The sequence below is a fragment of the Companilactobacillus hulinensis genome (genome assembly GCF_003946555.1).
GTDB classification, from domain to species: domain Bacteria; phylum Bacillota; class Bacilli; order Lactobacillales; family Lactobacillaceae; genus Companilactobacillus; species Companilactobacillus hulinensis.
The window spans coordinates 1-57671 of the sequence record NZ_RHOO01000007.1; the positions used below are offsets into that span (position 1 = coordinate 1).

The window sequence follows — 57671 nt, forward strand, 5'->3', positions numbered from 1 at the left end:
CCTTAGCTAGTGATTCCGACTACTACGGCTCACAGTGGACTTTCACCACCAAGTTAGCGCCCATGCCGGGCGCACTGGGACCGAATTCAGCCAAAAAGCGGTCTGAATTCTCGATTTTGAACTCTGCAAAAACCGCAGATTTCAAAAGTCATCCTGTGCTGTACGGATGGAAGACCACCATCCTACACCACTATCACAGCTGGAGCATCATTTTTGACCTCCGGCTAGTGCAATACAATTACTATTTTTATCAGAAAAGTATTTGATGAAAACAAATAAAATAGTATTACACAATATCAGCTGAAGGATACGAGAAATTTTATCAGTCGTGAAATTGGCGTTGAACGGGTGGTTTAGCCGTTCTTACGCCAAGGGACGAGCTTGGAGATTTGCGAAGCAAAGCTTCAAGTCGAGGTCCGAGACCTTGGCTCGGACCGGTCCCCACGGCAGATGAAATATCTCGTAACCGGAAGCGGCAACCACAAAACAATCTAAATATACTTAGCAGTAACTGAATCCTCAACACCGACAATCCCAGCAACCGGACCTTCATACATAATCTGACCACCGCGAGAACCGCCATCCGGACCAATATCGATAATCCAATCGGCACTTCGCATAACATCAACATTATGTTCAATAACCACAACAGTATTACCTTTATCAACCATATCATTAATGATTCGAATCAAATTCTCAGTGTCGGACACATGTAACCCAGTCGTTGGCTCGTCCAATATGAAGATATTACCTTTTTTGTTCAATTCTTTGGCAATCTTCAAGCGTTGGCTTTCACCACCAGATAAGGTATTGAGCGCCTGACCCATTGATAAATAATCCAAGCCGACGTTATGAATATTCTTTAACTTATTATTTATTTTCTTATCATCAAAGAATGAAAATGCTTCTTCTATTGTCATATCCATCACTTCAACAATATTCTTACCCTTAAATTGATACTGCAATACTTCAGGATCGAACCTGCCACCATGGCACTTTGGACATTCAATTTCAGAATTATCCATAAAGGACATATTCAATTCAATCACACCTTTACCCTTACATTCAGGACAGGCACCTTTGGAATTGTAACTGAACAAACCATCTTCAACATCGTTAGTTTGAGCAAACAACTTTCTGATTTCATTCATGATTCCTGTATAAGTCGCAGAATTAGAACGACTATTAGCATGCAATGGACTTTGATCAATCACGACTGCATCGGGATTTTCCTGAGCAAAAACCTGCTCAACCAACGTGCTCTTACCAGACCCAGCAACCCCAGTGATAACTGTGAACAATCCTTCAGGAACGTTTAGTTGGATATCCTTCAAATTGTGGAGTGAAGACTTACTACTATTCACGAACTTCTCAGATTTTCTTGGTGATTTCTTAAGTGGCAACTGTTGATTCAAATACTTACCAGTTAAAGTATCGGATTTCAGCAACTCCTCATATGTACCAGTGAAATTGATTTCCCCACCGTGAATACCCGCTCGTGGACCAACATCAACAATGTAATCCGCAATCTTGATAACGTCAGGATCATGTTCAACTACTAGTACCGTATTGCCATTATCCCGAAGCTTCAATAACAAATCATTCAATCTATGAACGTCTCTAGGATGCAACCCAGTACTTGGCTCGTCAAGAATATAAATTAAATCAGTCAAACTATTAGATAAATACTTAACGGTTTTAACACGCTGACTCTCACCACCAGAAAGTGTTGAAGTTTCACGAGTTAAATTCAAATAATCCAATCCAATATTGATAAGATCTTGAATACGAACTTTTAAATCAATGACTATCGATTCCATTTGCTCATCGTTAAACTCATCAAGGGTAGTAATTAATTGATCCAGTTGCATGTTAGTCAGATCATAAATATTGTATCCATTGATTTTTGAAGCCAAAACTTTTTCATTGAATCTCGTTCCATGACACAACGTACAAGTAGACATTTCCGCAAATTTTTCAATTTTCTTTCGAGCACCATCAGACATAGTCTTATTTTCTTGAATATTAGTGCGATAGAACTTCTTGACGATACCCTCATAATTAGTTTGGAAGTCACTGCCCTTGTACTTAACTTTTATAGCAGCTTCACCATTGAGCAAATTATCCATTTCCTCATCAGTAAAATCTTTGACTGGCTTGTCATTATCAAACAATCCAGAATTCAACAAGGTTTGTAGATAAAAGGAATTATTGCTATATCCTGGAAGCAACACAGCTCCCTCATTCAGAGACTTGTTATAATCAAGTGCCTCGTCCAATTTAACAACATAACTGCGACCAATTCCCTCACACTGTGGACACATGCCTTCTGGATCATTAAAAGAAAAAGCATTACTGGCATTACCATATTTGGGTTGACCAAATCTTGAAAACAGAATTCTGAATAATGGACTGATGTCACTGATCGTACCAAGTGTTGAACGAGCATTACCACCAAGTGGCTTTTGATCAATAATAATTGCAGTAGAAAGATTATGAATCTCATCAGCATCAGGACGCTTATACTTCGGTAAATATAATCTAGTAAAACTGTTATAAGTACTGTTCAATTGACGACCTGCTTCTTGAGCAATTGTGTCAAAAACAATTGAAGACTTACCTGAACCAGATACACCCGTGAAAACTGTCAGTTTGTTTTTTGGAATTTTCAAACTGATATTCTTTAAATTATTTTCACGGTCATTCACTATTTCGATAAACTGTTTTTCAGACATTTGGAACCCCCAATATATTTTATTTTTTCCAAAAAGGAAATTAATTATAGCATATTTTTTGTTAAATAATGGTTTAATTTGCGATGTTGTCCGAATCCGGAAGTGAAAAATTTTACCTGCAGTGGGACCGGCTTAAGCCACGGTCTCGAACCTTGACTTGGAGCTTTGCTTTGCAAATCTCCAAGATTGTCCTGTGGCTTTTCGCCACTGTAACTGCTGGTAAGATTTTCACTTCCTCCGTCTAACTCGTATTCTTGATTTTGAATAGACTGTATTCATACGATGAAACTATATAAAGTTACCCAATTACAATTGAACACCAACCCAAATCCATCAAACATAGCCTAGTTATCATATGGTATTAAAACAATAGCCGAAGGCTGAGAGTAAAGGTGCCAGCAGTGACAGTGGTGTTGAACGGTGACTTTCCGTTCTTACAGCACAGGACGACTTTTGAAATTTGCGTTTTATGCAAAGTTCAAAAGCGAGACTTCAGACCAAGGCTGAAGTCGGTTCCACAGCAGGCACCTTTACTCTCAGCCTTCAGCGGCAAAAAGGCGAAAAAAAGAAGCATGCAATCTGCACACTTCTAAATAATCAAAATTAAAATAATTTCCTTATCTTACCCAGCTATAGCACGTATATTAATTTAAAAGATCAATAACAAAAATGCTATCAATATCCCCATGACTGCAAGGTAACTCACGTTACGCTTGTCGTTTCGTAAGTTCTTTTGTTTATTCATGGTATTCATTCCTTCCGTGCTTACACAGTTATACCATCTCACAAAAAGAATTGAAAGAAAAAACTCAATTCATGTAAGCCATATCATGTAACGGCACTATAGTATTTGCATACCGTTATAACGTATAATATATTTTATAGTACAAAAGGAGAACTCATCGCACAATGAACAAAACAAATCGCGTCTACTTAGCTGGACCATTTTTCAGCAAAGAACAAATTAATCGACTAGACGAAGTCGAAAAACTACTAAATGAAAACAAAACCATTGGTGATATTTTCCGTCCTGGTGGCAGTGAATATACTGATGCTAAAATGGGAACATTCGAATGGCAAACAGCCGTTTTTAAGCATGATATCAATAATATCAACACTTCAGATATTGTTATTGCCATGTTAGATTACAAAATGGAAGACAAAGAATTTGAGCCAGACTCAGGTACTGTCTGGGAATGCGGCTATGCTTTCGCCAACAACATCCCTGTAATTGGTATTCGTTATGAGGAGAATCAACCTCTTAACTTGATGCTTGCTGGAAGTCTAACAGCATTCTTCAAGGGTGAAAAAAGTGTTCAATTGATCAAGGATTATGATTTTAATACTCTAATGACACGTTATGAAGATGTTGAAGTACTTTAAACTACTGGCTTAAACAAGAAAGTCCATTACTTAAATGTGATGGACTTTTTTGTTTCTACAAATTAACGTTATAATACGTTTTTGTCACATCTTTCATTTTGTTCTAAACTAGTACAGTAACTATTTTGAGGGGGATATATTTTTGAATTCTACAACTACATCCAAATCACCAAGCAAATACTTCCTATTTAGCATGATGTTGATTGCTGCTAACTTACGTTTGCCAATTACAATTATGCCGCCATTACTAAACAAAATTGAACAGAACTTAAACATACCTAGTTATATGGCTGGTCTATTAACGTCCATTCCACTATTAGCATTCGCAATTTTTTCACCGATAATTGTTAAGGTCGCTGACAAACGTGGAAATGAATTAACAATTTTCCTATTTTTCATCCTGCTTCTTGCTGGAAGTTATTTACGAGTTATACCTGCCGTCTGGGCATTATTTTTAGGAACTGCCCTAGTCGGTATAGGGATCGACAGTGGAAATGTTTTACTACCCGCTGTTATTAAGGATAGAATGCCCACCAATATTCCACTTGGTACTAGTCTCTATACATTATCAATGCTGCTTATCGGTGCAATTGGTACAGCATTGTCAGGTGTTCTCATCACCAGAATAAGTCTCAGTTCGACCTTATCGATTTTATCCATTATGGGAATCATTGCCTTTATTATTTGGATACCAAATATTCGTAATAATCGAAAGTCAGTTGCGGATAAAGATGTTGAAGTTCCCAAATATCACACAGTCTGGAAACAACACTTAGGCTGGTTGATCACACTGTATTTTGGACTACAATCAGTCATTTATTATTCAATCTTAACTTGGCTACCAAAAGTTCTTGGAAGTCATGGTGTTACAACTATTTTCTCAAGTAATTTACTAACAATTCTGCAATTAGCCGGATTGCCATGTTCATTCATCGTACCAATGTTGGCACCTAAAAAATGGGGTATGCTTACTTTGATAGCATCAGTAGCAATGGGATACATTGTTGCGCCATTAGCATTCTTAGTTCCAATCACTACCGGAGCCTATTTAGTATTCTGGTCGATCATTGCCGGAATAGCTCAAGGTGTCGCCTTTAATACAGCCATCTTTTTCTTCACAAATAAGACAACTAACCCATATCAAACAGCCGAAGTTTCAGGTATGGCACAGTCAGCCGGATATTTATTAGCAGCCATTGGGCCAGTAGCGTTCGGAGTTTTACAACAAACCTCGATAATACTAATTGCATTGGCAATTCTAGCAACATTATTAACAATCACAGGAATAATCATCAACAACTCATCACTTATAAAAGAATGATTTTTATGTTTAATTGTCATTTACGGGTATGAAAAAATAAATAAACTTTTTCCAATCATTGCCACATCAACTATCACGTAGTAAAAATCTTTTCATCACACTTGTGTATAATTTTTCCAAGTGATATTATACATTCAAGCAAAATAAAGGACGACAGTGAGCGTCCATTTTGGAGGAAAAGATACTATGAAAATAGTCGAAAACAATACAAATTCAAACCATCTAGATAGCTATCGAGCTAAAGTGGTTGCTTCCACAGCAGCAGGTTTTGGATTAGAGAATATGGACGTCATGTTTCTGTCATTCGCCCTCTCATCCATCATCGCTGAATTCGGATTAAGTGGAACGCAAGCTGGACTAATCTCCACAATCACAAACATCGGTATGCTTATAGGTGGTATTTTTTTTGGAATTTTAGCCGATAAAGTCGGTCGTATCAAAACATTTACTTATACAATCTTCATCTTTGCCATCGCAACTGGAGCTATGTTTTTCGCCCACAACTTAACATTGGTATACATCTGCCGCTTCTTCGCCGGTATCGGTGGCGGTGGTGAGTACGGAATCGGAATGACTGTTCTTGCTGAAAGCTTCTCGAAGAAAAAGCTTGGACGTGTTTCCAGCTGGGTCGGTATGGCTGGACAAGGTGGAGCTATCATGGCCGCCTTACTTGCTACACTGGTTATCCCAACACTTGGCTGGCATGCACTCTTCCTATTCGGAATTCTCCCAGTTATCATTACCTTCTTCATCAGACATCACTTAAAAGAAAGTGATACTTTCATCAAATCCTCCAAAGAAAAACACGGAAGTGTTAAAGAATTATTCGCCACACCAAAGATTGCACATCAAACAATTGCTTTAATGGTTATGGCAATTGTACAGATTGCCGGTTACTTCGGATTAATGAACTGGCTTCCAACAATCATGCAAAAGCAACTAAATCTAACTGTCGCAAGTTCGACATGGATGATTGCCACTATCCTTGGCATGTGTGCCGGAATGCTAACATTTGGCTGGATCCTTGATAACCTTGGGCCTCGCCTTGCATTTGGAATCTTTCTAGTTTGTTCAGCAATCGGAGTTTACGTATTAACATTACCAACCAACATGCTCTCCCTAATTATCGTTGGAGCAATCGTCGGTTACTTCTCAAACGGAATGTTCGCTGGATACGGTGCTGTCGTAAGTAGATTATATCCAACAGAGATTCGCGCTACTGCCAATAATGTTATTATGAACACTGGTCGCTGTATCGGTGGGTTCTCAAGTTTGGCAATCGGCTGGATCCTAGATAATTACAACGTTATGACAGTTATGGTATTCATTTCAACACTCTATGTCATTAGCCTGATCGTCATGTTAACAATTAGTAACTTAAAAGCATCAAATTACAAACAAGCATAACCATATAGCACTAAGACAAAAAGAGACTGCAATCCGATTTTGGATTACAGTCTCTTTTTTTGTTTAATTGGAAAAAATTTCTCTTTCATTTAACCAATTTTACAATTTCATTCAGAGCTTTATGTGCTTCCGGTATTGGATAAGCCATAAAAACATGATCCATATTTGCGTACGTATGAACCTTCAAATCAGCATTATCTTCAGTAGCAATCTCATCGAGCTTCTTAACGTCAGCATAGAAAATATCATGTGTACCAATAAACACATCAATTGGCGGTAATTTGGTCAGATCACCATATATCGGACTTACCAAAGGATCCAAAACATTCAATGTATCTGCATAGATTTTACCCTGGAATTGTAAATCTTCAATATGTAATATCGGATCATCATATTGAATCTGCTTCATTTCCGGATTACTAGTAGAAATATCCAACCATGGAGATAGCAAGATTGCTCGTCCTGGCAATGGATAATTGCGGTTGCGCATTACTTCAAGTAATGACAATGCCATACCAGCTCCCGCTGAATCTCCCATCAAAATAATATCTTCAGGAGCGACATATTCATCATTGATCAAGTGTAAGTACCGTGCTAATACCATTGAAGTTGCTTCATGAACATTATGGAATGGAGCCTTAGGATAGATCGGCATTACGACTCTAGCAACTGCCATTTTGGATAACTTATGAAGCATCGCATAGTGTTCGATCATCGGTTCAAACCAATAACTTCCTCCATGAATATAAAAAATAACCTTATTAGATTGTTCCTTGGGAACATATTCCAAAGTATCATCAAAGCCCTTAAGGTATTTAAAATGATAGCGTAATTTAGCCATTTCTGGCAGCCTAAACGGCTTGTAATTATGTGCAATATAGTGCTCTACATCCTCTTTAGAACGAATCGTTGGAAATAGACTGATAGAATCCAGAGTCTCTTCGATCATCAGACTACTTAAACTTCTACGTTCAGAATGAGCTTGGAATCCCTTGAGGGCCAAGAATCCCGCACCGGCGATTCCAAGAATTCTACCTGATTTTTTGATATAGATCATCTCCCCAAACTATTTATTTATATTCCAAAAATAGGACTCGAAAGAATTTCTTCCATCGAGCCCTATTTTAATATCTATTTATTGTTTTTTCATTACTTTTAAACAAACTTATTTGATAATTATCAACATTTTTAATCACAGTCATACTGATTGGGAACGCAATTGCAATTTATCTTCTCCACAGCCTGCTTTTGATCCAACTTGTCTTGAATCTTATCAATATCATCCTGAGTCAACTCAGATTCATCGATAATATAAGCAACCGCTGATCCGACCTTTTTAGCACAAACCTGATTGAAGAACTTCTTCGATGCCAAGTCAACCGTACGACTCTCATCCATTACAGCAGAATAGATGAACTTCTTGCCATCCTTTTCGGCCTTGATAATTCCCTTATCAGTTAGACGGTGCAACAAGGTCTTGATTGTTGCTGGCTTCCAATCCATTGAATCACTCAAAACCTGAATCAACTGGCGTGATGTAACAGTATCGAGTGCCCAAATAACTCGCATGATACGCCATTCAGCGTCCGTAATATTGATGTTTGTTGTTTCTAGCATATTTATCACTGTCCTCTAATTCAATTTTAGCGGATTGGTAATAAAAGACAAGACATTAATTATTCGCCAACCTTAACAACAGCCTTGCTGACATGCTCAACCTTACCATTCAAAACATCCTCGACTTGCTCCAAGCTAACTTCATGACTGATCAATGATTCGACATCAAGTTTACCACTTGAAAGCAAAGCAATCGCATCTTTGAAGGCGTATGGATTGATGAAAGCACCTTGTATCTTTAATTGTTTTTGATAAACCTCATATGTATTCATCTTGAAAGTCTGATTTGGCTTACCAACACCAAACATCAATACTTGAGCGCCTTTTTTAGTTGCTTCAACGGCTTGTTCTTGAGTTTGTGGAAGTCCCACAGCCTCGACAACAATATCATAATCAGCGGGAATAGTATCACACTTTGTATTATATGTATTAGTTACACCGAATTTTTCTTTGTTAAATTGCAACTTTTCATCAATGATTCCTGCAAAGTCGACTTGGCGAACACCATATGATTGTAATAATTGAACGAATAATTGACCCATGAAGCCATCACCAATTACAAGTGCCTTTTGATATGCCTTCAAGTCTAATAGACTTAATCCGTGAACCGCACATGAGACAGGTTCAACAGCAGCTGCTGACTTCAATGATAAGTTATCAGGGATAGGATAAACAACTGATGAAGGAGCTGTAAATGACTTAGCGAGACCACCATTACGTGTAACACCGACAGCTGATAAGTTATCACAGAGTTCAGGTCTGTCAGTTAAGCAATATTCACATTGCCCACAATAAATATTAGGGTCAACAGTTACTCTGTCGCCAACTTTGACATTCTTAACTTCTGATCCAATTTCAGCAACAATACCTGAGTTTTCATGTCCCAAAACTATTGGTGGAACAGCATTAGCTGAACCGGGAAGACCAGCATACAATGCACGGTCAGTACCACAAATTCCTGCATAGGCAGTGTTTACCAAAACCTCATTTGGTAAAACTTTTGGTGTATCAATATCTTGAATTTCCATTTTCTTAGTTCCAGTTAATACTAATGCTTTCATAATTCGAAAAACTTCCTTTTTTCATTAAAATAATTGCAAAATATATTTATTAAACCGCTTTCATCATAACTTTTGGAAAACAAAAAGGCAAGCCCCCAAAAGGACTTGCCTAAACTAAATAACTATTTACAGTCTTTGATTAATTTCTTAATTTTCAAGAGCTCTTTTTGATTGTTATTGAATTCAGAGAACACTCGTGCCTTGGTCAATAATTCCAGCATCTCGTCACTTGATCCATGGACTGCACAATCATTGATCGCCAGTTGTGCATATAATCTAGCAATGTAATATGTGACATGATTGTCAGCACCAACTTTAATGCCATAGTTAAGCAAAGTATTAGCCGTCTCAAAGTCATGCTGATCAGAATAATAGAGTGCACAGTAAAAGATAATACTGATATAACGCCAGATTTGATTAACATTCTCAATCTCCATGCCGTAAATATCATTGAATACTTTGCTGAAATAATATTCACTCTTGGTAGAGTCATTCTGTTTGGCATAAACCATCCCCATCCCTGTATAGGCAAGGAAAGTAAAAATTGTTTTACCTTCAGAATCATAATTAGTCAGTATCTGATTGAAGTCAAAGACAGAATCAAACAGATCACCATCATCAAGGACATTTAAGATTCCTTTCAGATAGTAATACTGAAGTAATGCGTCATTATCATCTTTAATAAGTTTCGTATCGATTTTATTTATGATATCCCATGAATCAGCATACTCATAAGTAATCAAGTTAAACTCAACTTTGTTCATCGATTTAACTATCTTCTTAGACTTACTGTCGTTCACGCCCATAACATCGTCAAGTGACAGATCCAGTCTGTTGCACAGTTGAATCAGGATCTTCAGTGATGGGATTTTACCGTTATTCTCAAATTTGCTCAACGTAGCTTGAGTACAAACGCCATTGCTCAATTCTTTCTGCGATAAACCTAACTCTTTACGTCTATTCACAAAACTTTGTATGTTCATATGAAGAACACCTCTATATAGTATTTTATAAATATCCTCATACCTAGAATTATATACTCAAATCACTAAGCATGCTATATATACAATATACATATCGTATTGATTATGTCGAAAACACCGTGACGACTGCCTATCAATTATTTTTATTAAATAATTATATATATAGAAATATTCCATATGAATATAACGCATCATTTTCAGAAATTATTATCCTGTGTTACACTTAATTGGCTTTTTAAAAAATTAGTAACGAAGGAGATAATAACCAACAATGCACCTATCTACCACTGAAAGACGTAATTATTTAATCGGATTTGTTTTCATAATTTTTATGGTAGCGAGCGCCACTATCCTAAATGACATGGAAATCATTCTACCCGAGATTGGAGCTCTGACTGCTGGAACTTGGATCTATCAAAATGGCGGCTGGATCAACCAGCCTGTAAAAATCTTCTTAGCACCTTCTGGAACAGCAATCATCGGATTTTTAATCAACCAATTATCAATTACGTACGCTGAAAAAGTGTTGCTGGGGTTATTATTAATGCTTGTATTATTACGACTGCTCCATTCAAATCTAGCTCCGTCATTTGCCACTGGATTACTACCAATTATCATCAACGCCACTCACTGGTCATTTATCTTTGCTATCTTAATATTCACAGCCTTATTAATGACCGGAGTTTTCCTACAAGGAAATTACAAACAAACTAATCCAAGCGAGCTGATCCAAAATCAGCACATGGTGATCTTCACCATCATGGCTATTATCTGGGTAACTGGAGTTTGGTTCTTCGGATTCTCACAAATGGCCGCTATTCCACCTGTAATGGTCGTCTTTTTCGAAGTTTTACAGAAACCAGAATACGGTTTTAAAATGGCTATCAAACACTTCACCGCCTTAGTCGGTGCAGCAACTATCGGAGTTCTCGTTCATTTGGTCGTAGCATCATGGATGTTATCGGCTATAATTTCATTACCATTAGTATTCGTATTATTACAATTATTAAGAATCAAACTGCCAGCTGCTTTTGCTTTTCCACTTTTGGCTCTAGTATTGCCAACTGAAATGTTCCATATGCTCCCAATTACGGCTATCATTGCTTCAACCTTTTTCTTAGGATCAATCGTTCTATTAAATAAAATCGTTGCGACTTACAAAGTAAGTTCTTCTGAAACTGATGAATAATAAAAGAGTGCGATAAAGCATGTTCAACTTTCGAGCATTAAGACAAGAAGGGACCGTAATCCGATTTTGGATTACGGTCCCTTCTTGATTTAAACTGAAAAAGTTATATTCTCTTGCATACTTATACAGCCATACAACTTCTTTGTTTTATTTATTCTTTAAATCTTCAATTGAATTAATATTCTTCATATACTTAGGAACGGCTAATCCAACTTTGGCACCCTTAAGGTTAACACCAAGGTCTTCAAACTTGCCCTTGTAATCCTTGTAATACAATCCAGCTGTCTTAGGCAACCATGCACTAACTTGTGCATCAGCAGCTCCAGTAGCAACTGAGGCCCACATTGGCTGTTGTTCCATAGCTTGAATAGTTACTTTGTAACCCTGGTCACGAAGTACTTGAGCAACAACGTTAGTTGAAGCAATCTCAGAATCCCAAGCAACATAAGTCATCTTAAGTGACTTACCATGAACCTTTTTAACACCCTTAGTCCATTCAGCGACTAACTTGGGGTTAGCTTTGATCCATTGCTTAGCTGCTTTTTGTGGATCCATTCCATTATTTACCTTAAGCATTACTTCTGACATTTGAGCTGGTTTCCAGTGGAAACGATCCAAAATAGTATATGCTTCAGGATTATCTTCTTTCATACCTTTACGAACAATAGTATGAATACTTTCGGCTTTACCATAGACATTCTTAGGGTCCTTCAAGAACTTGATAGGATACTTAGTGAACATCCAGTGGGGTTGCCAACCAGTAATAACAATTGGACGTTTTTGCTTAATAGCCTTGTCCAATGTACTAGTCATTGCTGCAGTAGAACTTGTTTGTAGTTGCCAGTTCTTGTCACTCAAACCATAATCTTTCAATGCTGTTTGAGTTGATGACATGATACCTGCACCAGCATCAATACCTGTAATTGTGTAGTTTATCTGTGAACCAATTTTTTCCTTACTAGTGTAAGGTTTGGTTTCTGAACTACATGCTGTGATCAGCGGGATCATCAACAGTGCGACGAAGAAAAGACTTAAGATTTTTGATTTATGTTTCAAATAATCCCTCCTATCCTTTTTTACGATCTCTTGTTAATGATTGTGTAAGTCGATCTAAGATAATTGCCAAGATAACAACGGCAAGACCAGCGGCAAAACCACCACCAGCATCGTTACGACCAACGGCGAAGTATACCTTAGTACCAAGACCCATAGCACCAATCATAGATGCAGTAACAACCATTGATAGTGAAAGCATCATACTTTGGTTGACACCAGCCATCAAACTAGTTTTGGCAAGTGGTAGTTCAACCTTAAATAGTTTTTGCCATTCAGTAGAACCAAATGAATCAGCGGCTTCGATCAACTCACCAGGAACTTCACGAATACCCATATTAGTCATTCTAACTGTTGGAGGCATAGCGAAGATAACAGATGCAACGATACCAGGAACCATACCGATACCAAACAGTGCAACTGCTGGGATCAAGTAAACGAAGGCTGGCATAGTCTGCATGAAGTCAAGAATCGGCTTCAAAATTATTTCAGCAATTCTACTCTTAGCCATCAATATTCCAAGTGGAATACCAATTACTAGAGCAATCAAACTAGATGTTAATACTAATGTCAAAGTCTGTGTCATATCACGCCAGAAGTCCAAGTTCCAAATAAGCAATAATCCGGCAAATTCAAAAATCAGTAAACTCCAGCGCTGATCATCGCGGTTAACGTAATAAGTCAGTGCCAATACCAATACGATAAAGAACCAAATTGGAATTAGGTCAAATACCCATTGGAAGGCATTGTTAATGCCACCGATGAAATTAGTTACACCATTAAAGAATCCAGTGAAAGTCACTAACCAGTCAACAAAACTGTCGACCCACTGGGCTAATGGTAATTGTGGAATACTATTCAAAATCGTTCACCTCATTTCCTGCAAGGGCACCAAGAACAGCACCACGAACAATAATTCCTTGTAGTTGTCCATCATCATTCACAACTGAGAATGGAATACCAGTTGAAGAAATATCATCAAGCAATTCGGAAATTGGCTTGTCAGCATGAGTTGTTGGAATATCAGTCTTAACGATTGATCTCAAATCACTGCTGTCTTTACGAACTAATCCAATAACATCATTGGCATCAACGATACCAACAAGTTTACGTCTATTATCAACAACATAAGCTGTTGATACTTCATTATTCTTCATACGTTTCAAGGTCAATCTTGGACCAGCCTTATCAATATTGATCGTCACTGGACGAATCATAACATTAGCGGCCGTTAAGACCTTACTACGATCAACGTTTTCGATAAATTCTTCAACATAATCATTAGCTGGATGTGTCAAGATATCTTCAGGTGTACCAGTTTGTACAACTACACCATCACGCATGATCATGATGTGATCACCAAGCTTTAAAGCTTCGTTCAAATCATGACTGATGAAGATGATTGTCTTATGCAATCTTTCTTGAATATCCAACAATTGATCCTGCATATCAGTTCTATTCAAAGGATCAAGTGCCGAGAAGGCCTCATCCATTAATAGAATTTCAGGATCGTTAGCCAAAGCACGAGCAAGACCGACACGTTGTTGCATACCACCAGATAATTGATCTGGATATTCATCATCGTATCCTTTGATACCAACTTGGTCCAAGGCTACTTTGGCTTTCTTTTCACGTTCTGCCTTATCGACACCTTGAATTTCCAAACCATATTCAGCATTCTCTAATACCGTTCTATTAGGAAGTAATCCGAAATTTTGGAAAACCATACTCATTTTTTTACGACGAACTTCACGAAGAGACTTCTTGTCCATCTTCATTAAGTCCTCACCATCGATTGATACCGAACCATCTGTAGGCTCAATCAAACGATTGATCATACGAACCATTGTGGATTTACCACTACCTGAAAGTCCCATGATAACGAATATCTCGCCATCATTGATTTCGAAGCTGGCCTTTTCAACACCAACGGTTGCACCTGTTTCCTTTAGAATTTCCGATTTTGTCTTACCTTGCTTAATTAGTTCCTTAGCACGTCCGACACGTTTACCAAAAATTTTAGTTAAATTCTTAACTTCAACTTTTACAGTCATCAAATCCCCCATTCCTGGAATAAAAAGTGGTAACTGTTTCACCACTAAGTGCATTTAAATTTGCACTATTACCTCATTAGATAAAACTAGCTCTCGAGTAAAGCAAAGCTAAACTCCGGGAGCCAATTATCAATCAATTACTTCAAAAAAATTACTTTTAAAATTTTCTCAAAACCATTATTTTTTCAATTAAAAATACTACTATTCATAAGGTAAAAATAATAGCAACACACGTATTACTGTAACAAAAATAGTTGTCATTTGCAAACCGTGTTGCCTATAAATGCCCGTATGGCGCGCTTTTGAAGTTTTCTTGGTACTGCTTTCCTTGCTATAGCGATAAGATTTATAAGGCTTTCAAAATTTTCTTAAAAAAAGCTAAAAAAAATATCGAGAATCTACTTTTATTGTAGATTCTCGACACTTTTATTGCGGGCATATACTGTTTTTTTGAGGGGGAAACAGTACTACGGAAAAGTATTACGGTTGCCTTCCCTTACCTGTCAGGCTTGGGAAGTTTTAAAACTTAGTGTTATTGGCCCACTTCTCAGTTAAGAAGTAATCATTCATCTGATACTTGGTCTTATTAGGATCAGCCTTCTTATCCTTGAAGTATGGTTCCAAATGCTTATCTAGAATTAGCCAGCCACGCCAACCCATGTGAATTGTATCTTCGGCAATATAGTTAGGATTCTTCTCGTGAGTTAGATCCACGATGTTATTGAATCCTTGTGACTTCAATTGATAAGTAATCTTAGCATCAAAGTCTGACAAGGCATTCTTAGGCATCCCTGTATATTTGATCCACTTAGGATTTACTGGTTGAATGACAAACATTACTTCAGTATGATTCTGATTGAATAAATACAACATTGCTTGGAAGTCATTATATTCAGGGGAGTGTTTATAATCGACATGTCTGTGAGCATTCTTGTATCTGTGAATTCTTCTATACAATTGTTTCTTATAGTAAGAATCACCAATCTGTAAATCATTTTCACGTGAGTGATGTTTTGCCATTTTGACAGCTAACTTGTCCAAATCCTTGTAGTTATAATCACTTGGCAATTTTGAAACCGCCTTATCGATCGTCTTTTGGTGATCATTTAAGGAAATAGTTCCAAATAGATCATCTTGGTTCTCCAAACTACTACGTTTGAGATTACTAATATAAAAACGCTGATAGCTAGTGATGTACTTACCAGCAGCGATTCGGTTCAATGCATCAGTCTCAACTGTACCAAGACTATCGTCCAAATCTAGAACTCTGCTAGCAATGTATTTGTTCATCTTCTTATCACCGTGATTAGAGTTAACAATGAAACCAGTTAACTGTAATGGTGAAAGGAAGTATTTAAATGCATCTGATGGAACTCCTTTTTTGGTGAACCACTGTGGTGAAATAATCACTACAGCTTTTTGATTCTTCAACTTACTCATTCCACTGACATTCAATGTCTGTGTCAAAGATGCGGTTCCTGGATTACCTAATAGGAATGGTTTGTTCTTCCAATGGTACTTCTGCGCCATTGAAGAAGGATGGAACGGATCCATTCTAGAAAGTTCAGATGATCCAATAATAGGAATGTAATTTTCTTTTTCAGCCGCATTCTTAACACTTTCACCCTTGAGAACTCGAACATCTAATGACGTTGATGCCTGATCTATTTTCTTAGGAGTGACTGTTTTGAAATGAATCGGAGTCCATAAAAGAATTAACAAAGCAACAATCGCAACTATTACAGGTCCAAAAATCATCCATAACTTTTTTTTCATATTATTCTATTCCAGTTCTTTTACACGATCTGAGATTTTGTTGATTGTTGACCATTGTGAGCGATCGAACTCTGAAACTGGTACTGTAATTCCAAAATCATCCTGTAATGTCACTAGAACTTCAACTGTTGCCATTGAATCTAGAATGCCGCTTGCAAATAAGTCTTGATCCTTATCGTTGCCAACATTGTCCAAACCTGTTACATCTTTTAAAATATCTACAATTTTTTCTGTGTTTTCCATAATGAATACTCTCCTTTTTTATGAGAACCATAATGTGTTCAAAAATCCTGAGAAAATCAGGAAGCTAAAGCAAACTACATTGAAAGTTATGAAGATCGCTAAATACTTAGTGAATCTGTTGCTAGGAATCTGTTTGCGATGCTTCTTCTTGAATCGCAGCCATGCATCATTAGTGATCATTGCACAAGCATGGAAGATACCATATACGATATAGAACCAAGTCTCACCATGCCAGAAGCCCATGATCAGAAACAGTGCGACATATCCCACATTGGCCATAGTTATTCTGTTCTTGATCCATTTCTTCTTCATCATTGTGAAGACAAGACGCATATAGATGAAGTCTCTGAACCAGAATGACAACGTAATGTGCCATCTATTCCAGAAGTCCTTAATATTAACAGCTTGGAATGGACGTCTGAAGTTCATTGGTGTCTTAACACCCATGAAATTACTGATGGCTACCGCAAATAGTGAGTAACCTGCGAAGTCAAAGAACAAATACATACTGTAGCAATACATGTATGCGACTAATGCCCAAGAAATCCCGAGCGGTCTCTGATGTGCATACGATAATGCTAAAATTGAAATTTTTGGTAAAAGCAACGTTCCAAAGAAATAACCCAAAATGAACTTATAAACTAATCCCAACATCAACTTGTCTGTTCCACTTTTAAGAAGCTTCAAATATTCATCACGACTAGGAACATTCAAAACATCCTTTTGGAAACGGCGGAAACGGTCAATTGGACCAGAGGTAATTGTCGGGAAGAATAGTAGAAATCTGACGAATTCAGTTGGCTTGATCTCTTTGATCGTGCCATCTCTGACTTCCATAATGATTTCAACAGATTTAAAAGTTAGATAACTTATTCCCATAAATGCGAACAATGAAATCGTCGCATTCTTAATTAACGGATCAAGTTTGACAAAGACCAGTGGAACAATCGCCATTACTACTGCAAAGGTGAACACCCAGAAACTATTATTTTTCTTTTTTCGGTACCTTAGATACGAGAAGACAACAATCATTTCAAACAAAACATACGCAATTAACGAAATTCCTTGAGAAGCATTGCCTCCAAAGAATGTAATTACCAAAATGATTACGGTTGCGATGAAATCATAAATCCTAAAACGTTTGCCGAATAGTAAACCAATAATTATTGGAAGTAGAAGAACGAGCAGATAAATAAAGTAGTGCGGAGAACTGTAAGGTGTGATGTTATTCATTAATCTCGCCTATTAGCGCCTTTCTATCGATCTTCCCATTTTTACTAATTGGCAATTGTTCCACAAATTTCAAAACATTAGGAATCATATAATCCATCGTTGTTGTCTTCAATTCGTCCTTGATGGTTGAATTCAATTCATTGAAATCAGAATCTTTGAATTGATCTTCAAGAACAATATGCGCAATCATTTTGCTTACTTGTTTCTTATTGTTATATAGAGGAACTGTACACGATTGTTTAACTTGATCTAAGTTGCCTAGCATTGAGTCAACTTCTTCCAACTCAATTCTGTAACCATGCATCTTAATTTGGAAATCAGTTCTACCTTTGTAAAACAGCAATCCGTCTGGTGCTTCACCGACCATATCTCCAGTGTGATAGAAAATCTCACCGTTGATCTCTTCAAAAGCTTTTTCAGTTTGAATTGGATTATTCAAATATCCTTTGGATACATCAGGTCCGCTAACTAATAGTTCACCAGTCAAATAGCCCATTTCATCTTTTTCAAAATTGTAAATAATGTGATTCATATTTGATTTCAAATATCCAATTGGAAGACGATCATATTTAGCTAGAACTTCTTGATCAATCAGAATAGATGTAATGGCAACGGTATTCTCTGTTGGACCATAGGTATTGTATAGCTTTGCTTTTGGGAATTTCTTTAATAATTTTTTAGCTGTAGCATGTGTCAATTCTTCACCACAGAAGATGAACTTCTTCAGATGTGGCATATTCAAACTATCGAATCCTCTGAATAACATGCACATTTCAAAGAATGAAGGTGTTGAGATCCAAGTATCGAAGTCTGAATCAACGATTGCATCTTGAAGTTTTCCAAAGTTCTTAGTTGTGGCTTTATCGACAACTGTTAATGTTGCACCATTAGTTAAACCTGGATAAATGTCAAAGACAGATAAGTCAAATGAGAATGGTGCTTGCAACATTAAGTTGGTTTCTTGAGAATAATCAAACTTGTTGTCAACCCAGCTGATAAAGTCAGCTAAGTTATTAGTACTAATTTGAACACCTTTAGGTGTTCCTGTTGTTCCTGATGTAAAGATGATATAAAAATCATCGTCTGGTCCAATACTACGGTTTGAATCGTAAATATTATTTTCGGAAGTCATGGCCGTAGATAGTTCATCTTTGGTCATAATTGGAGTATCAACCCCGAAGTCTTGAACATCACTCCAGTTTAGTATCAATGAGGGTTTAGCTACTGAATTAATTTGAATAATTCTTTGTGGATCTGAACCGTCATCGACTGGAATATATGGGTGACCAGCTTTGATTGCTCCGAGGAACATAACCAGCATCTCGAATTGTTGTCCACCATAAATAATGATTGGACTCTTTTCTGGTAAGAATTTGTCTTGCAAGAAATTAGCAATACGATCAGATTCCTGACTTAAATCACGGTAAGTCTTTGTTACAGAGCCGTTCTTGTAACAAATTTTATCGGGTGATTTAACGGAAACATCTGTAATTTTTTCAATGATAGAATTCATGATTATTTCCCTTCTTCGATTAAAAATCGTTATAAATGAATTTGGCGCTACCTACTCCGTTGTATCCATATATGTACAAAAGAATTAAAAATATAGCGAAATATGCGACGGTCTTAATTACAAATATGGATCCTGGCTTTTTTAAAAATATAAGTAAATTTTTCTTCATAATTTACACCTCTCGGTCTTTTTCGCTTACGTAAAACTTATATAACCATTCCAATATATAGAGTGTCAAACAAATAAATTAATGATTTTTATGAATTAGTGTTTTATCTATATACCTTTATAAGTATTATAATAACTGATGTTTAAACATATAATGCTATTTTTGTAAAAACATTTTTTCTTTTTTGACCAATTACTACTCGCACAAGTCGTTAATTGGGTATCTGTTTAAACATATGAACTTGATTTATTTTCAATTCTCATAATCTGTGATCAAAAAGCCATTATCCTTCAATGATTAATGACAATTTGTGCATCATCAGAATCTCTGTGCTGTGTCATTCAACAAAAAAGTCAGATATTCTAAATATATATATACAGAATTTATAGTTGTATACACGTAAATTTATTTGATTACAAAAATTACAATGTTATTTCCTATTTAATACTTTCAAAAGTGTTAAAAAAAATAATTTACCAGTCGCAGTTATATCTCGTAAGTCTCAAGATTTTTTTGCTACGTCTATCATCATAGTTTTCAGAAAAAGCATTGTCGCTTATATCTTCTTACATACTCCTTACATTTTTGTAAGGTTGACATTCTAGCAAATTTCCTGACAAAAGATTGGTAGAAATAGTATCTGGGACATAATTTTTCCGTTTAACTCAAATAGGGCTGTAATCCAAAATCGGATTACAGCCCTATTAACTTATTGCTAGAAAGTGGAATGTTTTATCCCACACTCTACTAATCTTTTTTATCTGGGAAAAACTTGATCAGTTCATAACTCATATGTAGTAATTCTAGAGAATGTTCATTTTGCAATCTATCCAAATCAATCTTGCCGCTCGTCATATTAAGCAATTCATGGACATCCTGCAAGATTTGAGCCGCTTCAAAATATTGTTGATAACGAATAGAAGAGAAGTGTAAGGTCACACGTCTCTTTTCCCATGTTGGTCCAACAATTGGATCTTTGAGCAGTTCTTCCATGAATTTGTAGTCAAAGTCAGACCACTCCTTCAATCCATAACTAGACACTAGATCCTTGATCTCATCGACATTATTAAAAATTGCGGCAAAGTTAAGCATCCAATTGATTTTTTGAGTAACGGAATTCTTTTGTGATAGCGCTGCTACCAAGTAAATGATACGAAGATACCTTGAATCCTTAAACTCGAATCTCTTATCAAAGTCATCGATCAAGAAGAAGGCATTATCCAAGTAATAACTGCCGTTCTTTTGTCTATCCATAAAATCTTCAAGCAGATCCTGTGTATAAACTGTTATCTCATTATTGCTATCTAGCGTATCAACATTCAAACTACTTTCAGTCAAGGTTGCTAATTCAGCTTTTTTATCACCTTGTATCTTCTTTTGAGCAGCCTCATAATCTTTGCTCCACGGAAGAATCAGCTGATTATTCTCTAAAATTGAGTAATACTTTGTTGTCATTTTTCCCATCTCACCTTAACCCTATTATACTATCTTACGGAATTTACCGAAAAAAAGTCGCCGTTTTATCGGCGACTTTTTTACCAGCTAGCCTTTTTAACACCGGGAATTTGACCGGCATGTGCTAACTTGCGGAAATTCAATCTGGACATTTCAAACTTACTCATATATCCATGTGGACGTCCATCAATTAAATCACGAGAATGCAATCTAGTTGGTGATGCATCCCTAGGCAACTTACTAAGTTCTTCATAATTGCCAGAAGCCTTTAATTCATTACGCAATGCTGCGTATCGTTCAACAGTTCTTTGTAATCTTTTTTCACGTTCGATTTTCGCTTTACGTGCCATATAAAATACCTAACCTTTTCCTATATATATGTATGTTCTAAATAGGAAGTCAATGCTAGTTAATTTCAGAATCGCTTATTACATTAACAAAATTACCAACGGTTATCAAATTATTTAAACTATTTCTATTTAAATTTCGTAACGTAGAACCGTTTTCAATCTTGCAGGCTCTACTCTTCTAGCGTCTGACAAATAAATTTCACGATGAATCTTGGACTTACGTACTCTACCTATTTTTGTGGCTAATTCGTTCATCAGTTCAAAACTGGCTGGTTCATCATCATATGACCCGATATGCAAAGTTTCGATAGCTTCATATGCAGGCCTAACGATTATTTCAAGTTCTTCCATCAAACTCTGATACTTCTTTTCTTTTACACTTTCAATAGAAGAATCTATAACTTCATCGGGAACAAAGTCAGGTATGCGCATCATAATATCATAAGAAAATTCATTCTTATCCAAATGGTCCATTTGTTGTCCTTTTTTAGTCAGCGACCATACACCCTCCAACGGGAAAACAACGTAATCATCAAAATCCAAATCTTTATTCTGACAATATTTTTTGTATCCTGCCTTTATTCCATAGGAAATAGGATATAATGTCTCGATTCTTTCTTTAAATTCTGGGCCATTAGGATTTCCCACACCCTTGAGTGATACGAAACGTTGTTCAGGCACTTCTACTTTAATAGCCTTTTGCTTTGGCAAATACAAATCTTTTTCCTGTTTACGCCATTCGTATTTCATTTTAATTCTCCTCAATAAATCATATTTACCTTCATTGAATAACAATTGATGGTTTGAATCAATTTGTTTTCACATTATTCCACATCTTGTAATTTTTTTTTACTAAAGTTGGTGTACATTTGTTAATAATTTGTGATTCGTGTTACTATTACTTTATCAGCAACACCACACTTATGAGGTAAATAAAATGAAATCACAGACTTGTATCTTATCAATAACCGCCGCACTGGCACTTTCTCTAATATCGACATCAACTGTTCAAGCCGCAACCACAACCGGGGTAATTGGTTCAGACGATACTGTTTCAAAAACAGAATCGACCGATATTGGATCACTAAATAATACCGATAGCCTAGCTATTGCTTATGATTCCGGTGATGGCAATGACACAGGTTCGGCCACTGCTACATCAAATGTTAATGTTAACGTGATTTCTGGATTACTAACTCTTGATGCAGTACCAAACTTCAGCTTCGGTAATGCCGCAGCCGGTTCAACTGTGAACCTCAAGGATAACTCTACTGAAGGCAACATTGTCGTTGATGGCAATTCTGATGGTATCTTGCAAGTTACTGAATCTCGTCAGAATTCAGACAACTCAACCCCAGGATTCGTTCTATCCGCTAGACTGAATGCTTTTACTAATAATGGCAACGAGGTCGATGGATTTACAATGACATTGAATCCAGAAGAACTTTACGATGGAACCGGTAATAGCGCCAGCACATCTTCAGATAAACTGATGACTGAGAAGGCCAAATTAAACGCTGGAAGCAATCAAGATACCAACGTGATGAATCTCGCTGCTGGATCTTACAAGACAGGGACAATCACAACTAGCTTCACAGATAGCAATTCTGCTAGTTTATACGTTCCAAGTAATGCCGGTGATTTAACTAAAGCATCAGTTAAGAAATATTCAAGCACAATCGTTTGGACACTAACTCCAAAGCCTTCAACTACAAATTAAACGAAAACACACAGGGAAAATATTAATATTTTCCCTGTGTGTTTTTTTAATAATTAATATCTTCACTCTTACCAGTTATTTTTAAATACTTACTAATTCCCATCTCATCATACAAGTCCATTCGCGCGGTATTTAAATCTTCATTTAATCCTGCAATAACTTTATCAATTATCTGTTTCTTCTTATTGAACTCATTAATTGACTTATGCTGCTGTTCTAGTGAAACCACTGGAATCTTTATTTCAGCCAGAGTTGACATTCCCAGCAAATTATTTTGTTTCATACTATTGATATCAGATATTCCCAGAGGACTTTTAAGAAACTCATACAACCATTCTGGTAATGCTTTATCTGAATTCACTCTGACAATTACATTTTTAGATAGCATATTCACATAATCCTTATTCACCATGAGCCACCTTTGATCACTCTCAGACCGCTCATTAAATAACAGATCACCACGCTTAATCGTTAACTCAGACATATCATCTTTAACGGGCGCATCGTAAAAACCATGTTGTTCTAATTCGAGATCAATAATGTTGGGCATTTTAGAGGTAAAATAATAATTCAATTTTTTGGCTTTTGCTCGAAATAAAGGTATCAATTCAGACGGGTGTGCTTGTAAATAACTGATCATTTTATCTCTGTCATTATGTATCAGAAATAAGATCATCATCAGATGCTACGCTCCCTTATATTCTGTAAAGCGTAACTCATTGATCAATTGCTTGTCCCTATCTTCCTTCGACATTGTCTCTCCCCTATACATTTGGTATATCATTTTCTACTTTTGATAAACGAATGGATGAAAAAATCGTACAATTACCCACTTATTACGGATAATTGTAGTATATATCATTATTTGAAAGAAAGATTTATGAATTTAGAAATATATGGCAGGCTCTTTTTTGATATTATTTTATTAGAGAAATGGTGCCAAAATACAATAGCAAAGGGGGAAATGCAATGAGATTCGATAAAAAAGTAATTTCAAAACTACTAATTATCTCTAGTCTTCTGTTAGGCTCTGTCAGCAGTATTGCATCCCCCGCAATCGCTAACGCAGCTACAGCAGCAGACCCCATTACAGCCACTACTACGGCTACTCCCGAAGATACAACTAATACAGACCCAAAAACATCAACAGTTACAGTTCAAATACTCTCAGGAATTTTGACACTTGATAAAGTTCCTGATTTTAACTTTGGTGCAGTTGTACTTGGCAAAACGACAAATTTGAAGAGCAACAGTGTTACTGATGTACCTGACGACTTTGCGACTAGCGGTAAAGCCGGTGTTGATGGTAGTTCTGATGGAATGGTTAAAATCACCGAATCACGTTCTAACTCAAACACAGGCGCTACCCCTGGATTTACACTCAGCGCTTCAATATCACCACTTTATCCTTATGACACTACAGCAAATCCTATTACTGGTAATATCATGACCCTAAACTCAGTTCCATTAGTTGATTCTGATAACAATAACATTTCTACATCAAGTAAAGACCTAATGACTTCAAAAGCGGCTATCAGCGATACAGATACTGGTTCAAGCTCATTGATGGATCTAGCAGCCGGAAGCTATCGCATGGGTACTATCGAAGCCAAATGGCAAAATCCTGGTGACGCAACAATGTTTGTTAACGGAACAAACGGTGGAGGCAGTGCTTCAGAGGCAAAAGCCAAAAAGTACAACGCAGTTATTACTTGGACTTTAACTGCAAAACCTTCAGTTACAACAACTACAAAATAATAAATAAAAATAACACCTCAATTAAGGTGTTATTTTTTTATTTCATTACAAATTTTATCTACAAATTCATGGCACCAGTCTACTTATTTTTCAGGGTAAGTCTGTCCAAAATCAACCAATGCACCACGCAAGTTAGCTTCATCAGTATAATGACAAGCCACGACCTTGGGCTTAATCGAAGCAATCTCAACAATATCTCTGATTTTTTCGATTTCTTCATCCACAGCTGGAATCAAATCAGGATTATTCGAGACTGCTCCTCCAAGTACGACTAATTCTGGATCAAAACTATACTGCAAGTTATAGATGCCCTTTGCCAATGAGTAATACATTGTCTGGACTTCTTTTTGAGCACGCTTATCACCATTTTTAGCCAAGTCGAAGACTTCCTTACCTGAATAGTTTGAAACAGGAGTTGAACTTGCATTATATCTCTTAGCTACATTCACTGAAGTACCCATATTACTCAATATATGTTTATCATCCGAAAGCATGAATCCGAATTCTCCACCAAACAAGTGAGCACCATGCCAAATCTTGTGATTAACAATAACTGAACCACCAACGCCAGTCCCAATAATCAAGAAGACTAAGCTATCAACATCCTTACCAGCTCCTGAATCGAGTTCAGCCAGAGCTGCACAGTTAGCATCATTTTCGATACTTACTGGCAATCCGAACTTTTCCTCAAGTGCTTGTTGAATCTCAAAGTTGTGAATATATGGTATAGCTGAGGCTCCCTCAATTACTCCTGTCTTCTTGTTTACGGCACCAGGTGAACTGATTCCAACTCCAATTATTTGTGCATCCTTTTTCATTTGATCTACACGATCAGTTAGAACCTCGTAAAACTCGTTCAGCGTTGAAGGAGTTGGTACTGGTTTTAACTTCTTCAATTCATTATCTTTCCACTCGGCAAACTTAATAGAGGTTCCTCCAATATCGATCAAACCTAAATTCTTCATTATTATCCTCGACCCACTTTCATCTCAAACGGCGACAACAATACTCCGTAATCATTAATGTATTGTACATTTAGGGAATTTTTTATACCCATATCTAATCTAACTACAATCAGAATGTAAGCGTTACCCCATATACTTAATGTTACGGCATTTTTGACAAATAGCAATAATTTCTCCTGTACAATTTATAGAAACAGATTGGATGTTTAAACACTTAAAACTATAAATTTGGCCCCAAAGGTTATACAATAAGGTGAATAATAGTGATTGTTTGCACAAATCTATTTTATTTTTGTAACCTGGAGGGATCAAATTGGAGAATTCATTGAATATCCTAGCGCCGATTTCTGGCAAAGTCATTGAGTTGACCGCAGTGAACGATCCCGTATTTTCTCAAAAAATGATGGGTGATGGTTTTGGAATCATCCCCAGCGGAATATCTGTAGTTTCACCAGTTACGGGAACTGTAACTTTCGTTGCTGAAACAAAACATGCGATTGGCCTGACAACTTCAGACGGTGCTGAGATACTTGTCCACATGGGATTAGACACGGTCGAATTAAAAGGTGTTCCTTTCAGTATACGTGTCAAAGTTAATGACAAAGTTACTGCTGGACATACCATTGCGACCATGAATCTTACCGCAATTACCGATGCTGGCAAAGACCCAACCGTGGTAGTCGCTGTAACAAATACAGACACTTATCTTAAGAACATTCAAGTAAACACTGGCGAAATAACCGCTGGTCAAGTAGCGGCAAATGTAACATCTGAAGTTACCGACAATACAGTCGAACATTCTTCACAAAGTTATCAACAAATGGCAAAACAAATCATCAACAATGTCGGTGGAAAAGAAAATATCAACTCACTTATCCACTGTATAACTCGTATACGTTTCTATTTAAAAAACGATAATCTACCTGACGATAATGCTATTCGTAATCTCGATGGAGTTATCAATATTGCAAGATCTGGTGACCAATACCAAGTAGTGATCGGTTCTTCAGTTACCGAAGTCTATGATGCCGTCATTGATGAACTAGGTCCGAACTTTTTTAATAACAAACCTATTATACCGACCGAATCCACAACCATCCCTGGAAAAATCAGATATGCATTCAACTCCTTTATCGGAGTTCTAACTGGATCTATGATCCCTATCATTGGATTACTTGGTGGTTCTGGTATTTTAAAGGGAATTTTGGGTGCACTTTGTGGATACGGATTATTGGAAAAATCTAGTGGTACGTATTTACTATTCTCGGCTATAGCAGACTCACTATTCTACTTCTTACCGATAGTCTTAGGATTCACCGCCGCTAAAAAACTCGGAGCCAATCCCATAACCATTGCCGTAGTCGGTGGCGTATTGACCTACCCGACTCTGATTGCTGCTAGTAATGAGTCGATTCAATTGACTGTCTTTCGAATCCCAGCCCACATGATGAGCTACACTTCATCAGTCTTTCCAATTATTTTTGCTGCCTGGATCGGTAGTTATTTGGAAAAATGGCTCAAAAAAATCATTCCGTCTGTAGTCAGATCGATTTTTTTGCCAATAATTGAAGTCATCCTATTGAGCCTATTAATTTATGTAGGTGTCGGTCCAATCATGATGTATCTAAGTAAATTACTATCATTAGGTATTGAATCTATCTACTTCGTAAATCCTGCTCTGACCGGTTTCTTGGTCTCAGGGTTGTATCAAGTCTTAGTAATTTTTGGACTGCATTGGGCAATTATTCCTATCGTTGTCAACGACTTAGCTATCAGCGGACACAGCTACCTTAATGCTATGATTTCAGTAACAATGGTTGCTCAAGGCGCCGCCGCATTAGCTGTTGCATTAAAAGCTAGAGACAAAAAATACCGCGATCTATCCTGGGCAGCAACTATTTCCGCTTTTTGCGGAGTCACTGAACCAGCGATCTACGGTATCACTTTAAAATATAAACGTATCTTTTTCTTATCAAATTTGGGTAGTGCTATTGGTGGATTTCTGACTGGATTCTTCAAAGTTGATGCCTACGCATTATCAGGCTCACTTATCGGATTCCCAGCCTTCATCAATCCCAGTCTAGGCGTCACATCTAACTTACTTGGCTATGTGATCGCCCATATAACGACTCTGATCATCACATTTATTATGATCATGATCTGGGGATATAGCCCCGACGAAGATATCAATCCTGTCTTGAACTAAAACGACTTGAAATCAACCATGGAAAAGTTGTTGGGAACATATCTTGTTTGTGTGTGTTCAAATAAACTACCACTGTCAGTATATACGAACTTAGTCAATACCCCGACACAGTTCAAGTCACCAACATCCAAAACCTGCATATCACGCTTCGTGGCAGATTCAACGGTAGTAGTTGAACGCTCAGCAGCAATTTTGAACAAATCATTTTCACGGATATATTGATAAATCGAGTTCTGTGCATCCTCACGAGTCATATTGCCCAACAAGCTTTTACGGAAATAACTATTATCAACCGCAAGTGCTTTACCGTCAAACAAGCGAAGTCTTTCAACATAATAGGCTTTGTCCCCAGTGTTAAAAGAAGTAAGTTTTTCGATATCTTCATCAACTTCAACTTCTTCAAAAGTCAAAACATCAGTTGATAGGCGTTGAATAAACTTATTCTGTGGAAAATCTCTAAGTCCTTCAAAACCAGTAGTATTATCGGCTGAGAACAATACCTTATCATCACGAATAGGCTCTAGGACAACTACACCACGTCCTTTGACAGCATAAACAAGCCCATCACTTTGAAGCTCTTTTAGTGCACGTCTAACTGTGTTTCTAGTTACATCAAAACGTGCAGCCAAGTCTTCTTCGCCTGGCAAAGTATTCCTTGGTGGATATACTTGCTTATTGATCTCATCCTTCAAAGTATCATAAATATCAGAATATAATTTTTTTGGCATGGTACCTTCTCCTCAATTAAACAAATTGTGTGGTATGTGTTTAAACATGTGTTAAAATAGGTACGCAGCAGGTGTTTAAACAGCTAACAATCTAGTTAAGATTATAACATATGATTACATCATTTAGACTTGTTTATATAAAATAATAATAATTTTTTATTATAACGTGACTTTTTCAGGAGGAACATTATGACAATTGTAAACACATGGACTCATGAGTTCTCATATTACCCAAATATCAAACACATCAATCGCAACAAAACTCAGACTACGACTGTCTTCCAGCCAATTGTAGCCAACAAGATAAGATTACTAATTAATAACCAATATGGCAAGATACCTCTTGAAATAAAGAGCATAAAGATAATCGTCAACGAAGAATCATACGATATAAAATTTAACAATAATTCCAGTTTCAGTATTGCATCGAAGCAATGTCAGTGGAGCGATTGGCTACCAGTTCATATTGCTGATAACAGTTATTTTAAAATAGAAATTCGTTCTTTTAACCACAATATCCACACATTGGGCTCTACTATCTCTAATAATATTATCAATTGCGACAATTATTTTGATGGTGAAACTAGTTTCTTTTTTGGCGTTTCGGCCATACAAACTGACACAGATGCCCTCGTCAACAAAGTGGCATTTTTTGGTGATTCTTTGACCAATCAGGGTAGATACACCGCCACTCTGGCCAAGGAAATGTCGAAAGAAAATACTGTCACAGCCAATTATGGACTCTCTGGAAATAGACTTCTCCACAAAGGAAATAGTGATTCCAAATGGTCGAATAGTTTTGGCCCAGCCGGTATTGATCGATTCCAAAAAATGATCGACGAATTCACTCCAAATACTATTGTATTACTAGAAGGCACAAATGACCTAATGCAACCTGGTGCCGGAACTCCAATTAGTGAACTTCCTACCGTAGACGAATTCATTAACGGTCTAAAAAAGATTGAACACATGTGCCAGAGTAACAATATCAAATTAATTTGTCTGACCATTCCTCCTTTTCAAGACGCAAAGATCGATGGAAGAGAAACCTGGAATCCTGACAAAGAGAATCTTCGTACAAAAATTAATGATTACATTCTTAGTTTAACCAACACCATCGACTTGGCAACCTTTGTTTGTGATGATTCTCAAAAAAAATTATCACCTGAATTTGATTGCGGAGACCATGCCCACTTCTCTGAAGAAGGTGGAAAAGTTATCGCACAATTTTTGAATAATAGTATTAATGGTGAGTATATTAATTATTAATTGTTTCGCTGAAAGTGAGACGAACAGTCAAAAAGAGCACTTCCGAGAATTATATTCTCAGGGAGTGCTCTTATTTATTATCTATATCAAATAGTATATTCAATACTATTTTATTTGATATTCTTCTTAATATAATCAGCTGATTCTTGCAACTTATCCAATTCAGCTTGTGGCAAGCCTAGTTGTAATTGCTTCAAAATACCTTCACGACCAACGATTGCTGGATATGAAAGATAAACACCATATTCTTCACGGAAGTTGGAAACTGGTAATTCAATATGTGCATCATTCAAAATTGCCAATGACAATCTTACGGCAGCAGCTGAAATACCATAGTTAGTATATCCTTTGCCATCAAAGACTGTAAATCCACCCATACGAACATCTTCATTAATTTGTTCCAAATCAAGTCCTGAATCTTTAGCCAATTTTTCAACTGGTTGATCCATAACTTTAACAGTTGACCAAGCAGTAAACTGTGAATTACCATGCTCACCCAAATTGTAGCCAGAAACTGAACGAGGGTCAACTGAGAATGCTTTACCAACAGCACGTTTCATTCGAGCTGAATCTAGCAAAGTACCAGTTCCGATAACACGTTCTTTAGGGAAACCAAGAATTTGTTGATACATTGAAGTCATAACATCATTAGGATTACTGATAACGACCATAATACCGTTAAACTTGGTTTGCTTGATCTTCTTGGCAACATCAGTTACTGAATCACCAGTTGGCTTCAATTCACCGAAACGGTTGGGATGGTCTCCACCGATCAACTTAATGTGACCGACAGCGGAAATAATAACATCAGCATCGTCCAATTGAGAATAATCATTTACAAAAATATTAGTGTGATGTGGCAAATTAGCCATGGCATCTTCAAAGTCCAATGCATCAGACTTAACTTTTTTTTCGTTCTTGTCGATCAATACCAAATCATCAACAAAACCACCAGAAACAATGTGGTGAGCACAAGCAGCACCAACATTACCCATACCAATAATTCCTATTTTTCTAGTCATAAATAAAATTCCTCGCAATCAAAGATTTTCAAGTATCTATAGAACATCATACACTAAAGATAACTAATACCCAAAGCGCTATCATTATTGTTAAATTAACTATACTGTCACAACCCTATTACCATTCTGGACGCATATTCTTGAATTCCAAAGTCAACACTTCAAACTGACTAAATGCAAAAAAATGAGATCAATCGCTTTCAATAATGGTCATTTTCAGTCTTAGATAAATGCTAGAATTAATTGAAATTTAAAACTGGAAGGTATTAACGATGATAAAACTAATTGCAACAGATATGGATGGAACATTCCTAAAAGATAATATGACATATGATGAAGAACGTTTTTCTGAGTTATACAAAAAAATGGAACAACAAGGTATCCGTTTTGTAATCGCCAGTGGTAATCAATACGCACAGATCAAATCATACTTTACCAAGTATCCTGACATGATTTATATTTCTGACAACGGTGCCTATATCAGAGATTTGAACCAAATCTACGCTGTACATACCTTTTCTGACGATAATTACCAACAAATCCTAGAAAGAATATCGACTATACCTAATATTCAAATATTAATGAGTGCTGTCGATATCGCCTACATGCCAGCTGATGAAGATCCGGCTCAAATCCAAAAAATGAGTAATTACTATTACAACTTGGAACTAGTTGATGACTTCAGAACTTTAAAAGACGTTATGAAAGTCTCAATAACTTGTCCACCTGAAAAGACTGCACAAACAGTTGAACTATTAAGTGAACTTGTCGACGGATTAGCCGATGTAACTAGCAGTGGCAATGGTGATATTGACCTCGTTCAACCTAATCGTAACAAAGCTGCCGGATTGAATGAACTTGGTGATGTATTGAAAATCGAATTATCAGAAATGGCGGCCTTTGGAGATGGTGGTAACGACTTGGAAATGCTCCAAGAAGTCGGCTTGTCTGTAGCAATGTCCAATGCTCAACCAGCTGTTGCAAAGGCAGCTAATCATCACACGACTTCAAATGAAGAACAAGGTGTTCTTAGCTTTGTTGATAAGCTTCTAGAACCATGAGAACACCTTCGAAAATAACCACCATCAGTATCTTAAGTTTATCAACAGTTACTGGTGTATCGACGCTCATCACCGGTATCATTCCCCAACTTAAGAATACCTATCCAAGTATCCCCGTTATGTGGATCGAATGGCTAGTAACTATTGCCAACTTGAGCGCACTGTTGACCTTAGTTTTAAACCCCAAATTAACTCAAAAATTCGGTAGCCGGAAAGTTGTTGTGGGCGGTCTAGTAATCAGTGCTCTTTCAGGCGCTACACCATTGTTTATTTCGAACTTTGTCATCGTGATGTTAAGCAGAATCATTCTAGGATTAGGAATCGGACTGCTTTCACCGCATGCCATAAGTTTGATTGCTCATAATTTTGACGGCGAACATCGTGCTAAATTACTAGGTTATCAAGTAGGCATTTCTGCTGGTGGTAATGCAATATTACTGATGTTGGCTGGTATTCTAGTTACGATAAATTGGCGTTTCGTATTTGTGCTGTATCTACTATTGTTGATAATTGCTGGGTTAGTATTCAAAAATGTTCCAAATGACCAACCAGAAACCATTAAAAATAGCAGTGTAAAATTGCCACCGAATCGCTGGGGTATATTAATATTAGCATTCCTGACTTACTTATTGATCTGGGGCGTCCAACTAAAACTCCCAACTTTGTTCAATATCAAAGGATTTGGCAATTCCAGTTTACTAAATTGGACTTTGGCGGCAATGAATCTAGGTGGATTAGTCGCTGGTTTGACCTTCAGCAAATTACATAGACGATTCAATCGTTATACTTTAACGATCGGTTATGCTGGTGCTGCTATAGCAGTTCTCCTATTAATAAGTACAAATAATACATTTGTGGCAGTCTTTGCGGCTATATTCTTCAATTATATTTATTCCTACACTGGACCATATCTGGTATTAGTCGGACATCAAAATCTAACTGATCCTCAAATCAACGTGATGAGCAGTTATATCACGGTTTCCACAATTATCAGTGCCTTCTTTGCCCCATTGGTTTGGAATTTGGTTGGCAAGATCGGTGTTAGTTCTTTAACGGTTAATTCCTTGTTTTGGGTTGGAGCTGTCTTGAGTTTGATTGCTATTGGGACAGTTTTGAAATCGTTGTTACATCAACGTGCTTCTAATTGAAAGTGATTGAGTCTACTGGCAACAATCAATAACAAAAGATACAGGACCTATACAAAAATAGGTCCTGTATCTTTTTCTACATTATTTTAAGCTTTCCTTGAAAAAACTCTCAAATTTATCAAATGGGATTAAATTCATCTGATCATATAAGTCAACATGTGTCGCTCCGGGAACAATAACTAATTCCTTAGGATCATGCAAACGGTTATATGATTCCTCAGCCATATATCGTGAATGTGCCTTCTCACCAGTAACAATTAGAACTGGACGTGGGGAAATATCTTCAATATGTGCTTGCAATGGGAAATTATAATATCCCCATGGTGTTGTTGCAGTCCAGGCGGAAGATGAATTGATTGAACGTGGATGGAACGCACGGCCACGATAATATGCAAAGAACTCCTTAGTCACTGGATCAGCATCTTCTGGCAAAGTTTCCGGGAACATCACTGAAGCTTCAACTGGTTGATTATCCTCATCAAATGGTAATTCATGTAAGCCTGTCGATGTATGACCACTTTTTGCATCATCCCAACGTTTTTTAGCCAAATATTTTTTCTCATTAACTCGTTGTACGTCAGTCTTAGAATTATTAAGTCCCTTCCACATCGAATCTGACATATCGTACATAACGGAAGTAGCAACTGCCTTAATACGAACATCAATTGATGCAGCTGTTAGAACGTGACTACCTAATCCACAAATACCGATTGCCCCAATCTTCTCACGGTCGACAAATTTTTGAATACCGATGAAATCAACTGCAGCCGAAAAATCTTCAACAAAGATATCTGGTGAAGCAACATTACGGACCTTTCCTGAGCTTTCTCCAGTCATAGATTGATCAAACGCTAATGTAACAAATCCACGTTCAGCCAATGTTTGAGCGTACAAACCACTTGATTGCTCCTTAACTGCACCGAATGGACCAGAAATAACAATTGCGGAATATTTCTTATTTGAATCAAAATCCAGTGGCAAATATAGATGCCCAGCTAGGGTAAAACCATAGCGATTATCGAATCGAACATTTTGAACGTCGATTCTAGGATTTATTTTAAAAACTCGCGTATCATTTGCTAGTTTACTCATACCAATATTCTCCTTTTATTAAACAGCTTGACCAATAGGTCTAATGAGTATTTCATTAACATCCATATCCTTTGGCGTATCAATTGCATACAATACGGCCTTAGCGATATTTTCCGGATCCAATCCAATCGCATTTTCAGTTTCAATTTCTTCTTGACGTTTCTGAGGATCATTAATTGATTTGTAGAGTTCAGTATTAACTGAACCGGGAGAAACGATGGAAGTCTTGATACCATTAACTCTTTGTTCCTGACGAAGCCCTTCCATAATTGCTCTGACAGCGAACTTGGAACCGTTATATACTGCAAAGTTTGGAACAACTACGTGACCGGCAACCGAATCTGTGGCGATGATGTGTCCGAACTTTTGCTTGATCATTATAGGTAGCACAGCAGAAATACCGTTTAGAACGCCCATAACATTAACGTCTAGTATCTTCTGCCATTCTTGACGCTGACCTTTACTTAACGGATTGGTTGGCATAATTCCAGCATTGTTATATAGCACGTCGATTCTTCCGTATTTATCATAAGCCATATCAATTACGGCCTGAACATCTTCAAATGAAGTAACATCTGCTTGAACTGGTGTGATTTCAACTCCAGGGAATTGATCACGTAATTCTTCCAGTCTGTCCTTTCTACGAGCAGCAATCACAAGTTTTGCATGTTGTTCTGCAAGAACTTTGACTGTTGCTGCACCAATACCACTTGATGCTCCCATAATAATCACTACTTTATCTTTTACACTCATATCGATACGTCCTTCTCTCTAACTGATAAATTCAGTATAATTTGATATTTGTTAGATGTGAAATACCTATAGATGATGCTAAAATATAGCTAATAACTATAGATGGAGAAATCACTATGGAACTCAGAGTATTACGATATTTTCTAGCAATTTGTCGGGAAAAAAACATTTCAAAGGCTGCTGAATCTCTGCACATCGCACAGCCATCACTTTCAAAACAGTTGAAAGATTTGGAGGAAGAACTCGGTGTAACTCTAGTAAAACGTGGACATCGTCAGATAACTTTGACCCAGGAAGGTCATTATTTACGAGAACGTGCTGAAGAAATGGTCAGCATCGCCGATAAAACTACATATAACTTACAATCGACTAATATTATCAGCGGTGAATTGTACATTGGCGCCGGTGAAAGTTTGGCTATGACTAGAATTATGAAAATCGTTGATTCAATCATTCAGGATAATTCCGAAGTCAAAATTAACTTTTATAGTGGCAATGCTGATGAAATCGAATCAAGAATCGACAACGGCACGCTGGATTTTGGAGTTGTCATGGGTGATAGAAAAACCGAAAACTTCGAAAGTTTGATTCTACCTGAACGAAATGAATTTGGAGTTATTATGCCGATAGACTCTGAACTAGCTTCTAAAAACAAAATCAATCCTGACGACCTGGTTGGTAAACCATTGATAGTTTCAAATCAATCTATGGTTCAAGACAAGTTTCGTAATTGGTGGGGCAAGAATTACGACAACATCAGCGTTGTTGCTTCAACTAATCTAGCTTACAACGTTTCTCTTCTAGCCAAGTTGCACCACACCTATTTGATTACCTATGATGGATTGATAAATACTGATGAAGATAGTGGATTAGTTTTTAAGCCACTATCGCCGAAAATCACAGATCCCAATACCGTTATCTGGAAACCAAATTCTCAACTTTCTAATATTGCACAATTATTCATTGATAAGTTGCAGAATTCTTTGGACTAAAGTTAAATAGTTACAATAATCGGAAAGGTAAAGGTAAAATATATGAAATCGAAAGCTTACGATCAACCTGACGCTGAATCCATATTAAAAAAGAAAATGGAAAAGCAAAAAGCTTCTTTAGAACTCAATGAAACATTGAGATTAGTGCCTGTAAAAAAATTAAATACTAAAAAGGAAATTGCTGATTTTTTTAAGAATAATTAGACAAAACAAAGAGGTATGACTCTGCATTAGCAGAATCATACCTCTTTTTACATCTATAACAAAACCACTCCGACACCAACTAATCCTGGACCAGTGTGAACTCCAAGAGCCGGACCAACTTGTCCGAAGAACTGTTTGCTACCTTTGATACCATTCTCAGCTAGCAAGTCAACCATCCGTTGACCGGCAACCTCATCAGCACCATGTCCAATAGCCAATAAGTAATCCTTGTGATCATCAATAAATTTGGTAGCCAAATCAAGCATTAGTTTTTGACCCTTTTTCATACCGCGAGCCTTAGCAGCTGTGGTATAAATGCCTTCACTATTACATGTGATGATCGGTGCAAGTTTCAACATATTACCAACAACTGAAGTTACCAATCCGATACGACCACCGGCACGAAGATATTCCAACGTTGGAATACAGAAATAAACCACTGTATTCTTAATCATCTTATCCACGCCAACAACCACTTCAGCGTAACTCTTACCTGCATCAACCAGATCCTTGGCTCCGACACCAATTAATCCAGCGGCAACAGCAACTTGCTTAGTATCAAATGCTGTAAAGGTGAATCTATCATCGTCTTCAAGCAACACTTTTAAGAAGTTATAAGTACCGCTTAATCCGGATGAAACTGAGATTGAAACAATGTGATCATAACCATCTGCGGCTATTTCGTCTAACTTTTCACTGATACATTCACCTGAAGGTAGGGATGTCTTGGGTATTTCTTTTTCTAGACCGTTATAGACCTCAACCGCAGTAATATCTACACGATCTTTATATGTTTTATCTGCGTAAATAATTTGCATTGGCAATTCATACACGCCTGATTTTTTTAAGTACTCCTCAGGGATATCACAGCAAGAATCTACCAATATAGCAATCTTTTCTGTCATTTCTCATTACTCTTTTCTTTCGAGCCGTCGCTATTATCTAGCAATAATATCTTCTTAGTTGCCCATTTTGTGGCAAAAGACATTGTTACCATCTCAACCATCAGATACTCAGGTGACTTATTGCCTTCCGACAATTTCTGGTCTTCAGCACGATGATTGATAATCTTCAAAGCAGTCTCTTGCTTCTCACAGAAGAAATCGAAGGCATTTTCAATACCACCGTTCAATTGTGTCATCAACTCAATACCCTCTTCGATCTCGCTGATTGAAACGACTTGCTTCAAGAATGTAATAGCAATTAAATATGCCAAATGTTCTCTGGTATATCTCTTTTTAATCGGATGTGGTAGAAGTCCGTTCTTGACGTAATTATTAACCATCGATGTAGTAACGATTGGTCCATCATCTAACCAAATAGGACCCAAATACTTATCTATCAATGTTAATAATTGGTCTCTGTACAAATCCAATTCTGGTAAATCTGACCAGCGTGGTAACTTGAATTCCTCTAAATTATCTAACCATTCTTGCAATTCATCCATTAAAAAGCACCTCTTTATAATTACTAATATAATTTATCATAATAATTAATACTATTCAATCTAGTTTTTAAAACTAGATAAAAATAATAATAAAAAAAGTCGAATCACTTCGACTTTCTTTTGCGTATTGCCGCATTGATCTTTTTTGTACCAACAATGTCTGATAGATACATTATTAGCCACACCATTCCGTACACAACAATTACTGTGATAACAAAATCTAACGTATGATCAATTATTTTCCACCTTGATACCAACATCATCGCCCAAACAATAATTACTGTAACAATCATATGCAGCAACAGCCGTATTGGAAAGTTAAACCAATCTGTTTCAAATATCATCGAAACGATCCCGATTAATCCACTGAAGAAGAACAAGGATGCAATTTCACGTACGGTTGCCTCTATTCCGCCAGCAAAGAGCCCTACCAGAAGAAAACTAAATGATCCTAACAAAACACCAATCAAAAAATATCTTATAGTTTTAAGTAATTTATCCATATTTTTACCTCACATCCCCAGCTGTCCTTTTAGTTCAGTCAAATATTTTCTACTAACACTAAACTTCAAATCATCTGTCAAAAAGGCCGTCATATTGCCTGAAAAAGCTGTCTCTAAAGAATCTAGATGATTCAAATTGATGACAGTATTCTTAGATATTTGGACAAAGTTACCATCATTGATACGCTCGGTCATTTTCTTTAATTGACCACGTAAGCGATAAATCTTTTCGTGCGTATAAATGGTCAATTCATTCTCAAAAACCTCAATGGCAATGATTTGATCAATTTGAACCATAACCACACGATCATCACAGAAAGGGGGATGACAGAGAACTTTGAATTCAATTCGTCTAATCTCTTCATCAATTCCTGAACTTCATTGGTAAAGTTGGATGCTTTGACAGTCACATCAATTTCATCCTTTGGTATTTTGTCATCCTGATTAAAATTTATTTTCATCCCACACTCTCCCTTACATAGTTACAATCAAACCTTACTAAGAACCAATCTTCGACTGATTCGTGAAATCAAAAATACACAGATGCTGATAACTAGTGCAAAGCTAATAAATATCAACAGATCCTGTTGAAAAGTAAGTGCTCCATTCCAACTAATACTTATACCCATAACTTCTTTAAACTTCGACAACACAGATACCGGTAATTTATTAAATGATTTATTTAATTGTGCATTCATCAAAATGTTTCGATACATCGCTGAATTATATGGTGCTGGAGTATATTTCATCAAGTTCTGCATAGTGGTTGGTAACGTGCCGATCGGCATATAAACACCAGCGAAAAACCCTGAAGCAGTCCCGATTATTGAGGATATCTTACCAAGAGTATCCACTTTTTTGACAAAAGATAATAGTAATAAATTAAAAATCGTCCAAGTGAAGCTGCTTAGTATTGAAATACCAAATACCTGTGGGAAAATCGTCAAATCCAACGAACTGTTATCTACAATCATAAAATATATTCCCATTATAAAGTACATAATTAGTTGCATGATAACACCTATAAACACCGACGTAACAATATATGCAAACTGTATACCGACATAACTAATATCGGTCAAATTAATATCTGCCAAAACATGACTTTCCCTATCCTTAACCATCAAACTCAAACTACTTAACGTTGTAGTGATTGCAGTGATTGTCAGCGTGCCACCAATTAACCATGGATCCAAAAGTAGTTTGGTATCAGGAACTTTGCTCCAGCTAGTTATCATATTCTGACTTAGAAACGCCAAGTACAGAACAAAAGAAATCATTGCTCCCATCAGTGAGAAAAAGATTCCACTTCTATCATTAAAGTACATTTTTAAATTACGACTAATTAATCCGCTCATATTAACGTATCTCCTTACCAGTTAAATTCATAAAGACATCATTCATTGTTCCGGGACGATATTCGAAATCAGAAATAGCTTGAGAATTATCAGATAATATTTTTATTGCTTGATTCTTATCATTAACAGTCAGTTCCTTAGATTCACCATTCTGGTAATATAAGGTCAAAATATTTTTGGTGTACTGTTTTTGAAGCTTACTTACCGTATCTTCGGCAATTATTTTGCCTTGATCAATAATGTATACATAATCTGCAGTTTGAGCTTCCTCCAAATAATGAGTAGTTAAAATAATTGTTAAACCAGTGTCGTGCCTTAATTGATTAAGTACATCCCAAATCGCTGTCCTAGTCTGAATGTCTAATCCAGTTGATGGTTCGTCTAAAAATAGTAATTCAGGATTGTTGACTAAGGCTCTAGCAATATCAACACGACGTCTCTGACCACCTGATAGACTTCCATATTTTTGTTTCCAAATACTTTCCAAATTGAACTTATTTATCAATAATTGTATCTGAGTTGGCTTATTATACATTTTGGCTCTCGTCATAATGTTGTCCTTAACAGATAAGTTGGCATCTAAAACGCTACTCTGAAAAACTACACCTATTTTATTTCGATACTCCCGATTGATAGTAGTTTTTTCGTCAAATTCAATCTGTCCACTGGTTGGTTGGATAATTCCTGTCAACATGTTGATCGTGGTAGATTTACCAGCACCATTAGGTCCTAGAAATACGACGAAGTCACCTTTATTGATAGTCAAATTAATATTGTCCACAGCTATTTTATTTTGAAATTTTTTAGTTAATGATGTTGCCTGTAGTAGTTTCATAATGGTCATCTCCATTTGATTTATGACCATTATTTTATGCAGAAAAAGTTATTTGTATTCAGTTTTGAAACAAGTGGTAATTATTTGATGTTTAGTGGTTATTTTTGAGTAATAAAAAATCCTCCTAGGTTTCTCTGGGAAGACTTTTGATTTATTTATCTAAGTATCTCATTAATTCATCAACATTGGTAAATGATGGTGTATCATCTGGAATCAATCCGGATTCCTTTGCCCTTGCTTCAATCATTGCACAGCGGGTAGTCTCATTTGGTATATAACACTTATCAGTTTCGTTATTCAATTCCATAGAATCACCACTCCTTCTAATCTGAAACAAATATAACACATATTTAATTTCCATTTTCTAGTATCTTATTCAAATTAATCTCAAAACTATCAGTATTCTTGATCAGCGGATTATGAAACCAACCAATTCCTTCATTGACAACCTCACCAATAACTAACGAGCGAATACCACGGGTGATAGTCATTTTCGCTTTATCATCAGTAACAAATTTCTCGATAAAAGTATTCATCATCATTCTCAAATGTAGCGTCTCGTCTCCGATAATTTTATCTTTAGAAATTTCAGCTGTTTTTAACACCAGTAACGATAATGACAAATTGCTTAATCCGAACTTTCGCATTACTTTAGCAACTTGAATTATGCCTTCTTTGCCACTGTACCCAAAACATTCAGTTTTGATTTTATCGTCTAGTTTATCAAAGTAATATTTGGTCAGTGCTAAGTTTAAGTCATCCCTATTTTTAAAATAAAAATACAAAGCCTGTGTTTTACAATCTAATTTTTCAGCAATACTTTTGAAAGTCGCTGAATCATAATTGCCATCAGTAATTAATTCAATCGCTGCTTGAATAATTTTGTCTTCAGACAGATCACGTTTTTGTGTCATACGTGTTCCTCCTTACTTCTTTACATTTTACACTCTGTAAATTACAATTACCAATAGTAAATAGGAGATGTTAAGATGACGTTTTTGTCCTTGATCTTAATTGGTTTTGTAATTGGTCTTTTCGTAATATCAACTGGCGGTGGCGGTGCTGCCTTCTACCTAGGAGTATTAACAAGTTTGTTCCATTTGAGTGCTCCAGTAGCAGCCGCAACTTCACTATTAACAGCCTTTCCATCTCTAGTAGTCGGAGCCTATGGTCATTATCGTACAGGAAACATCAGATTCAAAGTCGGCAATCGAATGATGATTTCAGCCATTCCTGCCGTTGTAATTGGTGCGTGGATTGCTCCTTACATTCCCATAAAAATCTACACATGGATCGTCGCAATTATTCTTGTTGTTTTGGGAATTCAAATTCTAGTGCAGCATTTCTTCCTATCCAAATCTAAGAATTCAAATAAAAACTCCAGTCACGATGCCGTGAAAGCATCCGTATTCGGAGCCATTAGTGGCTTAATGGTCGGAGTCGCCGGATTAAGTGGTGGCGGCCCAATTCTAGCTGGATTATTATTACTCAATCTAGATATGGTTCGTGCGGCCGCAACATCATCGTACGTACTTGTTGGTACTACTGGAGTTGGATTACTATTTCATCTATCAGGCGGTAATGTTAATTGGTCAATTGGATTAAGCCTAATGATTGGGGCGATTGCCGGTGCCCTACTAGCACCAATACTCCTCGCCAAAATTAATCCAGTCAAGTTTAATAATTACGTCAGACCATTCATCGGAATACTTTTGGTAGTCATGGGACTACAAATGATTCTTTAAAATTTATCCAGCTTCTCCTTTGTTAAATAGTATTTGTCACCGTACATTGTCCATTTCAACGGCAACTTTAGTTGATAGTTTTTCTCACGAATAAACTTCTCCTGAGTCTTGATTCGTGACAAATCTTGATGTGCGGTCTCTTTTTTCATGACTCTAGTTCTGTATTTGAGAAATGCTAATAGATACTTCTTTTGAGAACCGCCTTGTGCAGGTGTTTTGACATGTTTTATTGTTTTATTACGAATACCGCCAAAACTATCTTTGTCATTTCCGGGACCATGAACGACCAATGCATCATAATAAATATATTGTCCTAAAGATGACAAACCATCTCTTTGCGATAATTTAATAGAAGGATTCATATACATTTTGTCCAAGATCTCATTTTGAGCTTGGATAAATTTTTTGTCTTTAGCTGAAGATTTCCAAGTCTTTACGAATTTATTACCCAAACCTTTATGTGACGAAGTTCCTTCAACTTTTTTCAACGCTGAGATGAACTTAGACAATTTATTATTGGGTTCTAAGGTTTGATACTTCTCCACAACATCAAGCAGATCACCAGTTTTGGAAGTAAAACCAATTATGCCCGCTGTATATCCACGTCCATCATGGATATCTTCAATGTATTTGTATTGTTTCTGATAGTTCAAACTAGAATTCTCCGCACTGGAAACTAAAGCAAAAATTGTCTTCCTTAACGTTCCATCCTGAACCGTAATATGATTATCAAACGCTGATGTAAATCCAAAATTTGTTAACGCAATAAGCATTACTGAAAGGATCATTCCTAATTTTTTAAACATCTTTATTTCCTCTAATTCCAGTAAAACACAAATTGGTCTGAACCATGCAAAAAAATCCAAAGCTGACATTAAGTCAAACTTTGGACTTTTGGTATTAATATTTTCATTTAAAAGCATATCAATAAACAATAGAATTACGCATGTTCATATTAGGTTAAAGAAAATCACTCCTGTAAACTAGTAGCTATCGGAAGTTCAGACGGTGGCTAGCAAATCGATTTTTATTGAGAGGAGTGATGCCTATGGAATTTTGCGTTAATGAGTGTCTCTCCAGTGAGGAGAAGCATGACAGTCTTTCAAGTGTTGTACCTAATGATTGCATTTTCATTGTTAGTGATTGAAATTCTGAAATTTAACCGAAAAAAATAACCGCTGATTCAGACTTTGGACAGTCGCGGTTACTTTTTTCGTGATGAAACCACCGCCTAGGCGGCCGATTCTATACAGCAGACCAGTGCGGTCTGCTTCTTTATTACACCGAAAGTATAACAAGATTTTTTTGCTATATCAATCAATACGAACACAACACTTATCCAGCTTGATGTCGTACCAGAGCAATAACTCGATACGCAATATCTTCACCAACGAGAGTAACTAATGAACCAAGTAGAATAACTACGATACCAATAATAGTACGCCCACTAATAGCTTCACCCAAGATGAACAGTGACAAAATTGGGGCCAAAGCTGGTTTGATCAAGAAAATCAACGACGCTTGAACAATCCCGACCTCTTCCATTGATACGAAGTACAATCCAAATGCCACACCAGTAACTAAGACTGAGATATACAAGATCAGTGGCAATGTTTGTAATGTTATACCTTTGAAGAACGGTATATTAATGAATTCACTGTAGTGAGCAGGAATATTTTGAGCAATTGGTGTATGACTTAACAACATCAACGCTCCTAACTCCAAGGCTCCAAATAAGAATGAGAAGCAAGTCATCGACAATCCATTGATACCGATCTTACTTCCATTCACACGTGACATAACGCCGTAGATGCCAAAGATAATTGATGCTAATAATCCCAAAATAATACCTACGGGATTCTTTAAATTGAATGGATTAATGATAATCAACAATCCAACCAATGTTAATACTAGAGCAAAGACATTTGTTCTAGATAATTTTTCATGCAAGAATACGAATCCAATAATCAATCCGAAAATTGGGTTAGCACTCAAGATAATCGCAATAACTGAAGCTTCTGTAACTTGAATAGATAACTGATAAAGTGTCATGCTGACAACAACGATAACGAAGCCAGTCAACGCACAACGACCAAGATCGTATGCGGACATCTTAATCCCGTTCTTCTTGAGGTGAAGAACTGCGAATGGCGACAATGCCAATCCACCAATCAAGAATCTGATAAAATTCAACTCAACTGGATTGAATTGACCACCGGCTATTTTTAAAGCAATTTCCATAGAACTGAATAAAAACATCGGTATTACTATGTATAGAAAACCTTTTAACTTCAAAACGTTCGTTTCATCCCCTAAATAGTGAAGTAACAATATCATTTTACTCCTATTGGCAAGTGAAATTTAAGACTTGTTTTCATGAAAACGTTTTTAAGTGAAAAATAGCTTTTATACCAGATATCAAAAATACAGGGATTGCTGGAATAAATATTACCATCAAGTAAACCAATCCGCTTAGCCTAGCTGTTCCCATTACTTCATTGAAGAATGGTGAAATGGTTACAAACAATGAGCTCAACGCTGAGAACGATACAGCAATAATTAATTTTGGATTACTGAAAGGATTACGGTGGAATAAAGTTCTCGAACTACGTGCATCGAATACATTCCATAATTGTCCAAAAACCAAAGTTAGAAATGCTACAGTCTGTGCTTCTCTGACTTGCATGCCGCTTCGTGCAGCAATGACAAAGGCAACGAATACAACTAATCCCATAACCGTTCCTCGAACAATAATCCGGTTAAGCATCCCCTCAGCCAGAATTGACTTGCTGGTATCACGTGGCGGCTCATTCATAATATCCGACTCTGGAACATCATAACCCAATGCAAATGATGGTAATGCATCACTGACCATGTTGACCCACAACACCATTAATGCCGTCAAAATTGGTGTATTGCTAGAAACATTGCCAATATCATGAGTAATTAATAGCAATCCAAACATCAACGACAATACTTCCGCAACATTAGTCGTTAATTCATGACGCATGAAGTTTTTGATATTGGTAAAAATTGTCCGACCAGCTTCAACCGAATGCTCAATCGTAGTGAACTTGTCATCTAACAATATCAAATCTGCCGAATCCTTAGTCACATCTGTACCATTGATTCCCATTGCAACACCAATATCGGCTGCTCGTAGTGCCGGTGCATCATTCACTCCATCACCAGTCATTGCGACTATCTCACCGTGACGTTGTAATTGCTTAATAATCCTTTGTTTATGTTCAGGTGATACGCGAGCATAAACTCTAATATTCTCAACATGATCAAATAACTCATCATCTGATAAATTATCAATCTGCTTACCTTCCATAACCGGTGCCTTATTATCAGAAATAATTCCCAATTTAACCGCAATAGCTTGGGCCGTCTTAGCATGATCACCAGTAATCATCACAACATTTATAGCGGCGTTATGAAGTACTTCAACGGATTTTCTAACTTCCTCACGTGGTGGGTCAATTATTCCCGCTAATCCTAGTAGGTGAACATTTTGCTCTAATTCTTCTACCGGCAAGTTCATAGCTTCATCTTCTGATATAACCCTTTCACCAACGGCTAAAGTACGCAACGCTGCTTCGGCGAATTGATCAATTTTGTGCTTCAATGCTGCATTATCATCCGTGGCTACAGACTTATTTAAAAGAACATCCGGAGCGCCTTTAACCAATACTTTAAATGTGTTTCCATTCTTAATTACCACACTCATCATTTTTCTAGTGCTATCGAATGGAAAAATCCTCAAAATATCATAGTCTTCTTCTGACTTCTGGTTCAATAACGTATGTCTATCCAGTCCTAGTTTTAATCCTAGAACAACCAATGCGACATCGGTCGGATTCCCAAAAGGTTTGTAATTTCCATTTTCATCTCTCGAAACATTTGCTTCATTATTCAAAATACTCGCAATAACGAATTTTCTGGCTGAATCAACCTTGTTCTTTGGCGTTATCTCACCCAGAGGGTCATATCCTCGACCTTCAACATCGAATTCAATGCCGTCAGTAAAAAATTTCGTAACGGTCATCTCATTTTTGGTCAAAGTCCCCGTCTTATCTGAAGCAATAAAAGTAGTTGATCCAAGCGTTTCTACACTATTAAGAGACTTGATCAATCCCTTACTCTTGGTCAGGACCCCAGCACCGATAGTCAAAACTATCGACAATACAGCCGGCAAAGCATCTGGAATCGCCGCAACGGCTAAGGCGATTGCCGTAGACAATATGGCAGTAAAACTAGTAAATGAGAGCGTTCCAGTAATCATCCATGTTTTCACAGATCCAGCTATCAAAGTAAACAGCACCACTCCGCCAGCAACGTACATTAATTTTCTAGTTAAATCGTCCACAGTTCTTTCGATGGGCGTTTTTTGTATTTCACTATTCGTCAATAATTCCGCAATTTTTCCTAATTCTGTATCCATCCCTGTCGCTACAACAACTGCATAACCATTACCGTTAGTGACAGTTGAACCAGAGTATCCCATATTCTTACGGTCACCCAGATCAGTATCTGTTGGTAAAGATTCAACCACCTTGATAATTGGATCAGATTCACCAGTCAAATGTGCTTCCAGAACTTGTAATTCTGAAACCTTGATCCATCTGACATCAGCTTCAATAAAGTCACCAGTCTTGACACTAATAATATCGCCAGGAACTAATTGGTCTACCGATACCTTCTCCCAGTCATTATCTCTTAGAACTGATGCCTGATGATTGTTCAGCTCCTTCAAACTATCAAGTGACTTGCGAGCATTCACAGTTTGCCAGACTGATAGACCACTATTGATACAGATCAAAATCAGGATAGCGATGGCTTCATAAAAAGACGACATTGCATGTTTCGCACTGCCACCTGACAGCTCATACACACCACTCATCAAAGATAACAAAACCGCTAGTAACAAAATAATCACTAGTGGTTCCTTAAACGAATTCATTAAAATTTTCCAGATTGGAGTCGGCGGTTCTTGCTTTATTTCATTTTTTCCATATTTGTCTAGTCGTAATCGGACTTCTTGGCTAGATAATCCTTCGTGACGACTTGTCCGTAGCGAATTTAGTACATCATTTTTATCCTGGTCATAAAACATATAAGTGCCTCCTCCATCTGATTTGATATTAGTATTCACTTATAGTTTAACAAATTTTAAATTGATATACGAATTATTTGTCATAATCTAAAACACATATAATTATATTATGACATTTTCTTCCTATTATATTATAGAAAGTAAAAAAATAAGCCGTTGGCTTAACAACGACTTATCTGCTACTACTTAGTAAAACCATCACTGGAACTATATCCTTTTCCAGCAGTCAAATCATATTGGATCAGTTTGTAGTCTTTCAAAAGTTCTTTTTGTTTCTTAGTTAAATTCTTATAAGCAACTTCTTTACCAGTATTTTTATTGACATACAGGCTTTCAGAATCACCAACTGTACTCTTAGCCATTGCTGGAGCTTCTTCTTGAATCTTAGTCAACATTGCATAGAATGGTGTTACCTTCTGACCCATTTGTGCATAAGCTAGAGCTATGAAGCCATTAGGATCAGTAATCTTAGTATCTTTATTGATCTTATTAGTACCGTCGCCGTGCGCGATGGCGTACTTATTACTATAGATGAAGTAGTCAGTTTCATGTTGGGCAACATTATACTTCTCCATACTATTGCCATCATAAATACCAGGTAGGTGATCGCCATACCAAACGACTGTAATCGGCTTATTGATTTTATCTAGTTTATCTAAGAATTCCTTAGTGGAAGCATCAGTCAAATTAATTCCTTTAGAGAAGTTCTCAACTTGTTTGGTATTCTTACCAGCACCAGAACCGCTAACTTTGAAGTTATTATCCTTATACTTATTAGTATATGGCATGTGATTTTGCATCGTTACCAAACTAATGAATTGGCCGTCTTTGACATGATTAACTTGCCATAAAGCATCCTTATACGCTGACTCATCACTAATATACTGACCACCATCAGTAGTATCAGTATATTGCAGTGCAAGGTCCCCAGTAGTGTTAATATTCCTAAAAGTCTGGAAGCCAAACTTCTTATATACACTAGCTCTACTATAGAAGTTACCAATATATGGATGAATTGCTGACTTAGTATCGAATTGATTAGTAATGTTCTCAGGATTGGTCTGCTTTTGTACTAATTGCACATATGGAGATTGAAGTGACTTCGAGAACTGATTGTATGCCAGTCCAGTAAAGGTCATGTATTCCATGTTAGCAGTACCACCACCGTAACCAGAACTAAGCATCAAACCAGAAGTTGTATTCTTCTTAATTTGACGAATATTAGGCATCGCATCCGAATTAACCTTAACATTTGGTACACGACTAGGATCTGAGAAGCTCTCACTTAATACATAAATCAGAGTCTGCTTATTAACATTACTATTTGGACGGTCCTTGTTAATGTCAGCTGCTGTTTTCTTGTACTTCTTAACAATTGAATCAATCTTAGTCTGACTATAGTCCTCTGGTTCGTCCATAACATTAACACGAATGTTGGTTAAGAAGGTAATCAGTGGACCATTACTGTTGGTCTCCCAAATTAAGTTAGCGGTAAAATCCGAACGGCCAGCCTTAGCTAGAAATTTGTTAGTTAAAGAACCTTCATCGTTAGCCGAATAAAAACTACCTAGGCTTAAAATAGCTAATAATAGGAAGATTACACGAGTGGGCCATTTCATTCTCAATAAATATTTGCCAAACTTTCGTTCCAAGAAAATACAGATGGCAATCCCAATAATCAGGATCACCGCAACCTCAACGACAAGCTTCATGCTGATCATCGTTAGTAATTCCTTGATATTGCTTAAGAACATCAAGTCACTTGGCAAAATAGGTTCAGTACGGTAGAGAACCTTCAACTTGTTGGCAATTGAGAAAATCAGGAACACTACATAGAATATCGCCGTTGAATAGAAAAAACGGTTAATTATTCCATATAATCCAATGTAAATAAAGAATAATACACCGGCAGTTACGAGATACATTCCTGGGAATGTCTTCGTAGCGTTGGTGAATGCAAATGACCAAGAACTGGTTTGAGAATAATCAATAACTAGTCCCATAAATAGTGCTGAAAGTATTATGAAAACAAATTGTAAAACATATATTTTATTTAACTTCTTCATTAATGAAACATCCTTACCCTTGCGTAATTAACACCTTTATATACTAACCCATATTATTTGAAAATGGGAATAAAATGAGCAAATAAAAATTGTCCTTATGGTTGTTTCTTTCTCATAATCATATTCTATAGCTTCACATCTCCAGAACTTAAAATAATCTCCTGCTATGCAGACCGAACCGAGCCTGAGGTACGGTCTCGATTCTCGATTTTAATACTTACAAAGTTCGTAAGTATTAAAACTCGTCTGGTGGTGTAATGGCTAAAGCCATAACGCCACTCTCATAGCTGGAGGTTATTTTAAATTCTTCCGATTACTCCGTAAGTTTAATAAATTTGGATAGTATCAAAGTCACTATTTATGGGTTTAATTGAATTTTTAATCATAATTAATAGATGACCAAAACAAAAAATCGTCCTTCCATATAAAGGACGATTTTCTATCTAATCAATTCATTTTTACCATCGCACTCAAGATAACTGAAAACATCTTCTTTATCGAACAATGGCGTATCATTTAAGGCCTCTTGCGTAAGAACCGAATTAGCAACTGCAAATTTCAGCGTGTTCTCAAAGTTCCAATCTTCGATTAGACCTGTTATAACGCCGCTGGCAAAAGCATCACCACTACCAATTCGGTCAAGAATTCTGATCTCACGTGGCTTAGACTTATATAATTCACCACCATGAGAAATGAATCCTTGGAAATACTTCTTGTGTTCATCACTGCTGCGACTGCTTCCTGCAAAATAATCAATATTATAATCCGAAGTGAATTTTGCATACAAATCAGCATCTTTTGCATCATCGTAATCTAGTAAATCCGTCAAATCACGTTTACTACCGAAAACAACATCAGCGTATTGGAGCATTTCTTGGTACAACTTTTTCATCATTAAATGACTGTTATCTTCATTCAAACTCATGCGATAGTTAAAATCAAAACAGACCTTAACGCCTTTTTCATGAGCCAATTTAGCTAATTTCAATGCTGCATCCCGTGTCTTTTCGGTCAAGCTCAAGGCTATCCCGCAAATATGTATATAATCGGCATCCGCAAGCTCCGATTCAAAATCATAAGCGTTTGCATCAGTAATACAAAATGAACTCGATAATCTGTCCTGGTAGGTAACTCGTTCTGGCCTTGACCCATGTCCCAACTCAACAAAGAAACTGCCTAGGTGTCCTCCGGTATATCCAACAAACTCGTCTGATATACCAAGACGTCTAAGATCTGCGACGACCTTCTTACCCAAAGAATTATCAGGAACTTGAGTTATCATGCTAGTTCTATATCCCAAATGAGACAAACTTCCTAGCAAGTTAACCCCCGTCCCCACGGTCGACATACGTACAATATCACTTTGTTCCAGGAGCATATGTTCTGGAACCGTGTATCGAAGCATTACTTCACCAAAGGCTAAAATTTTCATCTGTCTTGCCCTAGAATTTCTTGATGATTTCATATAATTTAGCTACATCTTCAGGACGCGTGTCACCAGTTGCTTTGTCGATAATTGAACTGTAAACATGTGGAATAATTCTCTTAACACCAGCATCTTTAGCAATTGAGACAATTTCTTCAAAGTTATCTAAGTCAATTCCACCAGTTGGTTCTAGATCGAAATCATTTTCTGCACATGCCTTAGCAACAGTTTTGAATTCTTCAATGTGAGCTAAGCCTTTCATTGGGAAGAACTTGATTGATGAACCACCCATATCCTTCAACAAAGCGATTGCTGTTTCAATAGGAACCTCTGTAGGAGTTGTTTGACTGCTTAATGGACCAGTAGCAATATTTACAACGCCAACTTTGCCAGTTGGTGAAACCAATCCATTGATGATAGTTTCATCTTGCCCCAACATAGCACGACTTGCACCAACACCAGTGAATACTTGGTTAACGTGTTGTGGTTGAACAGCTTTTGAAACTCTGACAACCATTGCGCTTTGATTAGGGTCACCAGCGCCAAGTCCGACTGAAACGGCGTTATGAATCGCTTCTTTATATTTGAGCATATCTTCGATAGCAGCTTCATCAGTTGGATAGTTCTTTGTTAGAACACCAAGTACAACGTGTCCTTCAGCTGCATCGTAACAGTCCTTTGCATTTTCGATTGAATTAGCTAGTACATTCAAGCAAATTCCATTGTCTAAATAATTAGGTTTCAAGTCCATCATATTTCCTCCATGATTTCTTTCATTCTTGCGACGATTTGATTCATTTCAGATTCGTCAACTGATCTAATATCGAATTCAATAATACCGACATTCACACGATATTCACGTGCATAGATTGCTATAGCGCCGTTACGTAGTTTGTCACAAATTTCTTGTGCCTTATCAGTTTGAACACTGGCACGATAGATTTCTCTACCGGCACCATCTTGAACAATTTTAACTTTCAAACCGATAGCTTTGAGTTGTTCAACGAATGGTGTTAGACGAGCAATCATTTGTTGCCCATCTTCTGGACCTTCTTCTAGGTATTGCTCGATTGCACCAGTCAATCCGATGATATTTTCTTTACCGATCTTCATGGCACGTCCCATACCTTTGCTTTGAAGACGAGCCCAGCCGATATACTTAGCTTTACCAAAGACAACCCCAGATGCTGGTCCTTCGATAGCTTTTGCACCACTATAAATTACTGCATCGGCACCCATTTTAAGATACTTAGTTAAGTCTTCTTCAGCGGCAGCATCCAATACCAATGGCAAGTTATGTCTATGTGCCACTTCAATTGCTTCAGGAATAGATAACATACTCTTTTGAACTGTGTGGTGACTCTTGATGTAGAGAATTGCGGCAGTTTGATCTGTTATTTGCATCTCAATATGTTCTGGAGAGCACATATTGGCATATCCAGCCGGTATCATCTTGGCACCAGCAACACCTAACATAACGTCTACAGGGGCACCGTAGTCAACATCATGACCCATGGGGAGGATAACTTCACGCTTAGTAATACGGTCTGTGTATGGGTGATAAACGTGGTACATACTACCTTGTCCAATAATTCCGGCGATTGTCTCCGCAATACCTGCAGAAGCTGAGTTGACGATCAATGCATCTTCAGAACCGACTAACTTGGCAACATATTTACCAGTTTGAACAACCAAATCTGCCATTTCAAAGAAATTCTGAGCACCCAACTTTTGAGCAGCAACCACTTTGTCAGATACTTTTGAAACACCGAGGATGGTCATCTTCCCATCTGCATTGATAACATGCTTCAAATTATACTTTTCATAAACATCCATTCTAAATACCTCCGATTGCATACACATTGCCACCGATAATGCTGTATTTAGGTTTAACAAGCGTATCAGTTGTTCTTGTGTTGCCGTTTGAATCTGTTAATTCCTTTTGTCCGTGCTTAATATCAAAGATAGTTACATCAGCATCAAAGCCAGCCTCCAATTTACCCTTACCAGCAAGATTGAAGTTCTTTGCAGGACGACTTGTTATCATTGGAATGATTTCTGAAATTTTATATCCGATCAACATCAGTTTTTCAATACATGTTGCCATGTCATAAACTGGGCCGTCTTCACGATTGTGGTGATAGATATCTGTACTCAAAGTCTCAGGATATAACTTGTATTCCTTAGCTATTTCAGCAGTGTGGAAGTTGAAACTATCAGTACCATGACCGACATCGAAGATAATTCCGTGCTCGTATCCGTCTTGAACAAAGTCTTTGATCTTATCATTTTCATCCAAGATTCCGTTAGCCTTACCATTGAAACAATGAGTCATGATATCTCCACGATCCATAACTGCCATTATCTCTGATAATTCTGGAGGATTAGTACCAATATGAACCATCAGTGGTAGATGCTTATCTAGCTTCATCTGAAAATACTTGGCTTCAACCAGGGGATTGATTCCATTGCCGACAACCACTGATTTACTCATTCTGGCCTTAATACCAACAATGAAATCAGGATATTTATCAACTGCATCTTGTAACTCTGGTAAGCTTAGACGACTCATATCACCCAATTCATCTTGAGCCAAGATACCAGTCTTAGAAATATTGATCATGGCATAAACATTAGTCTTCTTATCACGGGTACGATCATAGAAATCACCGATATTATTGGCACCAGTTGAGCCAGCGTCAATAACTGTTGTAACGCCGGTTGGATATCCATCTTTATCAGGATCATCATAATAGAGTGTCAATTTCTCATAACAATGTGTATGATCATCGATCCAGCCAGCTGTTACGATCGATTGTCTTTCCAGGTCAATCGTCTTGTCCGCAGTAACATCATCAAGTTTTGTCCCAACACGCTCAATCTTACCGTTTGATATAAGCAGCTCAATTGCCTCTGAATGCTCATTGAGCCCATTTTTAATGTATAAATCAGCCATAATCAAATTTCCTCCAATTTAAATTTAGCCCATGGAGTTATGTAATCTAATAGGAATAACTCTTGGTCAGAAATTTCAGCGACTTTATTCTTTCTTTCATCGCTATGTGCTTCTAACACAATCTGTAATTCATTTTTGTATTTACCGAATTCATCATTACCGATCACGATATCGCCACGTTTGAATTCATGTGAACAGCCATTCTTAGGATTCTCTTCTGGACCATACTTTTTACGAACCTCTGTCGAACGAATTACCAAGTCAGTAATATCACCACGACGAACATGTTGATTATCAAGCAAAATTTGTTGTTCTACATCGTGGATACAGTCACAAATTTTCACATTGAAAACAATTTGATAACGATTCAAATTACCTAGTTTTTCTAATTCTTCATCCGATGCATAAGCATTACCAATAATCACACAATCGATCATATTCGTAGCAAATAGGTGTTTAGCCTGTAATTCAACTGGCAAATCACGGTGCATCTCAAGCGTTGGTAATCCATCGTTGATGCTCCATGGACCCATAGTTCCGGATTGAGATGTAATAAAAGCTGCGGTCTGAATTCCATGTTCTTTGAAGCGTTTTGAACAACTATTGAAGAATTCTAATGGCAAACCTGTACCACGTTGTGGATAAAAATTATGACAACCAAAGATGAAAGGTTCGTTAGCCGAATAAGATAGGATATTATTCAAATAATCCACATCATTACTCATATTTAGTTCAACGTTCAATTGTTGTGGATTGTACGAAATCAGGGCTTCCTGACGTCCATCGAATCCTTCATCCAATCTAATACCATCGGCACCTAGTTCTGAAAAGAAACTCAAATCTTGATAAGAAATACCTAATTGATCAAAGATATTAGGTGCAACATCCAAGGTAGTAGTAAATCCAAGTTCTTTGGCATAGGAAATCAAATCATGATACTTTGCCATGACCGCTTCCTTACCTTCACTGACTTCCAACATACTCATGAAGATTCTTGAGAAACCATGCTTGGCAGCTTTGGCCAAATACTTCTTATCTTCATCATTGCTGTGATCTGGATAAACTGAAACTCCTAATGTACGCTTTGTCATACTTTCTTACCGCCTTCCATGTCTGAGAATACGTTCAGATACTTATTGGAAATGATGGTTGCTAAGTAGATAGTTGCCAAGATGGTTAATGGCGCTGCCATTTTGAGTAACATACCAATCGCTGCAACGAACATTAATACAAGGATTGAACGTAAAATCACTTTCCCAGCTGAGATATTTTTTAGAAATTTGGGAATGATATTCTTTTGAACTAAAACTTCACTTAATAGGAAGAATGCTGCCAAACCAATCATGTAATACATAATTTTTTTACTCCTTGGCTAATTGTTGTTTTTCGAACACCTTGAAGAATGGATAGTAAATTGCGAGATCAATAATGAAGTTGACACATGATAGAATCAACGCCGGAACACTCCAGTTCGTACTGATGAATGCTCCCAGCGGACCAGGCATTGTGAACGGCAATCGGGCCATCATCATTGGAACCACTCCAGTGATAGTCATAACGTACGAAAGCGTACCTGTTACTAGTGGCGCAACGATAAATGGAATACCTAAGATAGGATTCATAACGATAGGTGCACCGAAGACGATTGGCTCGTTGATATTGAACAATCCAGGCAAAATAGCTAGTTTACCCAAATCCTTGAGATAAGCTGATTTAGAGAACATGAACAATACTACAAGTGCCAAAGTACCACCGGCACCACCGATCCAGATGAACCATTGTAAGAATTGTTCCGTGAAGATAGTTGAAAGGTGATGTGCACTAGTACCACCGGCAAATTCACTCATATTTTGAGCAATTGACATTTCCCAAAATGGACGAACGATAGGATCCATGATGGCTGCACCGTGAATACCCAATGTCCAGAATCCAGTAATAAGTAGGATTGTTAATAATCCACCGAACAAACTGTTACCAACTAAGACACCTTTTAATGGCATTAGGATTGTACTTAAGAATGAAGATATGTTGAAATCAAAGATATATCTGATGACCCAGAATAATAGCAAGATGATTGCTGCTGGAATCAAGGCAACGAATGAATTAGAAACTTCTGGTGGAACTCCATCCGGCATCTTGATAGTGATATTCTTGTTCTTCAAGAAACGATATATTTCAACGGTCAATAGACCTGTAACGATTGATGCGAATAGTGACGAAGCACTCAAGTTAGCAATGTTGATATATCTACCGGCATCAATAACCCCTTTAGCATCTTTTAAAACATGGATCGGAGCAGCTGTTGAAACTAAGAAAGCTAGGACAGCTAGAATTCCATTTGTTAACTTATCGAGCTTGTAACTTTCGGCAAGTGATGAAGCAATACCAAACGTTGCGTATAGTGCCAAGATACCAACTGTATATCTGAATGGAATATCCAGAATTTCCTTATATGGTAGTAATGCATTGGCTACCGACTCAATTGGTATATTGTTGATGATCGTAAAGAATGATCCAACAATGGTAAGTGGTAGTGTTGAAATGATTCCTTTACGAATCGCAGTCATGTGGCGCTGAGTTCCCATTTTATTGGCAACTGGTAATACTTTTGCGTTGAGCATGTTTACAAAATTATCCATAAAACTCCTCCTTCAAACGAGTAGTACAAAACTTACGTTTATTTCTTCTCGCTCTTAATTTAGGAACATCATAACATTATAATGTTATGATGTAAACGCTTAAAATACGAAAATTAAACTTCGTATTCAATCTCATATGGGAACTTATTAGTGTCATAAACAGCAATGGAATACTCAATCAAATTACCCAATCGATCATATCCCTTACGGATTCTCTTAATAGCTAGTTCATCACTTGTACCAAGTGTCTTCTTGTCATCATCGCTTAACTTAATTGCCTTGAAATCATCTTTGAAATTATTGATATCTTGACCGCTGTCCTTGAGAATTTTATAGAGTGACTTATGACGTAAATCTTTTAATTCACTTTGAATTCCAACATTAGGAAGATAATGTTCAAAAATGATGAAAGGTTCCTTGTCTAATGAATACAAACGTTTGATGTACAAGACATCTTGACCAGATTCCTCAAAAGGGGTTCCCTTTGGAGATACAAGTTTGATCTTTAAAATTGATTTGCTCAAGTCGCCCTGTTCATTAACAATTGACGAATAAGACTTGGCCTTTGACAACTTGTTGAACAGATTATTACTGATAACCTTGGTACCAATGCCACTCTTCTTCTCAAGATAACCTTCTGAAACCAACAATTCGACTGCCTTGCGAATTGTTATTTTACTTACATTATAAATACCTTCTAACTCATTCTCAGTTGGAATCATAGTCCCAACTTCGTATTTGCCAGATAAGATATTCTTCTTAATATCACTAGCAGTATTCTGATATAACGTACCTGTAATCATATTTATTCCCCCAATCAAGGATTTCATTAAATAATATATCATTATGTCATTATAATATATATATACATTACTAAAACTTTACATAACGAGATAAGGAGTTTATTTATGAAAACATATCCAGATCCAAATTCTATCTATCCAAATCCAGATATCAAAGAAGTGGTATTTGTAAAAAACACTATTACTCGACCAAACATTTTGATTGGTGATTACACTTACTACGATGACCCTAACGATCCGGAAAACTTTGAAAAACATGTGACTAATCATTACGAATTTCTCGGTGATAAATTGATTATCGGCAAATTCTGCTC

The 57671-nt window shown here is 36.9% G+C and carries 57 protein-coding genes and 1 pseudogene (1 of these 58 running past the window's edge); 15 read left to right on the plus strand and 43 right to left on the minus strand.

Going from position 1 to position 57671, the window contains the following annotated elements; all coding sequences use genetic code 11:
- On the plus strand, nt 1-266 hold a 266-nt coding region (locus EKM66_RS12710), incomplete at its 5' end, for a hypothetical protein (protein WP_225426559.1).
- A gap of 225 nt (nt 267-491) precedes the next feature.
- On the opposite strand, the gene EKM66_RS05275 is transcribed toward EKM66_RS12710, so the two are convergent.
- Nucleotides 492-2735 (minus strand): ATP-binding cassette domain-containing protein, encoded by a 2244-nt coding sequence (locus EKM66_RS05275; protein ID WP_125762351.1) that lies wholly within the window; start codon nt 2733-2735, stop codon nt 492-494.
- A 909-nt stretch (nt 2736-3644) separates the two neighbouring features.
- On the opposite strand from EKM66_RS05275, the gene EKM66_RS05280 reads away from it, so the two are divergent.
- The 3 genes from EKM66_RS05280 to EKM66_RS05290 all read left to right on the plus strand — a co-directional run bounded on the left by EKM66_RS05280 (nt 3645) and on the right by EKM66_RS05290 (nt 6846).
- Nucleotides 3645-4118 carry a nucleoside 2-deoxyribosyltransferase gene (locus tag EKM66_RS05280; RefSeq protein ID WP_125762352.1) on the plus strand — a complete coding sequence of 158 codons (474 nt, stop codon included), beginning with the start codon at nt 3645-3647 and terminating at the stop codon, nt 4116-4118.
- Between the two features lie 142 nt (nt 4119-4260).
- A complete protein-coding gene (locus EKM66_RS05285) occupies nt 4261-5439 on the plus strand; it encodes an MFS transporter (protein WP_225426560.1) in 1179 nt (392 codons plus the stop codon).
- A 186-nt stretch (nt 5440-5625) separates the two neighbouring features.
- Entirely contained in the window at nt 5626-6846 is a 1221-nt protein-coding gene (locus EKM66_RS05290; RefSeq protein WP_125762353.1) for an MFS transporter, read from the plus strand.
- A gap of 85 nt (nt 6847-6931) precedes the next feature.
- Here the strand turns inward: EKM66_RS05290 and EKM66_RS05295 are convergent, their stop codons facing one another.
- The 4 genes from EKM66_RS05295 to EKM66_RS05310 all read right to left on the minus strand — a co-directional run bounded on the left by EKM66_RS05295 (nt 6932) and on the right by EKM66_RS05310 (nt 10507).
- Nucleotides 6932-7903 carry an alpha/beta hydrolase gene (locus EKM66_RS05295; RefSeq protein ID WP_125762354.1) on the minus strand — a complete coding sequence of 324 codons (972 nt, stop codon included), beginning with the start codon at nt 7901-7903 and terminating at the stop codon, nt 6932-6934.
- 131 nt (nt 7904-8034) lie between these two features.
- A complete protein-coding gene (locus EKM66_RS05300; RefSeq protein ID WP_125762355.1) occupies nt 8035-8463 on the minus strand; it encodes a CopY/TcrY family copper transport repressor in 429 nt (142 codons plus the stop codon).
- A gap of 59 nt (nt 8464-8522) precedes the next feature.
- Nucleotides 8523-9524 (minus strand): zinc-dependent alcohol dehydrogenase family protein, encoded by a 1002-nt coding sequence (locus EKM66_RS05305; protein ID WP_125762356.1) that lies wholly within the window; start codon nt 9522-9524, stop codon nt 8523-8525.
- Nucleotides 9525-9646: 122 nt separating this feature from the next.
- A complete protein-coding gene (locus tag EKM66_RS05310; protein ID WP_125762357.1) occupies nt 9647-10507 on the minus strand; it encodes a helix-turn-helix domain-containing protein in 861 nt (286 codons plus the stop codon).
- Nucleotides 10508-10778: 271 nt separating this feature from the next.
- Between EKM66_RS05310 and EKM66_RS05315 the strand changes: the two genes are divergently transcribed.
- The gene (locus EKM66_RS05315; protein WP_125762358.1) at nt 10779-11696 is read left to right on the plus strand and encodes a hypothetical protein; all 918 of its coding nucleotides are present in this window, start codon (nt 10779-10781) and stop codon (nt 11694-11696) included.
- Between the two features lie 147 nt (nt 11697-11843).
- Here EKM66_RS05315 and EKM66_RS05320 read toward each other — a convergent pair whose 3' ends face one another.
- From EKM66_RS05320 to EKM66_RS05370, 11 genes are all read right to left on the minus strand, one after another.
- Nucleotides 11844-12704, minus strand: coding sequence for a glycine betaine ABC transporter substrate-binding protein (locus EKM66_RS05320; protein WP_191988035.1), 861 nt, complete (start codon nt 12702-12704; stop codon nt 11844-11846).
- A 58-nt stretch (nt 12705-12762) separates the two neighbouring features.
- The gene (locus EKM66_RS05325) at nt 12763-13611 is read right to left on the minus strand and encodes an ABC transporter permease (RefSeq protein WP_125762360.1); all 849 of its coding nucleotides are present in this window, start codon (nt 13609-13611) and stop codon (nt 12763-12765) included.
- Nucleotides 13604-14803, minus strand: a complete 1200-nt coding sequence (locus EKM66_RS05330) for a quaternary amine ABC transporter ATP-binding protein (RefSeq protein ID WP_125762361.1) — start codon at nt 14801-14803, stop codon at nt 13604-13606. Before EKM66_RS05330 ends, EKM66_RS05325 begins: the two co-directional genes overlap by 8 nt.
- Before the next feature lie 519 nt (nt 14804-15322).
- Nucleotides 15323-16579 carry a D-alanyl-lipoteichoic acid biosynthesis protein DltD gene (gene dltD, locus EKM66_RS05335; protein WP_125762362.1) on the minus strand — a complete coding sequence of 419 codons (1257 nt, stop codon included), beginning with the start codon at nt 16577-16579 and terminating at the stop codon, nt 15323-15325.
- Between the two features lie 6 nt (nt 16580-16585).
- The gene (dltC, locus tag EKM66_RS05340; protein WP_125762363.1) at nt 16586-16822 is read right to left on the minus strand and encodes a D-alanine--poly(phosphoribitol) ligase subunit DltC; all 237 of its coding nucleotides are present in this window, start codon (nt 16820-16822) and stop codon (nt 16586-16588) included.
- A gap of 18 nt (nt 16823-16840) precedes the next feature.
- A complete protein-coding gene (gene dltB / locus EKM66_RS05345; RefSeq protein ID WP_125762364.1) occupies nt 16841-18055 on the minus strand; it encodes a D-alanyl-lipoteichoic acid biosynthesis protein DltB in 1215 nt (404 codons plus the stop codon).
- Nucleotides 18048-19568 (minus strand): D-alanine--poly(phosphoribitol) ligase subunit DltA, encoded by a 1521-nt coding sequence (dltA, locus tag EKM66_RS05350; protein ID WP_125762366.1) that lies wholly within the window; start codon nt 19566-19568, stop codon nt 18048-18050. Before dltA ends, dltB begins: the two co-directional genes overlap by 8 nt.
- A 19-nt stretch (nt 19569-19587) precedes the next feature.
- Entirely contained in the window at nt 19588-19737 is a 150-nt protein-coding gene (locus tag EKM66_RS05355; RefSeq protein ID WP_125762368.1) for a teichoic acid D-Ala incorporation-associated protein DltX, read from the minus strand.
- Nucleotides 19738-20484: 747 nt separating this feature from the next.
- Nucleotides 20485-21192 (minus strand): hypothetical protein, encoded by a 708-nt coding sequence (locus tag EKM66_RS05360; protein ID WP_125762370.1) that lies wholly within the window; start codon nt 21190-21192, stop codon nt 20485-20487.
- 80 nt (nt 21193-21272) lie between these two features.
- Nucleotides 21273-21542, minus strand: coding sequence for a 30S ribosomal protein S14 (rpsN, locus tag EKM66_RS05365; protein ID WP_125762372.1), 270 nt, complete (start codon nt 21540-21542; stop codon nt 21273-21275).
- 129 nt (nt 21543-21671) lie between these two features.
- Nucleotides 21672-22292: a GyrI-like domain-containing protein gene (locus EKM66_RS05370; RefSeq protein WP_125762374.1), complete on the minus strand. Its 621-nt coding sequence runs from the start codon at nt 22290-22292 to the stop codon at nt 21672-21674.
- Between the two features lie 187 nt (nt 22293-22479).
- Between EKM66_RS05370 and EKM66_RS05375 the strand changes: the two genes are divergently transcribed.
- Nucleotides 22480-23262 carry a WxL domain-containing protein gene (locus tag EKM66_RS05375; RefSeq protein ID WP_125762376.1) on the plus strand — a complete coding sequence of 261 codons (783 nt, stop codon included), beginning with the start codon at nt 22480-22482 and terminating at the stop codon, nt 23260-23262.
- Between the two features lie 46 nt (nt 23263-23308).
- Here the strand turns inward: EKM66_RS05375 and EKM66_RS05380 are convergent, their stop codons facing one another.
- Nucleotides 23309-23941: a restriction endonuclease subunit S domain-containing protein gene (locus EKM66_RS05380; RefSeq protein ID WP_164505050.1), complete on the minus strand. Its 633-nt coding sequence runs from the start codon at nt 23939-23941 to the stop codon at nt 23309-23311.
- A gap of 290 nt (nt 23942-24231) precedes the next feature.
- Here EKM66_RS05380 and EKM66_RS05385 point away from each other — a divergent pair, with 290 nt between their 5' ends.
- Nucleotides 24232-25020 (plus strand): WxL domain-containing protein, encoded by a 789-nt coding sequence (locus tag EKM66_RS05385; RefSeq protein ID WP_164505051.1) that lies wholly within the window; start codon nt 24232-24234, stop codon nt 25018-25020.
- A gap of 83 nt (nt 25021-25103) precedes the next feature.
- Here the strand turns inward: EKM66_RS05385 and EKM66_RS05390 are convergent, their stop codons facing one another.
- Nucleotides 25104-25985: an ROK family protein gene (locus EKM66_RS05390; protein WP_125762382.1), complete on the minus strand. Its 882-nt coding sequence runs from the start codon at nt 25983-25985 to the stop codon at nt 25104-25106.
- A gap of 307 nt (nt 25986-26292) precedes the next feature.
- Between EKM66_RS05390 and EKM66_RS05395 the strand changes: the two genes are divergently transcribed.
- The gene (locus EKM66_RS05395) at nt 26293-28191 is read left to right on the plus strand and encodes a glucose PTS transporter subunit IIA (RefSeq protein WP_125762384.1); all 1899 of its coding nucleotides are present in this window, start codon (nt 26293-26295) and stop codon (nt 28189-28191) included.
- Here EKM66_RS05395 and EKM66_RS05400 read toward each other — a convergent pair.
- Nucleotides 28188-28919, minus strand: a complete 732-nt coding sequence (locus EKM66_RS05400; RefSeq protein ID WP_125762386.1) for a GntR family transcriptional regulator — start codon at nt 28917-28919, stop codon at nt 28188-28190. The two genes, EKM66_RS05395 and EKM66_RS05400, sit on opposite strands and share 4 nt — an antisense overlap.
- 189 nt (nt 28920-29108) lie before the next feature.
- Here EKM66_RS05400 and EKM66_RS05405 point away from each other — a divergent pair, with 189 nt between their 5' ends.
- The gene (locus EKM66_RS05405; protein ID WP_125762388.1) at nt 29109-30188 is read left to right on the plus strand and encodes an SGNH/GDSL hydrolase family protein; all 1080 of its coding nucleotides are present in this window, start codon (nt 29109-29111) and stop codon (nt 30186-30188) included.
- Nucleotides 30189-30298: 110 nt separating this feature from the next.
- Here EKM66_RS05405 and EKM66_RS05410 read toward each other — a convergent pair whose 3' ends face one another.
- A complete protein-coding gene (locus EKM66_RS05410) occupies nt 30299-31210 on the minus strand; it encodes an L-lactate dehydrogenase (RefSeq protein ID WP_125762390.1) in 912 nt (303 codons plus the stop codon).
- Between the two features lie 272 nt (nt 31211-31482).
- Here EKM66_RS05410 and EKM66_RS05415 point away from each other — a divergent pair, with 272 nt between their 5' ends.
- Both EKM66_RS05415 and EKM66_RS05420 read left to right on the plus strand, forming a co-directional pair.
- On the plus strand, nt 31483-32271 hold the full coding sequence (locus EKM66_RS05415) for a Cof-type HAD-IIB family hydrolase (RefSeq protein WP_125762392.1): 789 nt from the start codon (nt 31483-31485) through the stop codon (nt 32269-32271).
- Nucleotides 32268-33419 (plus strand): MFS transporter, encoded by a 1152-nt coding sequence (locus EKM66_RS05420; RefSeq protein ID WP_125762394.1) that lies wholly within the window; start codon nt 32268-32270, stop codon nt 33417-33419. Before EKM66_RS05415 ends, EKM66_RS05420 begins: the two co-directional genes overlap by 4 nt.
- A gap of 81 nt (nt 33420-33500) precedes the next feature.
- On the opposite strand, the gene EKM66_RS05425 is transcribed toward EKM66_RS05420, so the two are convergent.
- Both EKM66_RS05425 and EKM66_RS05430 read right to left on the minus strand, forming a co-directional pair.
- Nucleotides 33501-34511 (minus strand): alpha/beta hydrolase, encoded by a 1011-nt coding sequence (locus EKM66_RS05425; RefSeq protein WP_125762396.1) that lies wholly within the window; start codon nt 34509-34511, stop codon nt 33501-33503.
- 18 nt (nt 34512-34529) lie between these two features.
- Complete coding sequence (locus EKM66_RS05430; RefSeq protein WP_125762398.1) at nt 34530-35264, minus strand: SDR family oxidoreductase; 735 nt, start codon at nt 35262-35264, stop codon at nt 34530-34532.
- A gap of 116 nt (nt 35265-35380) precedes the next feature.
- On the opposite strand from EKM66_RS05430, the gene EKM66_RS05435 reads away from it, so the two are divergent.
- Both EKM66_RS05435 and EKM66_RS12530 read left to right on the plus strand, forming a co-directional pair.
- Nucleotides 35381-36256, plus strand: a complete 876-nt coding sequence (locus EKM66_RS05435) for a LysR family transcriptional regulator (RefSeq protein ID WP_125762400.1) — start codon at nt 35381-35383, stop codon at nt 36254-36256.
- 42 nt (nt 36257-36298) lie between these two features.
- A complete protein-coding gene (locus EKM66_RS12530; RefSeq protein ID WP_164505052.1) occupies nt 36299-36460 on the plus strand; it encodes a hypothetical protein in 162 nt (53 codons plus the stop codon).
- A gap of 53 nt (nt 36461-36513) precedes the next feature.
- Here the strand turns inward: EKM66_RS12530 and EKM66_RS05440 are convergent, their stop codons facing one another.
- The 9 genes and pseudogenes from EKM66_RS05440 to EKM66_RS05480 all read right to left on the minus strand — a co-directional run bounded on the left by EKM66_RS05440 (nt 36514) and on the right by EKM66_RS05480 (nt 41517).
- On the minus strand, nt 36514-37365 hold the full coding sequence (locus tag EKM66_RS05440; RefSeq protein ID WP_125762402.1) for a DegV family protein: 852 nt from the start codon (nt 37363-37365) through the stop codon (nt 36514-36516).
- Nucleotides 37362-37907 carry a DUF1836 domain-containing protein gene (locus tag EKM66_RS05445; protein WP_125762404.1) on the minus strand — a complete coding sequence of 182 codons (546 nt, stop codon included), beginning with the start codon at nt 37905-37907 and terminating at the stop codon, nt 37362-37364. The genes EKM66_RS05440 and EKM66_RS05445 overlap by 4 nt, the downstream gene beginning before the upstream one ends.
- A 104-nt stretch (nt 37908-38011) precedes the next feature.
- On the minus strand, nt 38012-38410 hold the full coding sequence (locus EKM66_RS05450) for a DUF3021 family protein (RefSeq protein ID WP_125762406.1): 399 nt from the start codon (nt 38408-38410) through the stop codon (nt 38012-38014).
- Between the two features lie 9 nt (nt 38411-38419).
- Nucleotides 38420-38707 carry a LytTR family DNA-binding domain-containing protein gene (locus tag EKM66_RS05455; protein ID WP_125762408.1) on the minus strand — a complete coding sequence of 96 codons (288 nt, stop codon included), beginning with the start codon at nt 38705-38707 and terminating at the stop codon, nt 38420-38422.
- Nucleotides 38656-38871 (minus strand): hypothetical protein, encoded by a 216-nt coding sequence (locus EKM66_RS05460; protein ID WP_125762410.1) that lies wholly within the window; start codon nt 38869-38871, stop codon nt 38656-38658. Before EKM66_RS05460 ends, EKM66_RS05455 begins: the two co-directional genes overlap by 52 nt.
- A 27-nt stretch (nt 38872-38898) precedes the next feature.
- Nucleotides 38899-39768, minus strand: coding sequence for an ABC transporter permease (locus tag EKM66_RS05465; protein ID WP_125762412.1), 870 nt, complete (start codon nt 39766-39768; stop codon nt 38899-38901).
- Between the two features lies 1 nt (nt 39769).
- On the minus strand, nt 39770-40603 hold the full coding sequence (locus EKM66_RS05470) for an ABC transporter ATP-binding protein (protein ID WP_125762414.1): 834 nt from the start codon (nt 40601-40603) through the stop codon (nt 39770-39772).
- A 151-nt stretch (nt 40604-40754) separates the two neighbouring features.
- Nucleotides 40755-40877 (minus strand): annotated as a pseudogene (locus EKM66_RS05475) (type II toxin-antitoxin system RelB/DinJ family antitoxin); the annotation flags it as partial.
- A 76-nt stretch (nt 40878-40953) separates the two neighbouring features.
- On the minus strand, nt 40954-41517 hold the full coding sequence (locus EKM66_RS05480) for a TetR/AcrR family transcriptional regulator (RefSeq protein ID WP_125762416.1): 564 nt from the start codon (nt 41515-41517) through the stop codon (nt 40954-40956).
- Nucleotides 41518-41592: 75 nt separating this feature from the next.
- On the opposite strand from EKM66_RS05480, the gene EKM66_RS05485 reads away from it, so the two are divergent.
- Nucleotides 41593-42348, plus strand: coding sequence for a sulfite exporter TauE/SafE family protein (locus tag EKM66_RS05485; RefSeq protein ID WP_125762418.1), 756 nt, complete (start codon nt 41593-41595; stop codon nt 42346-42348).
- Here the strand turns inward: EKM66_RS05485 and EKM66_RS05490 are convergent.
- The 12 genes from EKM66_RS05490 to EKM66_RS05545 all read right to left on the minus strand — a co-directional run bounded on the left by EKM66_RS05490 (nt 42345) and on the right by EKM66_RS05545 (nt 57357).
- Nucleotides 42345-43154, minus strand: coding sequence for a chitosanase (locus EKM66_RS05490; RefSeq protein WP_125762420.1), 810 nt, complete (start codon nt 43152-43154; stop codon nt 42345-42347). The two genes, EKM66_RS05485 and EKM66_RS05490, sit on opposite strands and share 4 nt — an antisense overlap.
- 529 nt (nt 43155-43683) lie before the next feature.
- Nucleotides 43684-44679: a DMT family transporter gene (locus EKM66_RS05495; protein ID WP_225426561.1), complete on the minus strand. Its 996-nt coding sequence runs from the start codon at nt 44677-44679 to the stop codon at nt 43684-43686.
- A gap of 43 nt (nt 44680-44722) precedes the next feature.
- On the minus strand, nt 44723-47467 hold the full coding sequence (locus EKM66_RS05500; RefSeq protein WP_125762423.1) for a cation-translocating P-type ATPase: 2745 nt from the start codon (nt 47465-47467) through the stop codon (nt 44723-44725).
- A gap of 182 nt (nt 47468-47649) precedes the next feature.
- Complete coding sequence (locus EKM66_RS05505; RefSeq protein WP_125762425.1) at nt 47650-49533, minus strand: LTA synthase family protein; 1884 nt, start codon at nt 49531-49533, stop codon at nt 47650-47652.
- Nucleotides 49534-49972: 439 nt separating this feature from the next.
- Entirely contained in the window at nt 49973-50965 is a 993-nt protein-coding gene (locus EKM66_RS05510; RefSeq protein WP_125762427.1) for a sugar kinase, read from the minus strand.
- 10 nt (nt 50966-50975) lie between these two features.
- Entirely contained in the window at nt 50976-51710 is a 735-nt protein-coding gene (gene dagF / locus EKM66_RS05515; RefSeq protein WP_125762519.1) for a 2-dehydro-3-deoxy-phosphogluconate aldolase, read from the minus strand.
- Nucleotides 51710-52795: a DgaE family pyridoxal phosphate-dependent ammonia lyase gene (locus tag EKM66_RS05520; RefSeq protein WP_125762429.1), complete on the minus strand. Its 1086-nt coding sequence runs from the start codon at nt 52793-52795 to the stop codon at nt 51710-51712. The genes dagF and EKM66_RS05520 overlap by 1 nt, the downstream gene beginning before the upstream one ends.
- A gap of 1 nt (nt 52796) precedes the next feature.
- Nucleotides 52797-53915 (minus strand): amidohydrolase/deacetylase family metallohydrolase, encoded by a 1119-nt coding sequence (locus EKM66_RS05525; protein WP_125762431.1) that lies wholly within the window; start codon nt 53913-53915, stop codon nt 52797-52799.
- Nucleotides 53916-53917: 2 nt separating this feature from the next.
- Nucleotides 53918-55006, minus strand: a complete 1089-nt coding sequence (locus tag EKM66_RS05530; protein WP_125762433.1) for a DUF871 domain-containing protein — start codon at nt 55004-55006, stop codon at nt 53918-53920.
- Entirely contained in the window at nt 55003-55269 is a 267-nt protein-coding gene (locus EKM66_RS05535; protein ID WP_125762435.1) for a hypothetical protein, read from the minus strand. The genes EKM66_RS05530 and EKM66_RS05535 overlap by 4 nt, the downstream gene beginning before the upstream one ends.
- Before the next feature lie 7 nt (nt 55270-55276).
- Complete coding sequence (locus EKM66_RS05540; RefSeq protein WP_125762437.1) at nt 55277-56554, minus strand: PTS sugar transporter subunit IIC; 1278 nt, start codon at nt 56552-56554, stop codon at nt 55277-55279.
- 113 nt (nt 56555-56667) lie between these two features.
- Nucleotides 56668-57357, minus strand: coding sequence for a GntR family transcriptional regulator (locus tag EKM66_RS05545; protein WP_125762439.1), 690 nt, complete (start codon nt 57355-57357; stop codon nt 56668-56670).
- A 105-nt stretch (nt 57358-57462) separates the two neighbouring features.
- Here EKM66_RS05545 and EKM66_RS05550 point away from each other — a divergent pair, with 105 nt between their 5' ends.
- Nucleotides 57463-57671: the beginning of a Vat family streptogramin A O-acetyltransferase gene (locus tag EKM66_RS05550; protein WP_125762441.1), read on the plus strand. It continues 445 nt past the right edge of the window; only the first 209 of its 654 coding nucleotides appear in the window; the start codon lies at nt 57463-57465; its stop codon lies beyond the right edge, outside the window.

Excerpts from the sequence above, each read along its gene's own strand:
- EKM66_RS05275 (WP_125762351.1), bottom strand. The coding sequence starts at position 2,735 with ATGTCTGAAAAACAGTTTATCGAAATAGTGAATGACCGTGAAAATAAT.
- EKM66_RS05280 (WP_125762352.1), top strand. The coding sequence starts at position 3,645 with ATGAACAAAACAAATCGCGTCTACTTAGCTGGACCATTTTTCAGCAAA.
- EKM66_RS05290 (WP_125762353.1), top strand. The coding sequence starts at position 5,626 with ATGAAAATAGTCGAAAACAATACAAATTCAAACCATCTAGATAGCTAT.
- EKM66_RS05295 (WP_125762354.1), bottom strand. The coding sequence starts at position 7,903 with ATGATCTATATCAAAAAATCAGGTAGAATTCTTGGAATCGCCGGTGCG.
- EKM66_RS05300 (WP_125762355.1), bottom strand. The coding sequence starts at position 8,463 with ATGCTAGAAACAACAAACATCAATATTACGGACGCTGAATGGCGTATC.
- EKM66_RS05305 (WP_125762356.1), bottom strand. The coding sequence starts at position 9,524 with ATGAAAGCATTAGTATTAACTGGAACTAAGAAAATGGAAATTCAAGAT.
- EKM66_RS05310 (WP_125762357.1), bottom strand. The coding sequence starts at position 10,507 with ATGAACATACAAAGTTTTGTGAATAGACGTAAAGAGTTAGGTTTATCG.
- EKM66_RS05315 (WP_125762358.1), top strand. The coding sequence starts at position 10,779 with ATGCACCTATCTACCACTGAAAGACGTAATTATTTAATCGGATTTGTT.
- EKM66_RS05320 (WP_191988035.1), bottom strand. The coding sequence starts at position 12,704 with ATGATCCCGCTGATCACAGCATGTAGTTCAGAAACCAAACCTTACACT.
- EKM66_RS05330 (WP_125762361.1), bottom strand. The coding sequence starts at position 14,803 with ATGACTGTAAAAGTTGAAGTTAAGAATTTAACTAAAATTTTTGGTAAA.
- dltD (WP_125762362.1), bottom strand. The coding sequence starts at position 16,579 with ATGAAAAAAAAGTTATGGATGATTTTTGGACCTGTAATAGTTGCGATT.
- dltC (WP_125762363.1), bottom strand. The coding sequence starts at position 16,822 with ATGGAAAACACAGAAAAAATTGTAGATATTTTAAAAGATGTAACAGGT.
- dltB (WP_125762364.1), bottom strand. The coding sequence starts at position 18,055 with ATGAATAACATCACACCTTACAGTTCTCCGCACTACTTTATTTATCTG.
- dltA (WP_125762366.1), bottom strand. The coding sequence starts at position 19,568 with ATGAATTCTATCATTGAAAAAATTACAGATGTTTCCGTTAAATCACCC.
- EKM66_RS05355 (WP_125762368.1), bottom strand. The coding sequence starts at position 19,737 with ATGAAGAAAAATTTACTTATATTTTTAAAAAAGCCAGGATCCATATTT.
- EKM66_RS05360 (WP_125762370.1), bottom strand. The coding sequence starts at position 21,192 with ATGACAACAAAGTATTACTCAATTTTAGAGAATAATCAGCTGATTCTT.
- rpsN (WP_125762372.1), bottom strand. The coding sequence starts at position 21,542 with ATGGCACGTAAAGCGAAAATCGAACGTGAAAAAAGATTACAAAGAACT.
- EKM66_RS05370 (WP_125762374.1), bottom strand. The coding sequence starts at position 22,292 with ATGAAATACGAATGGCGTAAACAGGAAAAAGATTTGTATTTGCCAAAG.
- EKM66_RS05375 (WP_125762376.1), top strand. The coding sequence starts at position 22,480 with ATGAAATCACAGACTTGTATCTTATCAATAACCGCCGCACTGGCACTT.
- EKM66_RS05380 (WP_164505050.1), bottom strand. The coding sequence starts at position 23,941 with ATGATGATCTTATTTCTGATACATAATGACAGAGATAAAATGATCAGT.
- EKM66_RS05385 (WP_164505051.1), top strand. The coding sequence starts at position 24,232 with ATGAGATTCGATAAAAAAGTAATTTCAAAACTACTAATTATCTCTAGT.
- EKM66_RS05390 (WP_125762382.1), bottom strand. The coding sequence starts at position 25,985 with ATGAAGAATTTAGGTTTGATCGATATTGGAGGAACCTCTATTAAGTTT.
- EKM66_RS05400 (WP_125762386.1), bottom strand. The coding sequence starts at position 28,919 with ATGCCAAAAAAATTATATTCTGATATTTATGATACTTTGAAGGATGAG.
- EKM66_RS05405 (WP_125762388.1), top strand. The coding sequence starts at position 29,109 with ATGACAATTGTAAACACATGGACTCATGAGTTCTCATATTACCCAAAT.
- EKM66_RS05410 (WP_125762390.1), bottom strand. The coding sequence starts at position 31,210 with ATGACTAGAAAAATAGGAATTATTGGTATGGGTAATGTTGGTGCTGCT.
- EKM66_RS05415 (WP_125762392.1), top strand. The coding sequence starts at position 31,483 with ATGATAAAACTAATTGCAACAGATATGGATGGAACATTCCTAAAAGAT.
- EKM66_RS05420 (WP_125762394.1), top strand. The coding sequence starts at position 32,268 with ATGAGAACACCTTCGAAAATAACCACCATCAGTATCTTAAGTTTATCA.
- EKM66_RS05425 (WP_125762396.1), bottom strand. The coding sequence starts at position 34,511 with ATGAGTAAACTAGCAAATGATACGCGAGTTTTTAAAATAAATCCTAGA.
- EKM66_RS05430 (WP_125762398.1), bottom strand. The coding sequence starts at position 35,264 with ATGAGTGTAAAAGATAAAGTAGTGATTATTATGGGAGCATCAAGTGGT.
- EKM66_RS05435 (WP_125762400.1), top strand. The coding sequence starts at position 35,381 with ATGGAACTCAGAGTATTACGATATTTTCTAGCAATTTGTCGGGAAAAA.
- EKM66_RS12530 (WP_164505052.1), top strand. The coding sequence starts at position 36,299 with ATGAAATCGAAAGCTTACGATCAACCTGACGCTGAATCCATATTAAAA.
- EKM66_RS05440 (WP_125762402.1), bottom strand. The coding sequence starts at position 37,365 with ATGACAGAAAAGATTGCTATATTGGTAGATTCTTGCTGTGATATCCCT.
- EKM66_RS05445 (WP_125762404.1), bottom strand. The coding sequence starts at position 37,907 with ATGGATGAATTGCAAGAATGGTTAGATAATTTAGAGGAATTCAAGTTA.
- EKM66_RS05450 (WP_125762406.1), bottom strand. The coding sequence starts at position 38,410 with ATGGATAAATTACTTAAAACTATAAGATATTTTTTGATTGGTGTTTTG.
- EKM66_RS05455 (WP_125762408.1), bottom strand. The coding sequence starts at position 38,707 with ATGGTTCAAATTGATCAAATCATTGCCATTGAGGTTTTTGAGAATGAA.
- EKM66_RS05460 (WP_125762410.1), bottom strand. The coding sequence starts at position 38,871 with ATGAAAATAAATTTTAATCAGGATGACAAAATACCAAAGGATGAAATT.
- EKM66_RS05465 (WP_125762412.1), bottom strand. The coding sequence starts at position 39,768 with ATGAGCGGATTAATTAGTCGTAATTTAAAAATGTACTTTAATGATAGA.
- EKM66_RS05470 (WP_125762414.1), bottom strand. The coding sequence starts at position 40,603 with ATGAAACTACTACAGGCAACATCATTAACTAAAAAATTTCAAAATAAA.
- EKM66_RS05480 (WP_125762416.1), bottom strand. The coding sequence starts at position 41,517 with ATGACACAAAAACGTGATCTGTCTGAAGACAAAATTATTCAAGCAGCG.
- EKM66_RS05485 (WP_125762418.1), top strand. The coding sequence starts at position 41,593 with ATGACGTTTTTGTCCTTGATCTTAATTGGTTTTGTAATTGGTCTTTTC.
- EKM66_RS05490 (WP_125762420.1), bottom strand. The coding sequence starts at position 43,154 with ATGTTTAAAAAATTAGGAATGATCCTTTCAGTAATGCTTATTGCGTTA.
- EKM66_RS05500 (WP_125762423.1), bottom strand. The coding sequence starts at position 47,467 with ATGTTTTATGACCAGGATAAAAATGATGTACTAAATTCGCTACGGACA.
- EKM66_RS05505 (WP_125762425.1), bottom strand. The coding sequence starts at position 49,533 with ATGAAGAAGTTAAATAAAATATATGTTTTACAATTTGTTTTCATAATA.
- EKM66_RS05510 (WP_125762427.1), bottom strand. The coding sequence starts at position 50,965 with ATGAAAATTTTAGCCTTTGGTGAAGTAATGCTTCGATACACGGTTCCA.
- dagF (WP_125762519.1), bottom strand. The coding sequence starts at position 51,710 with ATGGACTTGAAACCTAATTATTTAGACAATGGAATTTGCTTGAATGTA.
- EKM66_RS05520 (WP_125762429.1), bottom strand. The coding sequence starts at position 52,795 with ATGGATGTTTATGAAAAGTATAATTTGAAGCATGTTATCAATGCAGAT.
- EKM66_RS05525 (WP_125762431.1), bottom strand. The coding sequence starts at position 53,915 with ATGGCTGATTTATACATTAAAAATGGGCTCAATGAGCATTCAGAGGCA.
- EKM66_RS05530 (WP_125762433.1), bottom strand. The coding sequence starts at position 55,006 with ATGACAAAGCGTACATTAGGAGTTTCAGTTTATCCAGATCACAGCAAT.
- EKM66_RS05535 (WP_125762435.1), bottom strand. The coding sequence starts at position 55,269 with ATGTATTACATGATTGGTTTGGCAGCATTCTTCCTATTAAGTGAAGTT.
- EKM66_RS05540 (WP_125762437.1), bottom strand. The coding sequence starts at position 56,554 with ATGGATAATTTTGTAAACATGCTCAACGCAAAAGTATTACCAGTTGCC.
- EKM66_RS05545 (WP_125762439.1), bottom strand. The coding sequence starts at position 57,357 with ATGATTACAGGTACGTTATATCAGAATACTGCTAGTGATATTAAGAAG.